We start from the raw sequence: 57671 nt of genomic DNA, 5'->3' as shown, positions 1-57671 counted from the left end.
TCGTCGCCGGCCATCTGGGTCGAGAGCCGGTCATCATGCTTTCGGGCCGTGCCCACTACTACGAGAAGGGCGACCCGCGCGCTATGCGCTTCCCCATCGAGGTTTTGAAGGGGCTTGGCGTCCAGTCGCTTGTCCTGACGAACTCTGCGGGTTCTCTGCGTCAGGACATGCCGCCGGGCTCGGTGATGCAGATCACCGACCACATCAACTACTCGGGCATGAATCCTCTGATCGGGGAGGAGGGCGACCGGCGGTTCGTGGGAATGACCAACGCCTATGATGCCGAACTCGCAACCGACATGCGCAACGCGGCTATACGCTGCGGCATCCCGCTGTTCACCGGCGTCTACATGTGGTTTTCCGGCCCGAGCTTCGAGACGCCGGCGGAAATCCGGATGGCGCGGACTTTGGGAGCAGATGCCGTCGGTATGTCCACCGTCCCGGAGGTGATCCTGGCACGCCTCTTCGGTCTGCGCGTTGCCGCGGCTTCGGTGATCACGAATTTCGGTGCCGGCATGACCGGAGGGGAGCTCAGTCACGAGGAGACGAAGGATATGGCGCCTGTCGGCGGCCGCCGCCTAGCCGCCATTCTTGAGGAAATGCTGGCAGACAAGGGCCTGTGACGCTGACCGGTGCTGGTGGGTCCCAAGCTACACAGGATTGCCAGAATCGGCGGGTTGCGTCCGATCGTTTGAACACCGATGATGAGGCCTGACGAGGAGGTATCAGCCATGGAGATCAACACTCCGCGAGAAGCCGCCAGCTTCGCGCTTTCTCTGCTCGACCTCACCAACCTTCGCGATGATTGCGATGCGGCTGCGATCGAGACACTGTGCCGGCGGGCGCAAACCCCTTACGGCTCTGCGGCCGCGATCTGCATCTGGCCGCGATTCGTGGCGCAGGCGAGGGCGCTCCTCGGGCAGGGGCATCCGGTCCGTATCGCGACAGTGGTGAATTTCCCGTCGGGCGACCTTCCGGTAATCGATGTGGTGGAGGAGACGCGGCAGGCGATCGCCGACGGTGCCGATGAGATCGACCTCGTCATTCCCTACCGAAACCTTCTTAATGGCGACGAAGCCGCCGTCACCGACATGGTCGAGGCAATTCGCAGTGCCTGCCCACAGGCCTGCCTCAAGGTCATCCTGGAGACCGGCGAACTGAAGGACAGCGCCCTGATAAGCCGGGCGTCCGAACTGGCGATCGCGGCCGGTGCCGATTTCATCAAGACCTCCACGGGCAAGGTGTCCGTCAACGCCACGCTCGAGGCTGCGGACATCATGCTGCGCACCATCCGAGCGTCCCGGAAGCGCGTCGGCTTCAAGCCCGCAGGGGGTATCGCCACGGTCTCCGACGCAGACCTCTATCTGCGGCTTGCCGAAACCATCATGGGGCCGAATTGGGTCATGCCGTCGACGTTCCGGTTTGGTGCGTCCGGTCTTCTCGATGACATTCTGGCGGTGCTGAGTGGCGCCGCCTCGCCGCGCGCAGCCACGGGCTACTGACGGCATGATTCCCCAGGAGATCATCCGCCGGAAGCGCGACGGGCAGGAACTTGCGGCCGAGGAGATCTCGGCCTTCATCGCAGGCCTGACCCGTGAGGATATCACGGAAGGGCAGGCTGCGGCCTTCGCCATGGCTGTCTTCTTTCGGGGCATGTCCCGCGACGAAACGGTCGCGCTCACTCTTGCCATGCGCGATTCCGGCGAGGTCATGGATTGGCCGGGTGTGGGGCGGCCCGTATCCGACAAGCATTCTACCGGTGGTGTCGGAGACAATGTCTCCCTGATGCTTGCCCCCACCGTCGCGGTCTGCGGCCTCGCAGTCCCGATGATCTCCGGCAGGGGCCTCGGCCATACCGGTGGGACGCTAGACAAGCTTCAGTCGATCCCGGGCTACAATGTCATGCCGGATCCCGCTCTGCTCCGCCGGGTCGTTTCGGATGTGGGCTGTGCGATCATTGGCCAGACGGGGGATCTCGCGCCGGCGGATCGTCGCCTTTACGCCATCCGCGACGTGACTGCGACGGTGGAGTCCGTGCCTCTCATCACCGCCTCTATCCTTTCGAAGAAGCTCGCTGCCGGGCTCCAGACACTCGTACTGGACGTGAAGGTGGGCAATGGCGCCTTCATGGAAGCCCCGGAGGATGCCGCCAGGCTCGCCCGCTCCCTTGTCGATGTCGCCAACGGAGCCGGGACCCGTACCAGCGCGCTCCTGACCGACATGAACCAGCCGCTCGCCGATGGTGCTGGCAACGCCGTCGAAGTCAGGAATGCCATCGACTTCCTGATGGGGCGGAAGAACGGCAGCCGGCTGCATGAGGTGGTCGTCGCGCTTGCGACCGAGATGCTCCAGCAGGCGCAACCTCGCCAGACCGCAGAGGAGGCCCGGGCCGCAGCCATTGCCGCACTCGACAGTGGCAAGGCCCTGGAGATCTTCGCTCGCATGGTCCACGCCCTCGGCGGACCTTCCGACTTCATCGAGAAGCCGGACCAGTATTTGCCAAAGGCACCGGTTGTCATACCCGTGCCGGCCCCGCACGGCGGCTGGCTTGCTGCGTGCGCAACGCGTGACGTGGGTCTCGCTGTCGTCGAGCTCGGCGGTGGCCGCAAGCGACCCCAGGACAGTATCGATCACGGGGTGGGCATCGACCGGATACAGCCACTCGGGACAAAGGTGTCGGAGGGTGATCCTATTGCCTTCGTGCATGCAAACACCGAAGCACAAGCACAAGGTGCTGTGGCCGCGCTCACGCGTTCGTTCCGCATTGCCGATGCTGCGCCGGAGCCTACTCCGGTCGTGCTTGAACGGATCGCCTGATCACTGCGACAGTCTCAGCGTCCCGCGCTCTACCCTGAAGGACGTCAGCTTTTTCAGGAAGCTCATGCCGACCAGTGCCGAGGAAAGCGCCGTGTCGCGCAGCACGAACGCATCTACCTGCCGCACCCGTACGCCCTGGAGCTCAACCTCATCCAGCACGACATGCGCAGCCTCGGTCTTGCCATTGGCCGTGCTGACCTGGTGCTTGAACTGCAGCCGGCTGCCGGCGATGCCGATCCGTCGCGCTGTGCTTTCGTTCAGGGCGACCAAGGAGGCGCCGGTGTCGATCATGCCCTCGACGGGCCGCCCATTGATGCGGAAGACGGCGTTGAAGTGTCCCCGGTCGTCGGCAGAAATCGCCGCAAGCCGCGCAGGCGACGGCGGCGCCGAGGGCGCAGTGGCCTGCGTCGTCTCCACCGGCTCTGAGATGTCCGTCAGCCCGAGCAGTGACGGCACCTGCGACATGAGAACGGCGCCGACCGCGAACAGGAAGATGTTGCGTCCGATCATGCTGGCCCCCGCCACGTTCTCAACTCGGCACGACTTTACATCATTGCCGATGAAGAATGTGCTGAACGCGATGCCGCCGGGGCCTGAAACTCGTCTCGTCGTAAAGAGCCGGTTAAGGTGCCGCTATTTCGTTCCATACATCCGATCCCCGGCGTCGCCGAGACCGGGGACGATGTAGCCGTTCTCGTTGAGGTGGCTGTCGATGGATGCCGTATAGACAGGCACGTCCGGGTGATGCTTTCGGAAGCTCTCGATGCCTTCCGGTGCTGCCAGCAGGCAGAGGAAGCGGATGTTGTGCGCCCCGCGCTCCTTCAGCTTGTCGATCGCAGCGATCGCCGAATTGCCGGTCGCCAGCATCGGATCGACCACGATGATCAGCCGTTCCGCGATGTCATCGGGCGCCTTGAAGAAGTACTCCACCGCCTGCAGCGTCTCGTGGTCGCGGTAGACCCCGATGTGTGAGACGCGGGCGGAGGGAACCAGTTCCAGCATGCCCTCGAGAAGACCGTTTCCGGCGCGCAGGATCGATGCGAAGACGAGTTTCTTGCCTTCGAGGACCGGCGATTGCATCTCCTGAAGTGGCGTCTCGATGGTTTCCATCGTCAGTTCGAGATCGCGGGTGACCTCGTAGCAGAGCAAGGTGGAGATTTCGCGCAGCAGACGCCGGAATCCCGCCGTCGATGTCTCCTTCTTGCGCATGATCGTCAGCTTGTGCTGCACCAGCGGATGATCGATGACCGTGACGCCGTCCATCAGAACTGCCTTCCCCTGTTGTTGATGTTTCTCTTCTTTATTGGTTGGCGGAAAACCGCAAGTCCCTGGGCCTGGTTTGCCCGTGGTTGAGCCGCCAAAGTGTCGTCAGGCAACCGCTCAAGCAGCCGCTGGCGTGTTGCCTCGTCGACGAAGGCCGCCTCGATCGCAGTGCGGGTCATGGCATTGATCTCGGCATCCGAAAAACCCATTACGCTGGAAGCGATCTCATATTCCCGCTCAAGCGACGTGTGGAAGAAGGGCGGATCGTCCGAGTTGAGACACACCCGGACCCCCTCCTTGTGGAGCCGGCGTAGCGGGTGGTGGTGGAAGTCAGGGTAGACGTTGAGGGCAACGTTTGAGCCGGGGCAGACCTCCAGAACCGTGCCGAGATCGCGGAGACGCGCAACGAGTTCCGGATCCTCCACGGCGCGCACCCCGTGGCCAAGACGCGAGGGGCGCACGAGGTCGAGTGCATCGATGACGCTGAACGGGCCACAGACCTCGCCTGCATGGATCGTCAATCCAAGACCTGCGTCCCGGGCGATGTCGAAGGCACGGGCATAGTCGGCGACGCGGCCCATGCGCTCCTCGCCTGCCATGTTGAAACCGGTCACCAGCGGGTTTTGGCTGCGCGCGGCGTATTCGGCTGCGGCGATGACGCTGTCCGGACCAAAGTGACGCTCGCCGGTCACGATGATGCGGGCCTCGATACCCGTCTTCTCACCCGCCCGGCGTATACCTTCGCAGATGCCGGAGAGATAGGCGTCGGCGCCAAGTCCGATCCGGTCACCATGATCGGGAGAAACGATGATCTCGCTGTAGATCGTGTTCGCCCCGGCCAGTTCCGTGAGATAACTCTCCGTCAGCAGCGCATAATCCGCATCCGTGCGGAACAGAGCAGCGACGCGGTCATAGCAGACGAGAAACTCCGAGAAGTCGTTCCAGACATAGGCGCCATCGCGGAGGAAGCCGGTTGTGTCGACGCCGTATTTATCCGCCTGCTTCGCGGCAAGAACCGGCGGTGCTGCCCCTTCGATATGGCAGTGGATCTCGGCCTTCAGGAGATGTCGGGTCAAAGGAAACTCCATCCATGCGAGCCGGCGGGGATGCCGAGGTGCGCCGCCACCGACTCGCCAATATCCGCATAGGTCGGCCGGATACCGATGTCGCGAGAGCGGATTCCGGGACCGAAGGCCATGACGGGCACCCGCTCACGCGTATGGTCGGTGCCACGCCATGTGGGATCGCAGCCGTGGTCAGCGGTGAGGATCACCAGATCCCCCGCCTTGAGCCGTCTATGAATTTCCGGCAGGGCGCGGTCGAAGCTCTCGAGCGCGGCTGCATAGCCAGCCACATCGCGCCGGTGACCATACAACTGGTCGAAGTCGACGAAGTTGGTGAAGACCAGGTCTCCGCTCTCGGCGACCTCCATGGCCTCAAGGGTGGCGGCCATCAAAGCGGCATTGCCGTTGGCCTTCACGACGCGGGATACGCCCTGGTGGGCGAAGATATCGCCGATCTTGCCGATCGCATGGACCTTGCGCCCCGCTTCGGTAAGACGTTCCAGCAGGGTCGGCTCGGGTGGCGGGACTGAAAAGTCGCGCCGGTTCCCTGTCCTTTCGAAGTCTGCCGGCCTCTCCCCGATGAAGGGACGGGCGATCACCCTGCCGATATTGAGCGGATCCACGAGACGGCGCACCGTCTTGCAGAGATCGAGCAGCCGCTCCAGACCGAAATGGGTCTCATGGGCGGCGATCTGCAGCACGGAATCGCTGGACGTGTAGCAGATGGGTTTGCCGGAACGGATATGCTCCTCGCCGAGGCGCGCGATGATCTCGGTCCCGGACGCATGGCAGTTGCCGAGGATACCGGGCACGCCCCCCTCGCTGCAGATCGCCTCCACCAGTTCCGGCGGGAAGGCCTCCCCCTCGGAAGGGAAATAGCCCCAGTCGAACATCACAGGCGTGCCGGAAATCTCCCAATGGCCCGATGGCGTATCCTTGCCCCGCGAAACTTCATCCGCGGCACCATGCAGGCCGAAGATCCGTTCGGGAAGCGGCATGCCTGCCGGATAGTCGCCGCTCGCCAGCCTCCCTATCTCCAGGAGGCCGAGTGAGGACATGTTAGGCAGCTTCAGCGGCCCCTTCCGCAAGCCTGCACGGTCGGCGGCGCCGGCGGCACAGAATTCCGCGATGTGGCCGAGTGTGTTGGAGCCCAAATCACCATAGGCTGCGGCATCGTGAGCGCCACCGACGCCGAAGGAATCCAGAACGAAGAGAAAGGCACGCGCCATCAGTCACCCGGGAAAAGGATCGCGCTGCCGAAGTCAGTCGCGCATCGGGTTACATATAGTTTAGCGCCTGCTTTGGCAAAGGGCGTGATGGAGCATCAACAGTCGGCGCAAGTGATCTCCTTGCCGCTCCGAGAGCGGAAGTAGTAGTCGCGCCGGATGGTAATGTCGCGTACTTCGCTCGGCAACAGCCCCGGCATGAACATCAGCAGCCGGTGAGGAATCGACAGTTCCGCATGGACGATGAAGGAGTCTGGCACCTTCATCTGGGCAGGAATGTTGATGACGCTTCCCGTGCCGTAAGGCTTGCCCCCCGCTTCATTCCACGACCAGGCGACCGTCGAACTGGAAGAGCCAACCTTGATCCCGGTGATATCGAGGGAGATGTCCGATGCCCCGTATGGCACGAAAATACTCTGGGCGACATTCATCATCTCTGCGAGCGAGCTCTTGGAAACGCTCGGCTGCTGGGTCACGAGATCGGCGATCGCTCCGGAGGCACGGGCAACCCTCTTCGAGACGCTCAGGCCGATCGTCAGTTCGAAGACGGTGATGTAGATCATCAGGAGCAGCGGCGCGATCAGCGCGAACTCGACGGCGCCCACGCCTCGGCGATCACGCCAGAAACATGAAATGGCCTTTCTGGCCTTCCTCACGATGCCGCTCGGCCCTGCCCATCCCATCACTCGTAGTCCTCGTTCTGGAAGGAGGCAGTGGCAACGATCAGGAATTCCTTGGGAAGCGATCCGTCAGCCGGTCTCAGGCCGGAAATATAGGGACGCACGAGATCGGTAACGACACTCCACCGGTAATAGGCGCGCAGCATGTTGATGCTGGCCGGGCCGCCGGGGGCGAACGTGTCTGTGGCATCCAGATCGCCGTTCTTGCGCGGAATATCGTCGGGAATCTCGGCGAACTTGGAGAAGCTGCGCATGTCGAGGATCAGCTTGCTGCTGTCCTCTCCGCTGCATGTGATGAGGATGGATACCTCGTCGCAGAACTTGCCGCGAAAATCGGCCTTGGTGGTATTCGCGGCCGTAATCTGACCCGTCCGTATCTGGCGGGAGAGCGTATCGACCGCGTTGGAAACCAGTTGCTCACCGGTGAACGCGACAAAGGTCTCGATGATGGCAAAGACGATCAGGAAATAGGGGATTGCGAGCATGGCGAATTCGATCGCGGCAGCGCCGTCGCGCGAGCGGACGAAGCGCGCGCTCAAGCGCTGGCTACGGGCGCAGGATACGTCATCCGGGGCATTGTGTTTGTTCCGGCACATGATTGATCGACCCGCTGTCACGCAGGTGATGTTAGGGGTCGATTATTGACAAAGCGTTTCGGACGCCGCTGCATTTGCAGTCAAACGGCAACACGGAATGGCTACGGCGTGCCCTGCGGGAATTCCGCATGCTCCTCACACGTTGGCGTGCAGGAGAGGATCTTGCGGTCGGACGGGCGGAATACGCGGACGGTGTTCCCCTCATCGATCGACACGAGCACACGCTCGTCCGCGATGGCATTGCCGTCGCTGTCCAGCAGGACGAGGTTGGTGGTGCCGAAGCTGCGGCCCGTGACAACGATGGTCGTCGGGTCGGCCACGGTGGCGTCGGCGACCTTGGCATTGCCGACGATGACCTTGCTGACCGGTCGGTCGAGCCGCAGGACCCGGGCATGGTTCATGAAGACGCGAAGAATGTCCTCCTCCTGGGCCGATGCTGGCCATGCGCCGCCCGCGAGCGCGAGCAGGGCGAGGCCGAGACGGAGGGCGAGCGTGCAGTACATTTCCTGGCCTTTGGATGGATGGTGCCTCGGCGACAATGCGGGATAGTGGTGAATGAAGCCTTAAGGATCAAAACGGGAGCGGGAGGCCGCAGCGCCATGTCCATCACCCGCATTTCCCGGTGTGCCGCCCGTTTGCGGTGCCGATCCTCTTGTTTTCTATCGGAATCCCCGGGTGTCTTTGAGAAGGGAAGAGCGCTGCGGTATTATCACACCATTAACGATCTTCTTTAAGTGGATCGAAATCGTCTCTCGCTACGGTGCCTGCATCCGAACAACGGAAACAGTTGTCGGGATTTGCTGATTCACCAACGTGTCGTAGGAGAGTTCCAATGTCGAAGTTTTTCGCTCGCTTCAAGAAAGATGAATCCGGTGCGACCGCCATCGAATATGGTCTGATCGCAGCCCTTATTTCCGTTGCCCTGATCGCCGGCGCAACCACGCTCGGCAACACGCTGAACGATACGTTCACGTCGCTTTCCGGCAAGATGCAGAACGCTAACGCCAAGACCTACTAATCCAGCAGCAATTCTGCCGGACAAATTTTACAGAACCGCTCCGAACGGAGCGGTCTGAACCTCTTGGCTAGAGGAAAGGGTGCGGCAACCACGCCGCCGGGAGAGGACGCATGAGCTCTGCAGCAGTCTTGTTGGTTCTGCCCATGTGCCTGCTCATCGCGGCTGTCAGCGACCTCTTCACCATGACGATACCGAACAGGATATCGATCTTCCTCCTCGCATCCTTTGCCGTCCTGGCGCCGGTCTCCGGCCTTCCTTGGGCAGAGATCAGCATGAGCATTGCAGCAGGCGCGGTCGTACTCGCCGTCTGCTTCGGGTTCTTCTACCTGAACATCATGGGTGGCGGGGATGTGAAGCTCCTGGCCGCGTCGGCCGTCTGGTTCGGTTTCAGCGCCGCGCTCGGCGCCTTCATCGTTCAGACCGCCCTCTGGGGTGGTCTCATTACATTGCTCGTGATGTTGCTTCGCTCGCAGGCGGATCGCTTCGCAATGATCGGCCACATTCTCCCGGCCCCCGTCCTTGTATCCAAGAAGGTGCCCTATGGGGTCGCGATCGGCATCGCTGGCATGCTGACATTCTGGAGCTCGCCGATTGCGGTGAGCGCGCTGACCCTCCTCCAGAAGTGAAGGCTGGGGTTACAAGGTTTCGTTAACCAAGCGCGTAACGAGATCATTAACCTTACTTACACCATTGGCAGCCATTCTGCGGGCAGATTGAGTCCCGCGAGGAATGGTGATGAAACCCGCTCGTATCCTGATTTTGACGGTTGCCGTCGTTGCAGCAGGCCTGGCTGGCGTGCTGGCCATGCGGCTGTCCGGGACGAGCGCGCCGCAGATCGCCGAGACGATCATTGAGAAACAGCCGAGCATCAATGTCCTTGTGTCGTCAGCGAACCTGCCGGTCGGAAGTCGCCTGAGCGAGGAAAACCTGCGCTGGCTGCCCTGGCCCGAGGATGGTGTCGTCGAAGGAGTGATCACGCAGTCGGCGCGGCCCGAGGCCATCACCGAGCTGAGCGGCATGGTCGTCCGCCTGCCGCTTTTCGAAGGCGAGCCGGTCCGGGCCGAAAAGATAGCGGACTCTTCGAACCGGATCATGTCGTCGCTCCTGCCTGCCGGCAAGCGGGCCGTCGCCACGGAGATTTCGGTAGCGACGGGCGCAGGCGGTTTTGTTCTGCCGAACGATCGCGTCGACGTAATCATGGTTCGCCGCAGCGAGGAAGGGCGTTTCCTGACAGAGGAAGTGCTGACGAACATCCGTGTATTGGCGGTCGACCAGCAGATTCAGGAAAGCCAGGACGGCCAGAAAACCGTCATCGGCACAACGGCCACCCTCGAGCTCACCCCGGACCAGGCGAAGGTCATCACCGTGGCCCAGCAGATGGCGGACCGCCTGACGCTTGCGCTTCGCTCGGTCGCCGATGCGCAGGAGCCCGATACCATAGCGGCTGACTATCTGCTGAGCGGCGGCGGGCGGGCAGAGATCCAGGTCATCAAGTCGGGTGCCATCGTCGGCAACCAGAAGGCGGCAGGGGCAGATGCACAGTAACGGAGTGCCGACGTTGACAATCTTGGGACGCATGGGGCGGACAACGGCCGCGTTTGGTCTGGCATTTGCCATGGCGGTTTCAGGCATTCCCGGAGTGCCGGAATCGGGGGCACTCTCCGTATCGCGAGCCATGGCTCAGGAAAGCAGCATCGTCCGTATCAGCGAGATCGGCATGGGTGCGCGCAAGCGCCTCAAGATAGGCCTCAACAAGGCGATCGTCGTGGATCTGCCCGCCGATGCCCACGACATCCTGGTTGCCGATCCTTCCATGGCCGACGCGGTCACCCGCACCTCGCGGCGCATCTATCTCTTCGGCAAGACGGTCGGCCAGACGAATATCTTCATCTTCGGCCGAAACGGGGAGGAGATTGTCGCAATCGACCTTGAGATCGAACGCGATATCTCGGGGCTCGAGGCCAATCTTCGTCGCTTCCTGCCGGATTCCAACATCAAGGTGGAGATCATCTCCGACAATATCGTGTTGAGCGGGACGGTTCGCACGCCGCAGGATGCAACGCAGGCGACGAAGCTCGCTTCCATCTTCCTCAAGGGCGGCGAGGCGACGACCCGCAACACGGTGGCAACCAGCGAAAGCAGTGGCGATGGCGCCGTCGCCATCTATGCGGAGGGACGCCAGCAGTCTCAGGTGGTGAACCTGCTGACTATCGAGGGCGAGGACCAGGTCACGCTCAAGGTAACCGTCGCCGAGATCCGTCGCGAAGTCCTCAAGCAACTTGGCTTCGACAACAGTTTCACGCGCCAGCCAGCCGGCACCTCCTCGGGTCTTGACGTGCTGACCATCGGGGCGGGCAGTGCAGGCTTGTCGGGCACGATCGCCGGCAACATTGGTCGCCTCGGGATACAGACCGCGTTGAGCGCATTGGAGCAGGCAAAGGCGATCCGCACCCTCGCAGAGCCGACACTCACCGCGATCTCGGGTCAGTCCGCGACCTTCAACTCCGGCGGCGAGCGTCTCTACACCACCACCAACTCCGATGGCGAAACCGTCATCACACCCTACGAATACGGGATTTCGCTCGGCTTCACGCCGACGGTGCTGTCCTCGGGGCGCATCAGCCTGCGGATCCAGACGCGCGTCTCCGAGCCTGTCATAACGGGTGTTGGCGGCATCGAGTTCCGCAAGCGCGACGCCGAGACGGTGTTGGAACTGCCGTCTGGCGGCTCCATTGCTCTGGCCGGCCTCATCCGCGATGACGTGCAACAGGACATGACGGGGACGCCGGGGGCGTCGAAGCTGCCGCTGTTCGGTGCGCTGTTCAGGCAAAAGACCCTGGAGCGCACCGAGACGGAACTAGTCATCATCGCGACGCCCTACCTCGTCCGTCCGGTTCCGCGCAACGAGCTGTCCCGTCCTGACGACAACTTCAATCCGGCCAGTGATGTCGCCAGTGTCTTCCTCGGCCATGTGAACCGCATTTACGGCCGAAAGGATGCTCCACCACCTGCCCTTCCGTATGAAGGCAATGTCGGGTTCATCTACAAATGACGAGCCTGCACCCAGATCCCCTGACCAGCCAGAGGCAGCACGAAAGGCGCCGGACAATGAGCAATCCTGTCGCAACTGGAGTAGCCGGTCCCGGAAGACGGACCGTTGCGACGGTCCTGCTCGGCATCGCCGTATTGATGTCCGGCTGCGCCAATCCGGACGGTGTCACGACCGGATCACTCCCGGACGATTACCGGACCCGTCATCCAATTACTGTGGGCGAGGCCGAGAAGGTCAGAGACATACCGATCGCCGCGGGAGACCACGGCCTGACCGTCGGCCAGCGCGAGGTGATTGCCGGATTCGCGCAGGAATACCAGCGGTCGTCGAAGGGCATCATCCAGATCATGACGCCACAGGGAGCTCTGAATTCCGGTGCCGCGGCCTATGCAGCGGGGGATATCCGCCGACTGCTGGTGCGAATGGGCGTGCCGAAGAACCGCATCTTGCAGACAGGCTTCGCGGCCCATGATTATGGCGCCTCGGCCCCGATCAGGCTCACCTATGTCGCGATCACTGCCCAGACCACTCCATGTGGTGAATGGCCCGAGGACATCACGCTCAACACCATCGAAAACCGCAACTACTACAACTTTGGCTGCGCCAGCCAGCGCAACCTGGCGGCACAGATCGCCAACCCCAACGATCTCCTCGGCCCCCGTCGCTCGACACCGGCCGATGCCGAACAACGCGGCCGCGCAATTGAGCGCTATCGGGGAGCCTATACCGAACTGAGGGACATGCGATGAACCTCCTTTTCCCGGCACGGCAGGTCGGCTCATGAACCAGATAGACTACAGCATCCCGGCAGCGCCGGATGAACATCACGGAGCCGGGCGCGAGGTCGAGTCCCAGGCTGATCTCGCCTCTCTTCGGCCCCTGCCGCGCATCTCCATTCACGCCTTCTGCGAAAGCGATGCCCTGCAGAGGACTGTCGAGCGCATGGCGCGTGACCGGCGGATGACGAAGGTCAACATGCGGATCACCAATGGCAGCATCGAGGCCGCTGCCAACATGTTCGCGTCTTCGCCAACCCCGAACCTGATCATCATCGAGACGGATACCGACCCGGGCCACCTCCTTGGCGAACTCGCACCGCTTGCCGAAGTCTGCGATCCGTCCACCCGCGTGATCCTCGTCGGCCAGTACAACGACATCGCGCTCTACCGCGACCTGATCCGGAGCGGCATTTCCGAATATCTCGTCGGCCCGGTCCAGATGGCCGATCTCCTGGCCTCGGTGGCGGCGATCTTCGTGGATCCCGAGGCGGAGCCGCTCGGCAGGTCGATCGCCTTCATCGGCGCCAAGGGCGGCGTCGGATCATCCACCATTGCTCACAATTGCGCTTTCGGCATTTCCAACCTTTTCTCCACCGAGACGATCCTGGCCGATCTCGACCTGCCCTTCGGCACCGCCAATATCGACTTCGACCAGGATCCGGCGCAGGGTATTGCCGAAGCCGTCTTCGCTCCTGAGCGCCTCGACGAGGTATTCCTGGATCGCCTGCTGACGAAGTGCTCCGAGCACCTCTCCCTTCTGGCGGCTCCGTCCATTCTTGACCGCACCTATGACTACGGCGGCACCGCCTTCCAGCCGGTGGTGGAAATACTGCAGCGGAGCGCCCCGGTGGCAGTTCTCGACCTCCCGCACACGTGGTCGGAATGGACCCGATCGTTGCTGGCGGAGGCCGATGAAGTGGTCATCACGGCTGTTCCGGATCTCGCCAACCTGCGCAACGCGAAGAACATGCTCGACGCGCTTCGCAAGCTCAGGCCGAACGATCATCTGCCCCATCTCGTTTTGAACCAGGTGGGAATGCCCAAGCGCCCGGAGATCGCGCCTTCCGACTTCATGGAGGCGCTTGAAATCGAGCCGGCCGCGATCTTGCCGTTCGACGTGCAGCTGTTCGGCAACGCCGCAAACAGCGGCAGGATGATCACGGAAGTAGATGCGAAGTCGGCGGCGGCCGAGACCTTCTCGCAGATCTGCCACATCGTCACCGGCCGCACCGAGATGAGGAAGATCAGGAAGGGCGGGCTTTCCAAGGTGCTTGGAATGCTCCGCCGCAAGTAGAAGACCCTATCGAGGGACAGGTTGCACTGATGTTCGGAAAACGTGGACAAGACGGCTTTGGGAAGGCTTCCGGCGTGGTTGCGCCGGCAGCGCCGGCACCTGTGGCCCCCGCACCCGCGGCAAGCCAGGCGACCGGTCCGGAAGTCTTCGCCGAACCTCAGAGGGATTCCCAGGCGGCCCGCCAGCAGGTCGCGCCGCCGCCGCTTGCTCCGACGAGCGGCCGCAAGAAGACTCCCCGGACCGAACTCTACTACGACACGAAGAGCCAGGTCTTCTCGGCGCTCATCGACACGATCGACCTCTCGCAGCTCGCCAAGCTCGACGGCGAAAGTGCACGCGAGGAAATCCGCGATATCGTCAACGATATCATCACCATCAAGAACTTCGCGATGTCGATTTCCGAGCAGGAGGAACTGCTCGAGGACATCTGCAACGACGTGCTCGGTTACGGTCCGCTCGAACCGCTTCTTGCACGTGACGATATAGCCGACATCATGGTCAATGGTTCTGGCCAGACCTTCATTGAAGTGAGCGGAAAGACCATCGAGTCGGACATCCGCTTCCGCGACAACGCCCAGCTCCTGTCGATCTGCCAGCGCATCGTCAGCCAGGTCGGTCGCCGGGTCGACGAATCCTCGCCGATCTGCGACGCCCGCCTGCCAGACGGCTCCCGCGTCAACGTGATCGCTCCGCCGCTTGCCATCGATGGTCCCGCGCTCACGATCCGAAAGTTCAAGAAGGACAAGCTCACCCTCGAGCAACTGGTCAAATACGGCTCGGTTACACAGGAAGGAGCGGTGCTCCTCCAGATCGTCGGCCGCGTCCGCTGCAATGTCGTCATTTCCGGCGGTACCGGCTCGGGTAAGACGACGCTGCTTAACTGCCTCACCCGCTACATCGATGCGGACGAGCGGGTGATCACCTGCGAGGATACCGCCGAACTGCAGCTCCAGCAGCCGCATGTGGTGCGTCTCGAAACCCGCCCCCCGAACATCGAGGGCGAGGGCGAGATCACCATGCGCGATCTCGTCAAGAACTGCCTTCGCATGCGCCCTGAACGCATCATCGTCGGCGAAGTCCGCGGCCCGGAGGTGTTCGACCTGCTCCAGGCGATGAACACCGGGCACGACGGCTCGATGGGAACCATCCACGCCAACTCGCCGCGCGAATGCCTGAGCCGAATGGAATCGATGATCGCCATGGGCGGTTTCGGGCTGCCGGCCAAAACCGTCCGCGAGATCATCGCCGGCTCGGTGGATGTCATCGTTCAGGCCGCCCGACTGCGCGATGGCTCGCGCCGCATCACCCATGTGACGGAAGTCATCGGGATGGAAGGCGACGTGATCGTTACCCAAGATCTCATGCGTTACGAGATCGAGGGCGAGGATGCCAATGGCAGGCTGATCGGCCGGCACGTTTCGACTGGCATCGCCAAGCCGCATTTCTGGGATCGCGCCCGCTACTTCAATGAAGAGCGGCGGCTGGCGGCCGCGTTGGACGCGATGGAACAGGTCGCGGGGTAGGGCTTGATGTTCGGTTTCGACCCCAATGTCCTGCTGGTCATCACCCTCGCCGCCATCGCTGCCGGCGCCCTCTGCTACGCACTGCTCTTCTCCCGTATCGAGACCGAGAAGAAGACGGACGCCCGCCTCAGCCGCGTCAAGTCGGCGGAGACTGACATGGGCAAGGTCAAGGCGGCGCGCGATCGCGTCCAGGAGATGTCGAAGCGCCGCAAGTCGGTCCAGGACAGCCTCAAGGAGCTTGAGAAGAAGCAGGAGGAGAAGTCCCGCAAGATCGGCAATTCGAGTATCAAGTCTCGCCTTGTCCAGACGGGCCTGCCCCTGCGGATGTCGCAGTTCTACATCATGAGCGCCGTCCTCGGGATCGTCGTCCTGCTCGTGACCGTTCTGGCGGGAGCGCCGCCACTGCTCGCCATCGGCGCCGGTTTCGCGGCGGCCATAGGCACGCCACGCTGGATTCTGAGTTTTCTCGTCAAGCGGCGGCAGAAGAGCTTTCTTGTCGAATTCCCGAATGCACTGGACGTCATGGTGCGCTCCATCAAGTCTGGCCTGCCACTGAACGACGCGCTGCGGCTCATTGCGGCGGACGGCCAGGAGCCGGTGAAGACCGAGTTTCGCCGGGTGATCGAATCCCAGCAGGTCGGTCTCAGCATTCCTGAGGCCTGCGTGCGGATGATGCAGACCATGCCGCTGCCGGAGGTGAATTTCTTCTCCATCGTCATCACCATCCAGAGCCAGGCAGGCGGAAATCTGTCGGAAGCGCTCGGCAACCTCTCGCGCGTTCTTCGCGAGCGCAAGAAGATGAAGGCCAAGGTGCAGGCCCTGTCGATGGAGGCGAAGGCGTCGGCAGCCATCATCGGCGCCTTGCCGTTCATCGTCGCAACGCTCGTCTACCTGACGTCGCCGGACTACATGACCGTCCTGTTCACGGATCCGCGCGGCCACATCATCATGCTGTTCTCGGGGATCTGGATGTCGATCGGCATTCTGGTCATGCGCAACATGATCAACTTCGACATCTAGGGGGCAGCCATGACACGGGATATAGCCGCGACGCTGACCGATCCGGTTCTGCTCCTTGCCCTCTTGGTCGCCATTGCAGTCTTTGCCACCTTCTACTCGCTCGCGAGCCCGTTTCTGGAAAGGGGCGACCTGAACAAGCGCATGAAGGCAGTGTCCACCGAGCGCGAGCAGATGCGCGCGAGGGAAAGAGCGCGGATGAATGCCGAGGCGTCGAAGGCGTCACTGCGAACCCAGAACAACCAGTCCGCCCTTCAGCTCGTCGAGCGTTTCAACCTGCGCAAGGCGCTGGTCGACGACAATACCGTGAACCGCCTGCGCGCCGCCGGTCTGCGGTCACAGAACGCCCTGAACATCTTCCTTGCGGCACGCTTCCTGCTGCCCTTCGTCTTTCTGCTCCTCGCCATCGTCTGGATCTTCGTGCTCGGCAATCTGGCCGACCGGCCGATCGCGATCCGGATGCTGGTGGCGATCGTCTGCGCCTATGTCGGCTTTTACTTGCCGAACATCTACGTCAGCAACCGGGTAACCAAGCGCCAGCAATCCATCAAACGGGCCTGGCCCGATGCGCTCGACCTTATGCTGATCTGTGTCGAAGCGGGGATCTCGATCGAGGCCGCCATGCGAAGGGTGGCGGAGGAAATGGGCAACCAGTCGCCGCCGCTGGCCGAGGAAATGGTGTTGACGACCGCCGAACTCTCCTTCCTTCAGGATCGCCGGGTTGCTCTCGAGAACCTCGGTCTGCGGACGCAGCTCGATACGGTGAAGAATGTGACCCAGGCGCTCATCCAGGCCGAGCGCTACGGAACCCCCATCGCCCAGGCATTGCGGGTTCTTGCCCAGGAGGGGCGTGACGAGCGGATGAACGAGGCCGAAAAGAAGGCGGCTGCCCTGCCGCCCAAGCTGACGGTCCCCATGATCCTGTTCTTCCTGCCGGTGCTGGTTGCCGTGATCCTCGGCCCGGCCGGCATACAAGTTGCCGACCGCTTCTGACCCGAGAGCGCATGAATACGGCGCCGCAGGAGCCATCGGTCCCGCGAGATCCATGTCCAGCTATGTATTGGAAAACGGTAGCAGAGACCTTAGTTGGTCGCCTTCTGCTGGCTGTCCTTGTCGGCGAGCTTCGCCCAGGAATTCTGCTGCGACAGCATGGAGCGCAGATAGGTGACGTTCGCATCCGCCTGCTGGGCGGATAGCTCGCGCCGCGCGATCTCCTCGGCCTCCTTGAAGCGGCCCTGAAGGCCAACCACGAGCGCTAGGTTCTGGCGTACGCGGCTATCGGCGGCGGGCTGCTGCGCGGCCGAGCGCATATAGGTCTCCGCCGTCCGCAGATCGCCGCTCAGCACATAGGACATGCCGAGATTGGAAATCACGGTCGGTTCATTCGGCTGTGCATCGAGTGCCAGTCGGTATTTCTGCCGCGCTTCGTCCGAGCGACCCAGTTGGTCGAGAACCGCCCCTTCGGCGGAGTAGAGGCGCCAGTCCGGGCGATCCGGCGTCTGGGCGCGCTGGATGGTCGTGAGTGCCTGCTCAAGCTGGCCCGCTGCTGCCTGCGCTTTGCCATAGGCGGCCAATACATCGCGATCTGTCGGATGGGCGATGACCACCTGCTGCATGACGGCCAGCGCCTGCGCGTGCTTGCCGGTCATGCCGAGTACCTGCGCATAACGAAGCCCGGCATTGCGGTCCCTTGGATTGCGCTCGTACGCTGCGCCGACCGAACGTTCGGCATTCTCAAGCTGTGTGGCGCTCATGCTCTCCAAAGGAGCACCCGAGATCGGGATTGATCCCGTCGTTGTTTTGTCCGGCCTTGTGGCGCATCCCGCCAGCGTCGCTGCCAGAAGCAGCATGGCGGTCGCCTGTGCGAGGCGTGCCTTGCGATGCGTCGGGGATGCGTTAGCTGCCATGGTCGGTCTCGTGTCTTCTGCTGCGCCTTGCCCGTGGCGAAGGTCCCGCCGATGGCGCATTGCTTGCTCCAGCAATAGACTGTTAACCCTAATAGACCGTTAAGGCGCTGATTCCCCACGAGAAGGCTTTCCATGAACAGCTATAGCCACATCGACCGCCCATCACCGTTCACGCAGCGCTCTCCTGCGTCCCGTCCTGTCTATCTCGTTTCGCCATCGGACATCGAGAACGGCGCGATCGAGGCCTCGATGCTTGGCTGGGCGCGCAATGCGGGTTTCGCGGCCGAGCCTGGCAGCCTGCTCCTCGTTCCCGGAGCGGACGGCGAGCTTGCTGCGGCACTCTTCGGGTTCAGCGGTGAAACGGAAGAGGCATTTGCAGCCGGCAGGCTGGCCAAGCTCCTTCCCGCCGGCGACTGGCATGTCGAGAGCGCGTTGGCACCGCAGAAAATCGCACTCGGCTTCGGCCTGGGGAGCTATGTGTTCGGCCGTTACCGGAAGGACAAGCAGAGGCAGGTTCGGCTTGCGCTTCCCGACGACATTCGGGTCGATGTCGAGCGGCAGCTTGCCGGTGTGTTCCTTGCCCGTGACCTGATCAACATGCCCACCAACGACATGGGGCCCGAACAGCTGGAAGCCGCATTGCGCGCTCTCGGCAAACATTACGGAGCAAGCGTCACATCCATCGTCGGCGATGAACTTCTGGCTCGGGACTTCCCGCTCATTCACGCTGTTGGTCGTGCCAGTCCGCAAGCACCCCGGCTCCTCGAGCTGCGATGGGGCAGGGAGGGTGCACCGCGCATCGTCCTGGTCGGCAAGGGCGTCTGCTTCGATACCGGTGGCCTCGACATCAAGAGTGCAGCCAACATGGCCATCATGAAGAAGGACATGGGCGGCGCGGCGAACGTCATGGGTCTGGCATTGATGATCATGGATGCCGGTCTGGACGTGGAGTTGCGGGTGCTCATCCCTGCGGTCGAGAATTCGATCGCCGGCAATGCATTCCGCCCCGGAGACATCTATCGCAGCCGCAAGGGGCTGACGGTTCAGATCGACAATACCGATGCGGAAGGCAGGCTCGTGCTTGCCGATGCTCTTGCGTTCGCCGACGAAACGCCCTGCGATCTGCTCGTGGACATGGCGACCCTCACCGGCGCGGCGCGCGTTGCGCTCGGGCCGGACGTGGCGCCATTCTTCACCGACGACGATTCCCTGGCGGCGCGTCTGTCGGCCATCTCGTCCGAGGAGAACGATCCCATGTGGCGGCTGCCACTGTGGAAAGGCTATGACAAGGACCTGAAATCGCGTGCCGCCGACATCACCAACGCGCCTTCCGGCGGAATGGCAGGGTCCATCACCGCCGCGCTCTTTCTTAAGCGCTTCGTCCGCCCGCAGACGCGTTGGGCGCATTTCGACATCTATGGCTGGACCCTCTCGGAGAAGCCGCATGCCCCAGTCGGTGGCGAGGCATTCGCCATCCGAACGCTTTACCGGTATGTCCGGGAACTCGCACGGCAATGATCCTCTAACCGCTTCGCACTAGCATAACGCTCCTGTACTCTGAGGCGCATGTCGCCGTAGCTGAACCTTTCCGTTGATCTGGTTCACGGCAGTGTATGCGTACTGAACATGGAAGATGCGATGACATTGGACAGACGGCTCCACGCCTTCCGGGCGGATCTGGCAGACGAGGCCCTGCGGGGGCAGGTGGAGGCTGCGCGCTTCGTGACCGGCGTCCCCGCGCAGGTCGGCGTGCCGGTCGTGCCTTTGAGGTCCAGGCCGGATCCAGACTGCGGCATAGATACCGAACTCCTGCTCGGCGAAGCAGTCCGCGTCTTCGAGCGGGCTGACGGCTGGGCATGGGTGCAGTCCTGCGGGGATGGCTATGTCGGGTATCTGCCGACGGACGTGCTAAGGGAGCCCGAGGAGACGACGCACATCATCTGTGTCCAGCGCACCTTCCTCTACCCGCGCCCGGAACTGCGCCATCCTCCCGTCTTTTCACTGTCCATGGGAAGTCGCGTCAGGATCGTGGGAGCGACGGAAACCCGCGGCACGGCATACCTCGTCCTGCCCGACGGGACCGCACTCATCAGATCCCACTGCCGGCCGCTCGCCGAGACACCGCCGGAAGACTACGTCGATGTGGCGGCGCGCTTCCTGGAGACGCCCTATCTCTGGGGTGGCCGCTCGGGTTTCGGCATCGATTGCTCCGCGCTCGTGCAGTTGTCGCTGATGATGGTCGGCCAGTCGGCGCCGCGTGATTCCGACATGCAGGCGGCGATCGGAACGGAAATCACGAGGGAGGAGCTTCGCCGCGGCGACCTCGTTTTCTGGAAGGGTCATGTCGGCATCATGGAAGATGCCGAGACACTGCTGCACGCCAACGGGCATACGATGACGGTGGCGCGGGAAAACCTCAATGCCGCGATCGAGCGGATAGGATGGCTCTACAGCCGTCCGACCGGCTTTCGCCGCCTCGCGCCGTTCACGCGATCGTAAACATGGCGGCGTGGCACCTATCGAATGAAGCGCCTATCTTCCTTCGATTCGAGGGATGAAGATGCTGAAACGCGCCTGGATATTGCCGCTTCTGATGCTGATCGCCATAGGTTTCGCAGCGCTCATGCCGGCCAGGGCCGCAGCCGATGACGAGTTCCGGCGCAAGCCGTTGAACGTCTACAAGGATCTCCCAGGCGTCGTTCCGGAGGAGGAGCGAGTCCGGCGCGACAGCTACAGCTGCACGACGAGCATCGAGGACGTCTATGTCGGGCGGGGGCGCTATGACATCCTCTATGGCGATGTCGCACCGCGTCGCGTCTACCGATGCGAGAGCGAGAGCGGCCTTACCTATTCCGGCACCCGCCCGCCCGACACGCACTGGGTTCCCGGTCTCAATCCGCTTCATCTGCCCGAGTAGGCAATCTTTATGCCGCCTCGCGTTTGCGGGCGACCTTATCTTGCGAAGTCGGGAAGGATCATTGACGCGGCGCCGGGCGTGCCCCACAACCATGACCTGACAGAGGCACGTCGGGGAGGAGACCGGTGTTCCACGCATCGATGAAATTTGCAGTTGGCGAGGACGTCGAGGCTGTCCGCGAGACGGTCCACCGGTTCGCCCAGGAAAGGCTTGGCCCCCGCGCGGACGAGATTGATCGTACGAACGAGTTTCCGCGCGATCTCTGGCCGGAGCTTGGCGCCCTCGGCTTGCTTGGCATTACCGCCGATCCGGAACTCGGGGGTTCGGGGCTGGGCTACCTTGCCCATGTCATTGCCGTTGAGGAAATCGCCCGCGCCTCGGCCTCCACGTCGTTGAGCTACGGCGCGCACTCGAACCTCTGCGTCAACCAGATCAACCGCAATGCTTCCCCTGACCAGAAGAGGCGTTATCTGCCGAAGCTGTGCTCGGGCGAGTATGTCGGGGCGCTTGCTATGTCGGAGCCCGGCGCTGGTTCCGACGTCGTTTCGATGAAGCTGCGTGCCGAGAGGCGCGGCGACCTCTATGTGCTGAACGGCAGCAAGATGTGGATCACCAATGGCCCGGATGCCGATGTGCTGGTTGTCTACGCCAAGACCGACCCATCGGCGGGTGCCAAGGGCATCACGGCCTTTCTGGTGGAGAAAGGCTTCAAGGGCTTCTCCACGGCACAGAAGCTCGACAAGCTCGGCATGCGGGGGTCCAATACCTGCGAACTTGTCTTCTCCGATTGCGAGGTTCCGGCCGAAAATGTCATGGGAGCCGAAGGAGAAGGCGTCCGTATCCTCATGTCTGGCCTCGACTATGAGCGCGTTGTGCTCGCCGCCATTGGAGTGGGGATCATGCACGCCTGCCTCGACGTGGTGATGCCCTATGTTCACGAACGTAAGCAGTTCGGCCAGGCGATTGGCGAGTTCCAACTGATCCAGGCGAAGATCGCCGACATGTACACTGCCATGAATTCCGCGCGTGCCTATGTCTACGCCGTCGCGGCCGCATGCGATCGTGGCGAGGTCACCCGCCAGGATGCTGCCGCCTGCTGCCTCTACGCATCCGAGCAGGCCACGCAACAGGCGCTTCAGGCCATCCAGGTTCTCGGCGGCAATGGCTACATCAACGATAACCCCACCGGCCGCCTGCTGCGGGACGCGAAGCTGATGGAGATCGGTGCCGGCACGTCCGAAATTCGCCGCATGCTGATCGGTCGGGAGCTCTTCCGCGAGACGGCCTGAGGCACTGATCGCTGCAAGGATGTCGGGCAACCGGTATGTCAAGTTGCCTAAGGTGGCCATTTCCGCAGAAGAAATGGCTTGTGTATACCGCCGGCATCGCCGATGACTGTCGTGCGCCGGCGGGGTCCTAGAGCATCCCGGACGGCTGAAGTCGTGTCCGCGAGGAGGTAGCATGTCCACGAAGCTCATCATTCCCGACCTTTCCGAAAAAGCCGTTCTGATCACCGGCGCCTCGACTGGCATCGGTGCGGCGCTGGCCCGGGAATTCGCCGCGCAGGGGGCGCTTGTCGGCCTTCACTACAACGCAAGCGTAGACGCCGCGAAGACCCTGGCGGAGGAGATCGAGGCAGCCGGAGGGCGGGTCCACCTGGTCCGCGGCGATGCCTCCAAGTCGGGAGAGATGGCCCGCGTGGTCGAGGAGACGGCGGACGCCTTCGGTCGCCTCGACGGGCTCGTCAACAATGCCGGTGGCATGGTCGCGCGCGTGGCCTATGCCGAGATGACGGACGAGCATTATGATGCGGTGATGGACCTCAACGCGCGTTCCGTCCTGGCAGCGTCCACCGCCGCGATACCGCACCTGAAGAAGAATGGTGGTTTCATCATCAACACAACCTCCATCGCTGCCCGCAACGGGGCGTCGAACGGGGCCGGCATCTATGGTTCGTCGAAGGCCTTCGTCTCCAACGTGACGCGAGGCATGGCGAAGGAATTGATTCCGTTCGGGATCCGCGTCAATGGCGTGGCGCCGGGCACCATCACCACGCCCTTCCACGAGCGCTACTCGACCCCTCAGCACCTGCAGGCGGCGCTGGCCACCATTCCGCAGGGTCGCCTTGGCATTGCCGAGGATTGCGTTGGCGCTTACCTCTTCCTCGCCTCCGAGAAACTGTCCGGCTACATCATCGGGCAGGTCATCGAGGTCAATGGCGGGCAACTGATGCCGTGAGACAGGTGGTGCTGGCGCACCGCCACACCATCGAAGGCAATGGCGGCCGCTGACTGTGCGGCCGCCGGGCTCGTTACGCAGCTGATCGCCTCAGTTGCGCTCCCAGTACCAGGCCGCATACATCATCTTCCGGTCGTGCCCGCGGCTCTTGAGGAACTTCCGGATCGAGCGGACGTCCTCCTTTTCGCAGGCCACCCAGACAAATGTCTTGCCGTCGGCATTGGCGATTGCTTCCTTGCCCGCCTCCGCCAGCACGTTGGTAGAGCCGGGGACATAGCTGTTCCGGTGCAACCATCGGATATCGATGGAGCCGGAGGTCGCAAGCGGTTGTTCTTCCGCCGCATCGGCCACCTCGATGATCGCCTTCATCCGGGTGGTGGAGGGGACCTCCTCGGCGATGCGGGCAATCGCCGGCAGGGCGCTTTCGTCGCCGATGAACAGGATGGAATTCGCAGAAGGAGCATCACCGCCACCCGGTCCCAGCAGGCCAACGAGTTGTCCCGGTTCTGCGTCGCGGGCGAAATCGGCACCGGGGGTGGCGACGCCGTCTGCCGGGTGCTGCAGGAAGTCGATCCACAACTCGCGCCGGTCCCTGTCGACGCGACGGATCGTATAGACCCGGACCAGAAGCTCGTCTTCTCCCTCCGGCCAGGCAACCCGGCCGTTTTCCTGCAGGCCCGGCCAGACCGGTGCCCGCCCCTTTGGCGGCACCAGGATGCGGACATGCATATCGCCGCCCGTGAACGGTTCGATATCTGGGCAGGAAAACCTGACGCGACGCATGCGGGGCGTGACATCCTCGGCGGAGACGACGGTCACCTCGTGGATGTTCGGTAGCCGGGCGAGAGTGGTGGGGTTTGACCAGGTCAGCTCCAGCGGGTCGTCACCGGCGAAGTAGAACAGGTGTTCGGCGAGCATGACGCGGGTACCCTGCAGCGTTTCCTCGGTGGTGCAGGCAAGATCGATCAGCAGCTTTCCGTCCTCGAGACGGATGCCGGCCGTGCCGTCCTGGTTTTTGAGGACGACGAGATCGCCGTCGCGCTGGACCTCCGAATGTTCGATGAAGTGCTCGCAGACTTCCTCGAGCATGCCGAGGGCATCCTTCGGCAGCGCAACGCCGGAGAGTTTGAACTGCTGGGCTGCATTCATGAATGGTCTTCCTTTTGGGGATTGTCGCTTGAGTATGGGAGGGGGGCTCCAGTGCCGGTCGGCTCCGCCGTCACCCTGTGACGGCCGATCGGCAACATGATGGGACGCCCCGAGATCGGATCGGAAATGATGCGGCTGTCCAGGCCGAAGACGTGGCGAACGGTCTCTTCCGTCAAGACCTCTTCCGCAGGTCCGGAAACATGCAGGCGCCCTCGCGCCATGGCGACAAGATGATCCGCGTACCGCGCCGCCAGGTTGAGGTCGTGCAGCACCATCACGATTGTCGTGCCGCGCGAGTGGTTGAGGTCGGTGAGGAGATCGAGAACCTCGATCTGGTGGCTGACATCCAGGAAGGTGGTCGGCTCGTCGAGCAGGAGCAGGTCTGTCCGCTGCGCCAGCGCCATGGCGATCCATACCCGTTGCCGCTGCCCGCCGGAAAGCTCATCCACGGGTCGTTCGGCGAGCCCGGCCGTCTTCGTCATCTCCAGCGCCGCCGCAACCGCCTCGTCGTCTCCGCGGCTCCAGCGGGAGAACATGCCTTGGTGAGGATGTCGGCCCCGGCCTACGAGATCGGCTACGGTGATGCCTTCGGGGGCGATAGGCGATTGCGGCAGGAGGCCAAGCATTTTAGCCAACTGCCGCGGTGGCATGTGGTGGATCGACTTGCCGTCGAGAAGGACCTGCCCGTTGTGAGGCGAAAGAAGCCGGGACATTGCGCGCAGCAGGGTGGATTTCCCGCAGGCGTTGGCACCGACGATTGCAGTGATCCGGCCGGGGGGCACGTCCAGGTCCAGACCGTTCAGGACGACGGTATCGCCATAACCGGCGGAGAGGGCCTTGGCAGCCAGGGTGTGAGTGATCATAGGGACCCTCCGCTGCGATTGACGCGTATGATGAGGTAGATCAGGTAGGGCGCGCCGAGCGCACCGGTGACGACCCCCACCGGATAGCGGCTGGGCAGCAGGAACTGCCCTGCATAGTCAGCGAGCATCACAAGGACTGCCCCGAGAAGGGCGGCCGGCAGCAGTATGGACCCGTTCCCGCCGACAAGACGGGCCGCGATGGATCCCGCCAGGAAAGCGACGAAGGACACCGGTCCCGCCACTGCGGTTGCGACGGCGATGACGCCTACGGCCGCGATCATCACGGTGATGCGGGTGGCGGCCACGTTCGTCCCGAGTGCGGCAGCTGTATCGTCCCCGAGCCTCAGTGTATCGAGGTCGCGGGCGCGGCTGAGGAGGAGTCCGCCGAAGAGGAAAAGCGCGACCAGCAACGGCAGGGCCTGGCTGGTCTGCGTGCCGTTCAGGCTTCCGGCAAGCCATCGCATGGCCTCCTGCAGGCTCCAGGCAGGCGCGCGCGAAAGCGTGTAGGCGATGAAGCTCTCGAGCATTGCGGCAACGCCGATGCCGATCAGGATCAGCCGCGTTCCCGCCACGCCATCCCGGAAGGAGAGGCCGTAGATCGCCATGGCGACCCCTAGGGCGGCAACCACCGCGAATACCGAGACGGCCGGACCGTTCATCTGCAGGACGACGATCGCAAAGACGGCCGCCGCGCTGGCGCCGAGGTTGATGCCGATGATATCAGGACTGGCGAGAGGATTGCGAAGCATGATCTGGAACGCGGCTCCCCCCAGGCCGAAGCTCAGCCCGGTCAGCACGGCAAGCACTGCCCGGGGCAGCCGTAACTGCCCTACGGTGAAGCTTGCCCCCTGAACCTCCTCGCCGAACAGCACCCGGAGAACCTCCCCGGGCGGCGTGAAAGTCTGCCCGAGCATGAGCGTCAGGGCAAAAAGCAGCACGACCAGGGTGAGGAGCGAGCCGATCACCAGTCGCCGCCGCCGCATGCGGCTCGCGCGCCCGTTCCAGACGATGTCGATCGAAGATGCTTGCATGGTCACAGTTCGCGAACCCGTTGCCGCCGGACGATCCAGATGAAGAAGGGCGCGCCGATGAAAGCTGTGACAACGCCGACCTCCAACTCGTTGGGGCGGGCGATGATGCGGCCCATCACGTCTGCCGCAAGAAGCAGGGAGGCCCCTGCGAGGGCGGCGAAGGGCAGCAGCCAGCGGTGGTCGACGCCGACCAGCAGGCGGCAGAGATGCGGCACGACGAGCCCGACGAACCCGATCGGTCCACACACGGCGGTGGTGGCGCCGCACAGGAGGATTGCCGAGAGCGCTGCGGTGGCGCGTGCGAGGGCCACGCGCTCGCCAAGGCCGGTTGCAATCTCGTCGCCGAGCGCCAGGGAATTCAGTCGCCGCGCCGAGATGAGGGCGAGGAGCACGCCGCCAACAAGGAAGGGCGTGACTTCGCCTATTGCGCTGAAGGTTGCCCCGCCGACGCCGCCGATCCGCCAGGACTGGATGCCTCCGGCAATGTCCGCGCGTGGCAGGATGATCGCCACGACCAGCGATGCGAAGGCGATGGATGTTGCCACGCCGGCAAGGGCAAGCTTGAGCGGCGTCGCGCCGCCACGGCCCAGCGACCCGATGGTGTAGACGAAGACCGCCGTGACACCTGCTCCGAGGATCGCGACCCAGATAAAAGCCTGTGAGGAGGTGATCCCGAACCATGCGACCCCAACCACGACAGCGAGCGATGCACCGAGGTTGACGCCCAGGATCCCCGGATCTGCGAGCGGATTGCGGGTGACGCCCTGCATGATGGCTCCGGCCAGTCCCAGGGCGGCCCCGGCCGCGCCTGCCAGAAGGGTGCGCGGAATACGCACCGTCACCGCCGCCTGGTCGATCGTCCCGCTGGCGCCGCCCAGCGCAGCTACGACTTCGCTCCAGCCGACGGATCGGGTGCCGACCGCGACGGAGAGGCCAAGCAGCAGCGTGAGGCCAGCGATTACCGTCGCCAGCCAGAGCAGTCGCATCCCCTCCGCGCCCGTCGTCATTCTGTTTTTGCTGCTGCCTTTGCCAGCAGCTCCACGTAATCATCGAGAACCCAGCGTATGGAGAGCGGCGTGGGATTGGCCGCCGTGCCGAGCGGATTTCGTCCCAGCATGACGATCGCGTCATGGGCGACAGCCGGCATTCTCGACATCAGCGGATCGGCCGCCAGCGCTTTCTTCAGATCCTCGCCGCCATAGGTGACGACGATGTCGACATCATCGAACGCATCGATCTTCTCTGCGCTGATGCCGCCAGAGAACTGGCCGGGACGGGAGGCCTCTGCCACGCTACTGGGCATGCTCAGGCCGAGGTCCTGGAAGAACTTCACCCGCGTGTCGCTGGTCGTATAGAAATTGATGACGCTGAGGTTGGTCGTGTCCAAATGGGTGACGAACATTGCCGACTTGCCCTCGAGCTCGGGATGCTCGCTTCTCGCCTTGGCGATGTCAGCCTCGATCCGGTCGATCAGCGCCTGTCCTTCCTCCTCCATGCCGAGGCCGGCGCTGTTGAAGCGGATCATCTCCCGCCAATCCGTCGCCCAGGGCGATTCCGGATAGGCGATGACCGGCGCGATCTGGCTCAGCGTTTCGTAGTCTGCTCTCGACAGTCCAGAATAGGCAGCAAGGATCACATCGGGATTGGTGGCGGCCACACTCTCGAAATCGATCCCGTCGCCCTCGTCGAAGAGCACGGGCGTCTCTGCCCCTAGCTCGTTCAGCCTCTCCTCTACCCAGGGAAGCAGCCCGTCGCCGTTATCGTCACCGAAATTGGCTGCCGCAAATCCGACCGGAACGATGCCGAGCGCCAGCGGGACTTCGTGGTTCGCCCAGGCGACGGTCGCCACACGTTCGGGCTTGCTGGCAATGGTCGTCGTACCGAACGCGTGCTTGACGGTGATCGGATACCCCGCCTGCTGGGCCGACGCCCCCGTGGTGGATAGCGAGCAGGACGCAATCGCGAGTGCGGACAGGAGAACGAAACGCAGCAACGGGAGAGATCCTCCTTGGCAATAACTGGAGTGTCCGTGTCATCTTAGATTGCGTCCGTCAAGTCCTCCGCAGGCTTGTCTCCATGCCCTGCGGAAGTTTCCGGGGCTTCGTACAAGACCGCAGGAATCGACAATACTGGATTAAAGCTATCAAGTTATGGGCGGATGAGGTACAGGCCGATCGCTGCCATCGCCAGGGGTTTGAGGGGGAACTCCTGCAGGCCGCAGATGCAGCTCGTGCCAACCGGCTGCTGCTGCGGCCGGGCTCCAGCAACATAGTGATCAGTTTCCGGGTTGAATGATGAAGATCCATAGGCGAGGCGGTAATCCCACGGGGGGCAACATGGCAGGGTGGCAGGCGATCCTGCTGAGTTGCACGGCATTGGCGGCCATCTCGGCCACGTCAGCCGTGGCCCAGGACGGGTCAGAGGCCGCCGGCGGCACCCAACTTGAAACCATCGTCATAGAGGGCAGCGGAAACGGCGACGATGACGCCCGCACGATCGTGGCGAGGAAGGCCACTGGCGTCGGCAAGATGCCGACCGAAGTCCTGCAGACGCCCGCTTCGGTTTCGGTCATCACCTCCAAGGAGGTCCAGGAACGTGGTGCCTCGACCGTCGAGCAGGTCGTCCAGTACACGGCCGGCGTCGTCACCGACTTCTACGGGTCGGACGACAGGTTCGACTACTTCGACATTCGTGGCTTTACCCCCTACACCTATCGCGACGGCTTGCCGATCGGCCGGACCTTCGGCGCAGCACGGGAAGAGCCCTATGCGTTCGAGCGGATCGAGATACTGAAGGGCACCAGCTCGGCGGGCTTCGGCGCGGCAGAGCCCGGCGGCTCGGTGAACTACGTGACCAAGCTTCCCAAGAGCGAGCGCTTCGGGGAAGTCTACGGCACCGTGGGCTCCTTCTCGCACAAGGAAGCGGGGATCGATTTCGGCGACAACATCACCGAAGATGACACGCTCTCCTATCGCCTGACCGGCATCTATCAGAATGCCGATGCCGAGTATGATCATTCCCAGGACAATAAGAAGTTCATCATGGGTGGTCTGACATGGCGTCCCACAGACCTGACAAGCCTGTCGTTCGTCTTCGATCACCTGAACACGGATGGCGTTCCCGGCAGCGGCGGCCACCCGATCGGGTCCGATTTTGACCGCGACCGCTTCTTCGGCGAACCGGACTACTATTTCCGGACGACCAACCGGAACACCTACAGCGTGATGCTCGATCATGACTTCGGTAACGGGCTGACCTTCGGCTCCAATGCAAGGTACATGAAATCGGCTGACGCATTCGGCGGCGCCTACCTGTCGAATACCCGCACCGACGGCTCCAATCTGGCGGACCGCTATTACTTCGGCAGCGACAAGTCGAGCGAGCAGTTCGTCGTCGACGCGAATCTTATGTACGAAACCCGCTTCAACGATGTGGAAAGCCGCACCCTCGCAGGCGTCGACTACAACAACTTCAATTCTCAGAATTTCGGCCTGTATATCCCCGGGGCACCGAGCATCAACTGGATGAATCCGGTCTACTCCGGGGGGCCTGCCTCGACAGCGCCCAATTCAGGCACGCGCAACGACCAGACGACCAAGGGCATCTACGTCCAGCAGGACCTGACGTTCTTCGACAGGCTGACAGCGAGCGTCGGTCTGCGGAACGACTGGCTCGACCTGCGTGAAACCAACCTGTTCACCGGCGTCGTCAAGGAGGGCGATTACAGCGAGTTCACCAAGCGCTTCGGCCTGAGCTACAAGATCACCGATGAGCTGGCCGCCTATGTCAGCTACGCGGAGTCTGTCGCGCCTCCGGGTGCAGGCAACGAGCCGACGACCGGCAAGCAGTACGAAGCCGGCATCAAGTATCAGCCGGAGGCCTTTCCGGCGCTCTTCACGGCTTCGGTGTATGACCTCACGAAGGGGAATATCACCGTATACGACAGCGTGACCTACCTGCCGACCACGGTCGAAGAGGTACGTCATCGCGGCATAGAGCTCGAGGCCAAGGCGGAAATCACCGATAACATCGGCCTGATCGCGGCCTATACCTATATCGACTCCGAGATCAAGGAGCCGGGCGGAGCGAATGACGGAAATCGCCTGATGCGGGTGCCTGAGCATATGGCGTCCATCTGGGGCACCTACACGCTGCCAGGAAACGGCATCCGAGGGGACATGACGTTCGGTCTGGGAGCGCGCTATGTGGACTCCTATTTCACGAACATCACAAACACCATAGCCTCGGAAAGCGCCGTGGTGTTCGATGCTTCGTTCACCTATGAGATCAGGGAGAATACCACGCTCCAGCTGAACGCCAGCAATATCTTCGACGAGAAGCATGTTGCGAGCCAGGACGGCGGCGGCGTCTACTACAATCCCGGCCGCGCAATCTACGCCACGCTGCGCCAGACCTGGTGACAACGCAAATCCCCGCCCGGGTCAGTTCGGGCGGGGAACTATCGGTAGCGCTGCAGGCGGCGCCAGGACGCAGGGGTATCGCCGGCGACCTGGCGGAAGGCCTTGGTAAGATGGGCCTGGTCCGCAAATCCAAGCTGCAGGGCAATGTCGGCAACCGTCAGATCGGTCTCGGTCAGCAGCTTCTGTGCCAGCGCAACCCGGCGCGTGCGCTGCCACTGCTGCGGCGTCTCGCCGGTCGTCTGCTTGAAGACGTGGGTGAACCAGCTCTCCGACAGCCCCACGGTCTGGGCCATCTCGGCAACGCTGAGGCGCCCGTCGGTGCGCGCATCGAACCGGCCATGCAGCTTTTTAAGCTGCGCCTGCGTGAGCCGGCCGCCGGCCGGGGCCTTCTCTTCCGCCGGAAGATCGAGAAGTGCAGTGGCTATGCTGCCGACGAGGCTTTCGCCATAGACGGCGTGCCTGGTGGGTGCGGCAAGCTCCTGGACCAGCAGACCCGCCAGCGTCTCGATCGGTCCGACATTCTCGATCTCGACAGGCCGGCGCAGGATGGAACGTGCGGCCGCTCCTCCCAGGGCCGGGGCGATGAAGCGCAGAAGCCGGTCGCTGTGGAGGTGGATATCGAGATGCGAGAAGCGATGCGAGGAGGTGAAGGCCGTCCAGAGCGGGACGCCTGCCGGCACGTAGACCGCTCGTGTCATTGGCCGCGCGTCGCGTCCGATGCCGCCTTCCCGGTTGGTCATTTGGATATGCGGCGATACGTCGTTGAAGAAGATGACGATTCGCGGGTCGGGAGAGAGGTAGTAGGCCTTCGCTCCCGACTGGCCCTCTGCATCCCAGTAGACGCCGACGATGCCGTCGAAACTCCTCCACTGCGCAGGCACGAGCGGGCGGATACCCTCCGTGTAGCAGGTCATCGAGTGTCGGTAGCTCAATGGCGTTTCCTGAAGGCGGCGTAACGTCGCCGGGTATGAGAGTGATGACGGGCTGGCACGGCTGGACATCTCGGTGATGCCCTATCGTTCAGGCCATTGGATAGACCTGAAACGACCGTCCCGATTTAACCTGAACATTCTCGTCATGTTTGTCCATGCCCTGAGCGGATTTTCTACCGTCTGCCGTTCGTCGAGGACACGGCTGGCACAGAGGCACAGGCCTCGTCGCAATTGTCGTTCGCGGCAAGCAAACGGTGTCGCCGCTACGCACTGCCCTTTATGCGGTTGCATTCCCCCTTCTGATGCCAGCCTTCGTACCGGATGACGCATCGAACAAAGCTTGCTAGTCTTCGAAGGCAATCGGCTCCGGAATAGGCTTTTCGCGAATGCTGGCACCCAATTACGATCTGGTCCTGGTGTTTGCCTCGATCGCGGTATCGATCATGGCTTCCTTTACGGGCCTGACGCTTACGAGGGGCATCAACGCTCTGCCGGATGTGCGGCGGAAGTTCATGATCGTCATGGCATCGATGGCGCTCGGCGGCGGCATCTGGTCCATGCACTTCGTCGCGATGCTGGCGATGAGCCTGCCCGTCCCCATCAGCTATGATGCGATCAGCACCCTTGGCTCGGCGCTGATCGCCATCCTGATGTGCGGCATTGCCATCCTGATCATGCACTATGTCGGGCGCACCTGGATCCATACGGCGGTCGCCGGGACGATTCTCGGAAATGGTATCGTCGTCATGCACTATGTCGGCATGTCCGGCATTCGCGGCTGCTTGCCGACCTTCGAGCTGCCGGGCGTCGTGCTGGCCGTCCTGGGCGCGACGGCTATGGGGATTGTGGCGCTGCGGATTTCCTATGTTCGCCGCTCGACCGGCCATATCTTCCTGGGCGCCATCATCTTCGGGCTGTCGGTCGTCCTCGTGCACTTCGTCGCCGTCGGCTGGACCGGTTTCCGTGTGGGCGAAGGATCAGGCGACGTTGCGCCGCTGATCGACAATGGCATTCTGGCACTGCTGGTCATGCTGTCGGCCTTCGTGATCTGCGGGACGTTCCTGCTAACGGCGACCAACTTCGTGCTGGTAGGCACGTCCGAGGCATCGCCTTCCGTTTCCGCCTCCGCTCCGGTGACGAACACGCCCAAGCCGCAGCCCGAAACGAACGAGGCGCAACTGCCGGAGCATGGTCGCCTGCCCTACGAGCGCGACAAGCGCATTTATTTCGTTGAACCGTCGAAGGTCGCGGCCATTCGGGCGGAGGGGCATTATTCCATCATCTACACCTCCGATGAAAAGCTCTTCTGTCCCCTCTCGATATCCGTGATCGAGAAGCGGCTCGACCCGCAGCAGTTCCTGCGTACCCACAGGAGCTACCTCGTCAATATCGAGCAGGTGGCGGCCTTCGAGCGCGCAAAGGACAACGGTCGATGTCTGTTCGAGGGAGTGGCCTCCCTCAAGTCCGCACCCGTCAGCCGCGCCTTCGTGCCGCGCGTTCGCAGCGCCTTGAGCATCTAGCGAGCTCAATCGGCCTTTTTGCGCGTTTCGTGCAGCTATTTCGCATTTCGTGCAGAACCGTTCGCCGCCAGGGTCTTCGACGTTGCGGCGGCAGATGTCCCCTTCATCCTTCCATTAGAGGCGTGCCTGCCGGCTCGCTTCGTTTCTGGGAGGAAATCGATGATACCGGCACCCTTTGAATACCACCGCCCGGAGTCCGTCGAGGCGGCGGTGAAACTCATCGCCGACTTCGGCGACAGCGCCCGCGTGCTCGCCGGCGGCCACAGCCTTATCCCGATGATGAAGATGCGCATGACCGACATCGCGCATCTGGTCGACCTGCAGAAGATCGGCACCCTGAAGGGCATCCGGATCGACGGACGCAGCGTCACCATTGGTGCCATGACGACGCAGCACGAACTGATCGAAAGTACAGCGCTCGCGAATGTCGCTCCGATCCTTCGCGAGGCCGCGCTGCAGATCGCCGATCCGCAGGTGCGCTATGTCGGCACGCTCGGCGGCAACGTCGCCAACGGCGATCCCGGCAACGACATGCCGGCCCTGATGCAGTGTCTCGACGCGAGCTACCACCTGCAAGGTCCAGATGGGGCTCGCACGGTGAAGGCGCGTGACTTCTATGAGGCTGCCTATTTCACCGCTCGCACGGACGAAGAAATTCTCACCGCGGTCAGTTTCGAGGCGCCGGCCGGCGGCCACGCCTATGTGAAGCAGAAGCGCAAGACCGGCGACTATGCCACGGCCGCGGCCGCGGTGGTGATCGCAAAATCCGGCGGCGCCTGTTCCGCCGCATCGATCGCCATGACCAATCTTTCCGACACGCCCGTCTGGTGCGAGGCGGCGGGCGACGCGCTCGTCGGCACTGCACTGGGCGCCGCCGATGTTGAAAACGCGGTCAATGCGATGCTCGAGGTCATCAACCCCCAGGACGACAACAAGGGTCCGGTGGCCTTCAAGCGCCACGCAGCCGCCGTTGTCCTGCGCCGCGCGATCGAACGCGCCGCGTCCCGCGCCTGAAGGAGTTTCCCATGAGCAAGACGCACATCAAGATGACGGTCAACGGAAAGGCCGTGGAACTGCTCGCAGAACCCCGTGAACTGCTGATCCACGTGCTCCGCGAGGAGCTTTCGATCACCGGTCCCCATATCGGCTGCGAGACCACCCATTGCGGCGCCTGCACCGTGGACATGGACGGAAGGTCGGTCAAATCCTGCACCGTCTTCGCTGCCCAGGCGAACGGCGCCAGCATCACCACGATCGAGGGCGTTGGAACCCCGGACGGCCTGCACGTGCTGCAGACGATGTTCAAGGAGCATCACGGCCTGCAATGCGGCTTCTGCACCCCGGGCATGATCACGCGCGCCTATCGGCTGCTGCAGGAAAAGCCTGATCCGACCGAAGAGGAGGTCCGCTTCGGCATGTCCGGAAATCTGTGCCGCTGCACCGGCTACCAGAACATCGTCAAGGCGATCCTCGCCGCGGCGGCTGAACTCAATGCGGTCAAGGAGGCGGCACAATGAACGAGATGACACCCCCGAACACCGAACGCGCTGCAGCCCTCAAGGGCTTGGGTTCCTCCCGCAAGCGCGTCGAGGACGCCCGCTTCACCCAGGGCAAGGGCAATTACGTCGACGACATCAAGATGCCCGGCATGCTGTTCGGCGATTTCGTCCGTAGCCCTTATGCCCACGCCCGCATCACGTCGATCAACGCCGACAAGGCGAAGGCGCTTCCCGGCGTGATCGCGGTGCTGACCGCGGCCGATCTCGCGCCGCTCAACCTGCACTGGATGCCGACGCTCGCCGGCGACGTGCAGATGGTGCTGGCCGATGGCAAGGTTCTGTTCCAGGGCCAGGAGGTCGCCTTCGTCGTGGCCGAGAACCGCTACATCGCCGCCGACGCCGTCGAACTGGTGGAGGTCGACTACGAGGAGCTTCCGGTTGTCGTCGATCCGTTCGCGGCCGAGGCTCCGGATGCGCCGGTTCTGCGCGAGGATCTCGCGGGCAAGACCGAGGGCGCGCACGGGCCGCGCCGGCACCACAACCACATCTTCACCTGGGAACAGGGCGACAGGGACGCGACCGAGAAGGTGCTCGGCTCGGCGGACGTGGTGGCCGAGGAGATGGTCTACTATCACCGCACCCACCCCTGTCCGCTGGAGACCTGCGGCTGCGTCGCGTCGATGGACAAGGTCAACGGCAAGCTGACGGTCTGGGGCACCTTCCAAGCGCCGCATGCGGTGCGCACGGTCGCCTCGCTCATTTCGGGCATCGCCGAGCATAATATCCGCATCGTCTCGCCGGATATCGGCGGTGGCTTCGGCAACAAGGTCGGCGTCTATCCGGGCTATATCTGCGCGATCGTCGCCTCCATCGTCACCGGCGTTCCGGTGAAGTGGGTCGAGGACCGGATGGAAAACCTGATGGCCACCGCCTTTGCCCGCGACTACTGGATGAAGGGGAGGATTTCGGCGACCAGAGACGGCAAGATCACGGGCCTGTCATGCCACGTCACGGCCGATCACGGCGCCTTCGACGCCTGCGCCGACCCGACCAAGTTCCCGGCCGGATTCTTCAACATCTGTACCGGCTCCTACGACATCCCGGTCGCGCATCTGGCGGTGGACGGGGTCTACACCAACAAGGCGCCGGGCGGCGTCGCCTATCGCTGTTCGTTCCGGGTGACGGAGGCGGCCTATTTCATCGAGCGGATGATCGAGGTTCTGGCGATCAAGCTCGGCATGGATGCGGCCGAACTCCGGCGCAAGAACTTCATCCGCAAGGACCAGTTCCCCTATCACTCGGCGCTGGGCTGGGAATATGACTCCGGCGACTACCACACCGCCTGGGACAAGGCGTTGAAAGCTGTCGACTACGACGGGCTGCGCAGGGAGCAGGTCCAGCGGATCGAGAATTTCAAGGCCGGAAAGACCCGCAAGCTGCTCGGCATCGGCCTCACGCATTTCACCGAAATCGTCGGTGCAGGCCCGGTCAAGAACTGCGACATCCTCGGTCTCGGCATGTTCGACAGCTGCGAAATCCGCATCCATCCGACGGGATCGGCGATCGCGCGTCTCGGCACGATCAGCCAGGGCCAGGGCCATGCCACCACCTTCGCCCAGATCCTCGCCTCCGAGATCGGCATACCCGCCGACGACATCACGGTGGAGGAGGGCGACACGGACACGGCGCCCTATGGTCTCGGCACCTACGGCTCACGTTCCACGCCGGTCGCGGGGGCGGCGACGGCAATGGCCGGCCGCAAGATCCGCGCCAAGGCGCAGATGATCGCCGCCTATCTGCTGGAGGTCCATGACGACGACGTCGAATGGGATGTCGACCGCTTTGCGGTCAAGGGTGCGCCCGAGCGCTTCAAGACCATGAAGGAGATCGCCTTCGCCGCCTACAACCAGGCGATCCCGGGTCTCGAGCCGGGTCTGGAGGCGGTGAGCTATTACGACCCGCCGAACATGACCTATCCCTTCGGCGCCTATATCTGCGTCATGGAAATCGACGTCGATACCGGCGAGCACGAGATCCGCCAGTTCTACGCGCTCGATGATTGCGGCACACGCATCAATCCGATGATCATCGAGGGTCAGATCCATGGCGGTGCGACGGAAGGCTACGCCATCGCCATGGGTCAGGAGATTGCCTACGACGACATGGGCAACGTGAAGACCGGAACCCTGATGGACTTCTTCCTGCCGACGGCCTGGGAGACGCCGCACTACACGACCGACTTCACCGTCACCCCTTCGCCGCATCACCCGATCGGCGCCAAGGGCGTGGGCGAAAGCCCGAACGTTGGTTCGGTGCCTGCCTTTTCCAACGCCGTGCATGACGCGTTCCGTGCCTTCGGGCTGACACAGACGCACATGCCCCACGATCACTGGCGGATCTGGAAGACGGCGTACGAACTCGGCCTGCACGGCTGAGGATGCGGAAAGCGGGCCGGTACGCGGCCGGCCCGCTTCTTGCCGGATGGATGCGATGACCTGGAAGACGTTGAAGCAGGACCTTGCGGAGCATGGCTATGTCGCCTCGAACGACCTCGCCATGGCGCTGCATCTTGCCGTGACAATCGGCAAACCACTGCTGCTCGAAGGAGCGGCGGGCGTCGGCAAGACACAGCTCGCCAAGACCCTGGCCGAACTGTTCGACACCCGCCTCATCCGCCTGCAATGCTACGAGGGCCTCGACGCGGCTGCCGCCATCTACGAATGGAACTACCAGCGCCAGCTCCTTTCGATCCGGGCCGCGACTGAAAGCGGTGGTGGTGCCGCCGACGACATCGAGGATCGGATATTCTCCGAGAAATACCTGCTCGCGCGGCCGCTTCTGGAAGCGATCCGTCAGGACAAGGCGCCGGTGCTGCTTCTCGACGAGGTCGATCGCGCCGACGAGGAATTCGAGGCCTATCTGCTGGAACTCCTGTCGGATTTCCAGGTGACGATCCCCGAACTCGGCACCATCACCGCGAAGACGCGGCCCCATGTGATCCTGACCTCGAACGGCACGCGCGACCTGTCGGACGCCCTGCGCCGCCGCTGCCTCTATTCCTATGTCGATTACCCCGACCGGGCGACCGAGCTTTCGATCCTCGCCGCCCGCCAGCCGGGCCTGGAGGCGCGGCTTTGCGAGCAGATCGTCGGCGTCGTTCAGGCGCTTCGCAAGGAGGATCTGGAGAAGAAGCCGGGCGTCGCTGAGATGCTGGACTGGGCGGCGGCGATCGCCGGCCTCGGCATCAACGACCTCGCCGACGATCCCGTCGAACTTCAGGCGACGCTCGTCTGCCTGCTGAAAACCCAGGCTGACCGCGCCGCCGTGCCGATCGAGGTGCAGCAGCGGCTTGTCGGAAAGGCGGCCTGATGCGCGCGACCCGCTTTCCCGAACGCCAGACGGTCCCCGAACGCATGGCGGGCTTCATGGCCCATCTGCGGCTGAACGGGCTCAATGCCGGCATGCCGGAGAGCGAGATGGCCCTTGCCGCGCTTTATGCCATCGATGCGACGGACCGCGACGAGGTGCGGCTTGCGCTGAAATCGGTCTGCGCCCGTGGCGCGGATGGCTTTCGCGCCTTTGACGAACTCTTCGACGCCTATTGGCTTGCCGATGGCAGGCGGCGCGAGCGGCCGGGGCGGGAACGCCAATTCGAGCGCCGGCCGCCGCGCCAGACCTCCAACATTCGCGAGATGATGGAGAGCCGCGCCAGCGGCGGCGTGGCGGACGTCCCGGACAGCGACGGCGAAGGTGAAAGCGAGGCCGGCGGGGCCGGACGCCTGCTCGCCTCGCGCATCGAGGCCGTGCGCCGTGCCGACCTTCGCGGTCTCGTCACGCCGGACGAACTGGCCGAAGCCGAGGCCGTCGCCCGGCAGATTGCCCGTGCGCTGCGCGACCGGCGCTCGCGGCGGCGCAAGGCCGCGCGCCGCGGCGCCATGCTGGATCTCCGCCGCATCGCCCGCCGTTCGGTCGCCCATGGCGGCGATCCCGTCGAACTCCTGCGCCGGCGCCGGCCGGACCGGCCGGTGAACATCGTCGCGATCTGCGACGTGTCGGGCTCCATGAGCGTCTATGCGCGCATCTTCCTCGCCTTTCTGCAGGGGCTCGTCAGCGTCGACAGCCGCACCGACGCCTTCCTCCTGCACACGCGGCTCGTGCGGATATCCGACGCGCTGCGCGACAATGATACCTTGAGGGCGGTGGAGCGGCTGTCGCTGATGGCGAACGGCTTTGGCGGCGGCACGAGGATCGGCGCCAACCTGAAGCAATTCAACGATCAATATGCGCGCGGCTTGGTGACGGGAAGAACCGTAGTGGTGATCCTCTCCGACGGCTACGACACGGATCCCGCGGATCAGATAGGCACCGAACTCGCCCGGCTGAGGCGGCGGGGCTGCAAGATCGTCTGGCTCAATCCGCTGAAGGGCTGGGGGGGTTACGAGCCGGTGGCGCGCGGCATGGCGGCGGCGCTGCCGCATCTCGATCTCTTCGCCGCGGCCAATACGCTTGATGCGCTCGCGGCGCTTGAACCGCATCTTCGAAAGGTGTGAGCGGAGGAGGCTCGCATGATGAGGAAACCGAAAATCGACGAGATCGCACAGGCGCTGAAACGCGCCGGAACGCCCTTCGTCATGGCGACGGTCGTGCGCACCGTCGCGGCGACGGCGGCGAAGGCCGGTGCCAAGGCCGTGATCGTCGAGGATGGCACGATTGCCGAGGGCTGGATCGGCGGCGGCTGCGCGCGCGGCGCGGTGCTGCGGGCGGCAAGGGACGCGATCGCCGATGGCGAGCCGCGCCTCATCTCCGTCCAGCCGGAGGACCTGCTGTCCGAACTCGGCGTGGCGCCGGGCGAAGTCCGAGACGGCATCCGCTTTGCCCGCAACATGTGCCCGTCCAAGGGAACCATGGACGTGTTCATCGAGCCGGTGCTGCCGGTGCCGCATCTCTACGTGCTGGGCGCAAGCCCCGTGGGCGTCGCGCTCGCCGATCTCGCCCGCCGCTTCGGTTTCCATACCGTCGCCTGCGCGCCGGCGCCTGATCAGCCGGCCTTTGCCGAGGTCGACGATCGGATCGAGGGCTATCTTCTGCCGGCCGATACGCCGGGAGAGCGTTATCTGGTGGTGGCGACGCAGGGCCGGGGCGACGAGGCGGCGTTGCGCGCCGCCCTGGGCTCGCCGGCGGCCCATGTCGCCTTCGTCGGTAGCCGCGCCAAGGCTGCCTCGCTCAAGGCGGAACTGCGCTCGACCGGGGTGGCTGAGGAGGATCTGGAGCGCGTGAAGGCGCCCGCGGGCCTGGACATTGGCGCGGTGACGCCGGAGGAAATTGCGCTCTCGATCGTCGCCGAGCTGGTGGAGGTGCGGCGGCGCGGCCAGCGGCGGGTGATGCGCGAAGGCCCGGCCGAAAAAGAACGGCTTGGCGCGGGGCCGGAAAAGGACGATGCTTTGGAGGCTGGTCCGGCTGATGCTGCAGCCAGGCCGGGCCTGTTGAGGAGGGCAGGAGATCGTCTTCGCGAGAAGATGTTCTCGACTATGCCGGACGAAAAACAGCGGCAGGAGGAGACATCTGATCTCTCTCTGCTTCTGCATCGTCGGTTTTGTTGCATGTAAGGGTGGAGACAAGATGGAACTGAAAGACGAAATCCGCATCGAGGCGCCGAAGCACGAGGTCTATGCCGCGCTCAACGATCCCGAGGTGCTGAAGGCTTCGATCCCGGGCTGCCAGGAACTTGAAAAGGTGTCCGACAACGAACTTGAGGCGAAGGTGACGTTGAAGGTCGGTCCCGTGAAGGCGACCTTCGGCGGAAAGGTGACGCTCGATACCGCCGGGGCACCGGATCGTTTTTCCCTCTCCGGCGAGGGAAGCGGCGGCGTCGCCGGCTTCGCCAAGGGCGGCGCGGATGTCGAACTGGAGGCGGACGGTGACGCGACCATCCTGCGCTATGCGGCCAAGGCCGATGTCGGCGGCAAGCTAGCCATGCTCGGCAGCCGGCTGATCGCCAGCACGGCTCAGAAGCTCGCGGGCCAGTTCTTCGAGAACTTTTCCGAAAAGGTCGCGCCGAAGCAGGAAGTCAGCTGAACGTTGGACACTCTCGCGGCCAGCCTGAGGAACTGTCGCGGTAGTCCTCGCGCTGGCCTACGAAGTCGCAGTCTTGGAAGGCGCCGCGGATCGAAACTCCCGCCGTTCCAGGCAATCAATACTGAAGGCTGATATGCAGCGTAGCGGCAGGGCCACGCGTGACGTGACCGAACTGAATGGGATCAGTTATTTAGTGGGAAATGGTGCCCAGAAGAGGACTCGCTCCTTAGAAGCTGATGTGTCCCCAAATGCCTGAATTTGCTCGACGAAGTCTATTCAGCTGGAGACTCGACTATCACAGAGACTGCCACACATGCAAGAGGCCGTGGAAGATAGCCGTCTGCGTAGCCAGAACCGGAGTCACAAAACACAGCCGCACGCAATTGGAGGATATCCCAGGAATGGCGATAGCCTCGTTGAGGAGCAGGCAGCCCTTCCAGAAAGTAGATTTGCGACGGAATTGGCCACGTGAGCTCAGGGTTCGAACTTGCTTTGCTGAACGTGTCGGCCACCCTTTCCACTTGATGTATTTCGAGGTAAAAATAGCTTATAAATCTTGTACAGCTAAGATTTTCTTGAATATACAATAATAATACGAGAACCCGCTATTTTTCCAAAGTAAATAACTGTATTTTTTGCTAACCTCCAATAAGCATTACTTATCGGCGGTGAGCCACCGCGGGCTCTTTTATACCGTGTGTAGAACCGTAGAAGCTCACTAGCTTTCGTTTAAGACATCGTTTACCATAAAAACAATGGTTTATGATCTCACGAAATTGCCCATCTCCACCCTGCTGAGACCCGTGGCCGACGCCAGCAGCGCTCTCGCCCGCCTCGACGAGAGGATCTCGCGGTCTCCGGTCGGGCAGGGGTGGATCGAACGCCAAAACTTCACCGACGCCTGCGCCTCCCTCTGGATCGACGGCGAACTCGTCCACCTCGAAGACCTCGTCCTCCACGACGCTCTCCGAGACATCCGCACCCCAACCCACGAACTCACCATCGCCCGCGACGTCCTGCGCACCCGCCGGCGCATCGCCGACCACCCACCCGCCTGGGCTCTGTCAGAAGAAGGCCTGCGCGGCCTGCGCCGGCCGTGGGCCGGGGCATCTTTGGGTGATGGGGGCGCCGGCGTGGCCGACCAGCCCACCGCGCGTGAAGTGGCTGATGGGGGAGGGGAGGGGCCGGAGGTTAGTGACGTGGACGGTGAGGCTGGCGAGGACGTCCTGGATGCCGAGCTCGCCGCCATCGATGCGCTGCTGGCGCGTTCGGAGGCGGCAATCAAGGAAGCAAGAAAGCCCGGCCCCATAAAGAAGTCCGGCGGGGCGGCCGAAAAAGATCCGATGATTTATGATCTCGATTGGGACGAGGATGCGCGGCTGGAGGAGTGGCGCGCCATGCTGCGACAGGCGCAAGATTTCCCCGCAGTGCTGCAGGCGATCATCGCCCTCGATGCCTGGAACGAGATCGGTGTGCTGCAGCACGCCGGCTGGATGGGCCGGCTCTTGGCCGCCGCCATCCTGCGCCAGGGTGGTGTCACATCAGGTGGTCACCTCGCGGCCATCAATCTCGGCCTGAAAGCCATCCCCGTCGATCGGCGGCGTCACCGCAACCGCGAAACCCGGCTGCTTGCCATCGCCCAAGGGTTTTTGGCCACCGCCGAGAACGGGCTAAAAGAGCATGACCGGCTGGCGCTGGCGCGGCAGATGATGGAGCGCAAGCTGGCGGGACGCCGCGCGTCGTCAAAACTGCCGGAGCTGGTCGAGCTGGTGATGGCAAAGCCGCTGGTGTCGGCCGGGATGGTCGCAAAAACGCTCGAGGTCACGCCGCAAGGGGCGCGGCGGATCGTTTTGGAGCTCGGCCTCAGGGAGATGACGGGGAGGGGGAGGTTTCGGGCGTGGGGAGTGATTTGAGCGGCGAACGGGTTGCGCTGCGACTTGAGCAAGATGGACGAAGAGATTTCCGCTGTTCACTTGCGGTACCGGAAATTATTCAAACGCCGAACATCCAGACGACCGCTGTGGCAGTGGGAAGGTCAGACTTTGTTTACCACGTGCGACAGGTTGAAGGCCGTGAAAGCGCCGAGAGCGCAGACGCCGACAGTGAATCCTATCATCTGGGTGGAAAGCGCTATCCGACGCCATACCGTGAGAACATCGCGATACCGATCACCGTCGAGGCCTTTCCGCTCAAAGCGCTGATAACTGGCATAGATTCGTTCCCACGCAGCAAGCTGCCCAAAGCCGCCGACCATTGAACCTGAAAGCCCTATCCAGGAGATCCAAAACAAGTACGAGTAGACCGGCAGCTGAAGCTGCGGTCTAAATGACACCGAAAACGCGAAAAGGGCGCCTGCGACAAGGATCAACGTCTTGATGAATTCCTGTCGGTAGGCATTAGCAAGGGCGAGATCGCGGTGAACGGTCTCAAGGGTATGGTCGCTCGTGTTCTCCATTTCACACCGTCCGATCTAGTGCTGTACGCATTGATTTTGCAAGGTAACTGGAGAAAATTTCAAGTCCTATGTCGCTGCAACATATGCTAGGCTCCGTTTCGTGAAAACGACGAAAGTCATGGAGATAGGGAACATGGTAATCGCGATATGGAGTAACGATTGAGACTGATGAACGAGCTTGAGAAGTGGCGGTCTCCGGGGGATGGAGTGAGGGCTAGAACTAGATGAAAACCGCAAGAGGGGACTCCAAGGCGGAGCAGTCGAGGGACGAAAAGGCTGATGTTCTAAAGCAAGTGGACACGACCGTAATCTCGTTCTACCGGGCAAACGAGCGTCCATACGGCGTCTTAAGCAATCTTTACCGGCGCGAGATTGAGTTTGAGGGAAGAATTTTCCCAACCTCGGAGCATGCTTACCAGGCTGGGAAGGCAATCAAACCGGCCGTTCGAGAGTGGATCCAGGCCGCACCCAGTCCCTCACTCGCCGCGATGGCTGCCCACGGGCTGTACACCTGGGATGTCGTACCGGACTGGGCGTCTATAAAATTTGATCGCATGCGAGCAGTTCTGCGTGCCAAGTTCACCCAGCACCCGGATCTGGCCGAAATTCTCATCTCAACAGGTGCGAAAAGGCTCGTAGAGGCCGGGACTGTCAACAACGCTGTGAACAGGCTCTGGGGCGAAGTTAATGGCAAGGGCGAAAACATGCTCGGCATTATGCTAATGGAACTGCGTGACCAACTCGCGAGCGGCGCTCTATCGCCGGTGTCGTGCGAAGAGATGCCGGGTAAAGGCCTGCTTCTCAGTGAAAAAATACGTGCAAACTCTCGATGACGCCTTACGAACTCGAGCTGGAACAGCTTCAAGCGAGTCTCGACAAAGCCCTCGCTGCGTCGATAGAGCCTCTGAAACACGCGATTGCTGGAGCGAGTCAATCTAGTGTTATTGCTGTCGGATCGGGGGGATCTTTCACCGTTGCATCCTTGCTTTGCAGCCTGCACGAAGCTTACACCGGCCGCATCTCGCGGCCGATAACGCCGCTTGAGCTGATCTGTAATCCAACCTTGGCTTCGACGAGCCCAATCTTCATTTTTTCTGCTGAGGGCAAAAATCCGGATATATTAGAAGCTTTGCAGCGTGCGCGTCAGCATAGTTCACGGGCAGTCCACGTGGTTACTAACCGACAGGATAGCCTATTGATGGACGTTGTACGTTCGATGAATGACGTAACCGCGCACATATTCGAGCTCGATCAGAAGGACGGTTATCTTGCGACGAATAGCCTGGCGTTGAGCGCCTCTGTCTTAGCGAGGGCATTTGGCGAACTCGATCAAGACGGGCCACCTGATTTCTTCAGGATGACGGATATTCGTTTCGAACAACTCTCCCTGTTCGATTGGCTTGAAAGTGCTGCGGGATTCGCCCAGGAAGCTGTTGCGCGCAGAAGCGTGATAATCGTGTTTTCGCCGCGTCTTCGGCCGATTGCTGAGGATCTCGAATCACGGTTCGCAGAATCGGCTCTTCTGTTCATCCAACTTGCCGACTTCCGATCTTTTGCGCACGGTCGCCACCTTTGGCTTACGGAGCGCTCAAGAGATACGGCGCTGCTAGTTATCACTGAACCGAGCGTTGGAGGGCTCTGGCAGGACATGCGCGAACAGGTCCCCGCCGAAGTCGCCACGTTCGAAATGCCTTTGAACGGCTCCGCTCCCCCTGATTTGATTGCCGGCCTGCTTGGTGGCATGCATCTTGTTTCAAGAGTCGCGAATGCCGCAAACAAGAATATTGCCAAGCCGACAATCTCCGACCTTGGCCGCAAACTCTACTACGCGAAGCTGGCGGAACTCGTCCCGCCGCCGGAGGTAGAGCAAACGCGTGGGGAGCACTCTAAGTACGAAGTGCTAGGGGCTAGGTGGCCGAGCCGGCGCAATAGTGGTAAGATCCGCCGCGCGAGGTTCGAGGCGGAAACCTCGTTGGAAAGTCAGAAGTTTCGAGCTGTGGTCTTCGACTACGACGGCACGTTGTGCAGCTCGAATGCAACCGACACGCCACCGCCTGAGCCGGTTTGCGCCCATATCAGGAGATTGGCCGAGGCCGGGGTGATGATTGGTATCGCCTCGGGTCGAGGTGGGTCCATTGCCGAAAGCTTCGAGATGCTTTTCGACAAGTCGCGTTGGCCTAAAATCAGGTTGGGCTTGTATAACGGCGGTTGGATTGGAGAGCTCGGCGATAGACCCCCCGTTCGGTCGGGTTTGAGCGACTTCCTAATACACGCCAAACGGGTGCTGACAGCCTTAAGATCCAGCGGCGTCCCCATTCATATGATACGCGAAAATCCCCCATACCAGCTCAGCGTGCGGTTCGAGAATGGGGTCAGCACCGAGGATATGTGGTTTGTCGTTGCTGACGCAATGAAGCAATCTGGACTCGAAACTGGAACCATATTGCGAAGCAAGCACTCCATTGATGTTCTCGCTGAAGGCGTCAGCAAATCTCACGTAGTAGCTAATATCGTCCAGCGAGATAGGATCGACCCATACGAAATCCTGACCATGGGAGATCTTGGTGCCTGGCCGGGAAATGACTCGTCTTTGTTACAACATCGTTTCTCGCTGAGTGTCGACCTCCCCTCGCGGCGGCTTGATCGCGGTTGGAAGTTAGCGCCTCGGTTTAAGCGGGATGTGGACGCAACCTTATGGTATCTAGACCGGATGCAGACTAACCATGATGGCAATTTTAAACTGTCACTTTCTGGGGAGTATGAATGAAGGACATCAACGCACAGGCCCTTCTCGCTCAAGTAATGGACTGGAAGGATCCCGAAGTCGTTGGACGAAACGCTTCTGTTTTGCAGCTACTGGCCGACTATAAATACAATCATTATCAAAGATTTGGCCCTGGCAGACAGTTCATTGAAAGTCTCGCCTTGTGGCTAAATCAGTTCGAAAAAGGAGATCGCCAGTCGGCACTGGATCTGGTGCAAGATAAGCTTATCTTCATCTCAGAACGCGAAATATCCCATCTTGTTAAATTGTCGTATCCGGACGTGATTGTACAGGATAGGCTTAGACTCGTCGCCGAGGAAAATGAAATACCGCCTTATAAGGTGGCGACTCTGTCAAAGCACCGGCGATTTGAAGAACTTAGGATTCGGTCGCTGTACCTCGGTCTGAGTGACGGTGCCCACACCAATGAACTAAGGCGCGCGAGTAACGGCGCGATCAACAACGAGCAGATATGGCAAGCATACGAGCTCGGTGACGCCAAGGCTGAAGACATGTTGGAGGCGTTACGCAAGTCACTGGCTGCCGCAAATTTCACTGAACCCGGCGGCACAGGACCGAGCGACAAAGAACGTTTTAGCCTGATCTGGTTGGTGGACGACTTCTCGGGCAGTGGGAATACATACATCCGCTACGACGCAAATGAACGCAAATTCAAGGGGAAGATAAAGAAGATTTATGAGCGGATTTATGAGGGGGACCTTATCAATCCAGATTACTATGAAGTTTCTTTGCTACTCTACGTGGCGACCCGCCAAGCGATAGATCATATCGAATATTGGTCAGAGCGCTTTACGAATGAAAAGGGCTACAAGCCACTCAGAGTGCAAGTCCTTCATCCGATCGAAAAATATAGCTCGCTTTCTGCCTTTCGCGACCCCTCAATCATTGAGATCTCCAAACAAGACCGATATTACGACGAGCGTGCCAGTGATGAGCATATAAAAATCGGTGGCACTGACGACGCGAAACTCGGCTTTGCGGCCTGCGCGCTTCCCCTGATCCTGTCTCATAATACTCCCAACAATTCGATTTATACCTTATGGGGTCCAGAGGAGAACTCATTCTTCGGTCTATTCCCCCGGGTGAGCCGACATCGAGAATTATAATGGCCTATCGCGCGAACCCTTTTCTGGAACGGATGTCTGAGCGAACCACTTCAGACCAGGACTTTGTTCATCTGTTTTCGCCCAAGATCCTAGAAAAGCTGCATGAGGATTGCTTCAAGGGCGCCGTACATATTTTTCGGAGTCCACCTGGCGGCGGTAAGTCAACCATATTGCGCGCCTTTACACCAAATTCGCTGAGAGCCTTTTGGAACGCGGGTCCGAACCAGGCGGAAACCTACAAGCTTCTGATCGACCGTGGCGTGCTTGGTGAGGAGGATGGTCCCATCCTTTTGGGCGTTATGCTCTCTTGCTCATCTGGCTATGCAGATCTTCCACCAGGGGCGTCCAATGCCAGCGCCGAACTGTTTCGGGCGCTGCTTAACTGCCGTATTGTAATGCGCACATTGCGCAGTCTGTCTGAGTTCCTCAACAACGGTCTGCCCGACGCGCTCGATGACGTGCAGTTGCGGTATGCTTCCGATGCAAGCGGATTGAGATCCATTCCGCTTCACGATACCGCAGCCGCCATGATGAAGTGGGCCGAAGAAAGCGAACGGTCCGTTTACGAGCATTTGGACATTTTGTCGTCGAGCAGAACGCAGAACCCGCCGCCAGCGCATGCGCGGCTCGAATCAGTGCTCTGGTTGCAATCCGTTCAATTTTCCTACAAGGGTCGGGACGTGGCCAGCGCACGATTGTTGATGATCGACGATGTTCAAGCGCTGCGAAAAGCTCAGAGAGCACTTCTGATCGATGAACTGGTCACATTGCGTCCCTCGATCCCCGTCTGGCTCGCAAGTCGCACAATTGCGTTCGGTGACGAGTTCTTATCGCAGGGAGCGAGAAGTGGCCGTGACGTGCGGGAGTACGCTCTAGAGGAGCTGTGGGGCAGTGGCGGCAACAGCCGCCAGTTCGTGTCGTTTGCGCAAAGTATTTTGGACAGACGATTCCAAATGCAAACGGTCGTTCCTGGCCAGGCCTTTGGACAGTATCTCCAGGAAAACTTCCCACTGAACGAGTTGAACGACGCGTATATCGAAGCCCGTTCGCTGTTCGACGCTTTCGCAGCTCGACACAAACGAAACGTAAGATATTCGGAATGGTTGGCAAATGCAGCTGTGGGACCACCGACACCTAGTCTTGATGCGATCATCAGCCTTTATGTTACACGTATCCTCATTGCGCGTGATGAGGCCACTAAGCAGCTTTCGCTTGAGCTGGCACCGCTCCCGGCCGAAGAACTTCAAGAGCGGGACAGTGCCGCCACTAAGGGTGCTGCCGAGATATTTCTCAATTTCGAACAGAGATTTCCCTATTATTATGGGCTCGATCGGCTCTGCACCCTAGCTACGAACAATGTGGAGGAGCTTCTGTCATTGGCTGCGGCCCTTTACGAGGGGATGAAAGCCAAGCAGGTTCTGCGTCAAAGAGCGTCTAGGGAGCTTCTGCCACAAGAACAGGAGAAGCGGCTACAGGACGCGGCTGCGAGCAAACGTGACTTCATCACTCGGACCCACAAAGACGGCACGAAGGCACAGCGGCTGCTCGACTCTATTGGTTTATTCTGCCGAGAGCGGACGTTCCAACCGAATGCTCCCTACGCTCCAGGGGTTACCGGCGTTCGTTTGTCCAATTCTGAATTGTCAAAATTAGAGCGTGTTCAAGATCAGGCAAAGATCGGAAAACTAAAAAAAGTGCTCTTTGAGTGCGTGGCCGAGAATCTTCTGGTGACCCGCGAAAGCGCGGCAAGCACGAATAGGGAAGGCGGTACGGTTTTTTATCTTAACAGAACGCTTTGCGCACATTTCTCGCTTCCCCTTCAATATGGCGGTTGGCAGGAGACAACTATTCAAAGGCTGTCGGACTGGATGGACGGCGGCTATCAGCCAGCCGCTAAGCTGAGCTTGGGAGGGCGATGAAATGATCTGGGAAAACTATGTCTTTCGTCGGGGGGTGGAGGTCGAAGACCTTTGGGACGACATGTATTCAGATCGCAAGGCGAATAACCGTTCAATGCGACTCTTATATATTGCGGGCCGCGGTTTTGATTTACGAGCGAACAACGTCATTTCCACATATGTTGAACGGCTGAATGCCTCAGGATGCAAGGTTGACCAGGCGACGCTTCTTTTAGTTGGCTTTGGCGGCTACCAGCTGTCGACCGAACTCGAAGCGTTGACGAACGAAAACGCATCTATTTTGGAGGGGATATTCGGCACCATCGGGAAAGTTGAAACTTATTTTATTGATGAGACCGAGGAAGACGAAGAGCTGAATGCAACGATCATGCTTCGGCTGGGCGCCTCCAAAATTCTTGATTATCTGGAGGGCGTGACTGATGTCGTTCTCGACGTAAGCTCGCTGCCTCGGATTGCTTACCTTACTATTTTGCTGTCCATCTTAGCACGCATTATTCCTGCGACGGGCGATCAGGATCTGCTGACGCACGGTGGGGTGACGTTTCAGGTTCTCGTCGGCGAAGATCCAGAACTGGACAGCAAAATTGCCGCCCAAGACCCGAGCAACGACCTTGTCCTAATCCCTGGCTACTCAGAGGTCTTCCAATCCGAAACGCTGCGCGATATGCCAATGGTCTGGTTCCCGATTTTGGGGGAAAACCGGCTCGCCCAAGTGCTGAAAGTGGAAAGCAATATCCCCGACTGGGCGGAAATTTGTCCTATTCTCCCGCACCCCTCAAAAGACCCACGCCGAGGTGACAAACTTCTTACAGAGTACGACAGCACGCTTTTCGCTAAGCGTCAGACGCCTCTAAGCAATATCATTTATGCACATGAGGGCCATCCATTCGAAGTCTACCGACAATTGCTTGAGGCGATGCTTCGTTTTCGGAAGACACTATCTGTGATTGGAGGAAGCCGCCTGGTTGTAACGCCACTTGCCAGCAAGCTAATAACGGTGGGTAGTGCGCTCGCATGTTTTGAAATGAAAATGCGTTCTGTTGACAGCAGCTCCGGCGTCGCGATTCCGTATGCCGAGCCGAAGCGGTACGTGGCAGATGTTGCCGCGCTGCGTTCCTCGAAGCCAGATTTATCGGTCTTAGTTCTGACGGGCGACCCCTATTTGATTTGATCGGTTGGCGGCGACGTTGAGACATGAGTAAAGCGAGGCGTTTCAAGACCAAAGTTGAAGCCTGACATCAAGGGTGTCTCCGTGGCAAACCTCGCGCAGGTGCCAACACCCGCAACGGAATCTGGCCGGATTCGATTTAATCGCAAGTAAGGTAACTGGAAAAATTAGTTGTCTTGGATATTGCAAGGGCCGCTTCATCAGCGGTGCCCGAGACTTGTATCAAGTCGGCCTATCTTCGATTGCCCGATGGTCTCTCACAAAGTGCTGAACTCGCCAGAGAGTTTTCGCGCGGCCTGTTCCCAAGTCAGACGAGGGGTCAATGCTCTTCGCAATTCGGCCGCACGCTTGAACGCCGACTCGCGATCGAATAGCGCTAGATCAACTTTTTGTGCCCATGCGCTTCTTGTATCTGAGTGGGAAAGGTGAACCGGCGCAATACATGACTCCACCAACTCCGAAGGTAGCCCGTCGTATTGGGCGGCGGCCCGAAGATATTCGGCTAAGCCACTTGCGTCTGAAATTATCACCGGGACACCGGCCGCGATCGCCTCAAGTCCTGTTAGGCCAAACCCCTCTGCCACCGAGGGCATCAAGATCAACGCGGCCTTAAGGTAACCCTTGGCCAATTTCAAAGGGTCTGCGGTGAACGATCGAAGCTGCACAAATTGGGCATAGTCCGAGTAGTCGCCAATCTGTGAGAATTCTGTGTTTGCGTCCTCCGAGAACCCACGCATTATGAGCACCGGTGGCCCCGGCGCTGTCCAACTTCGGCCGTGGCCAACGATCTTTATGACGTCGCACGCCAACAGACCACCTTTAGCGACTGCATCCTCCATCCGTGCTGACATGACGCACATGTTGACACGCAAGCTGGTAGGATCCGGGTTGAGCGCTAGGAGATCCGGGTTTAGCCCAGGCACTAGAACACAGACCCGCGGAGGGTCAACTGCTTCTGCAATGAAACGGGCCTCAATCCGTGGGCCAACGGCCACAACAAGATCGGATGCGCTGGCAAGATCTAACTGGTCCTGGAGCTTGGTCTCACCCCTTAGAACGTTAAGTGGTCGATCAGACCGCGGACGTTTCAAGCCTTCATTCTCCTGCGGAATGGTGTGCAGGAAGTGAACGTACTTCGCTTGGAAACGCTTTGCGAGCGCTCTCGCAAAACGGCCAGTGATATGATCGTGCCCAAGGACCAGCTCAGGCGATCCTCCGATATCGGAGGCTTGGCACAGGAGCGTTCGGTCCATGCCTGCGATACCAACCGACTCTGGGCACCCAACCAAGGTGACCTTAACACTTCTCGCGTCGTTCACGTCGGACTCGGGTGCATTCGGAACCAGGCAGATAACGGTGTGCCCCAAGGCCGCCAAAGCCTTGCAAAGCTCTCGATTGAGAGTTGATATGCCCCCGTGATGAGACAACCATTCTGTGGCCACAGCTAGGACGGTCTTCCGCTCCGCTTCCGGAAGTGGGCCTGGCTTGCTGACTTTGGGCGTGGGAACATCAGTGTCTAGGCTAATGTCTGCCAAGTGGTCTGAGCCAGCATGCTCTGGAGGGGGAGGTGGTTCTTTGGTTACTGGTGCGAGGCCCATACTGGAGATGCGGGCGAGAATATCTGCTGGATCCTCGAGCCGAACGTGGTTGGCACGCACGTTTCGTCGCGCCTGCTCGATTGACCACCGAAAGGCTTCTTGGCCATCTCGTGTGGCTTGCTTGATGCGGTGCAGTTGTTCAAGCGAGACATTTGTTCCACGCGACACGAGGTTACTGAGCAGGCCACTGCGCAGCTGGTCGACAAAATCTGGCGCGCGCAAAATACGCGCTCCTGTTTCATAGGGAGCACGCTCTGGAAGAAGAGCGACTAGATCGATATAAGCTTGGGCGAGAGCGTATTCGGAAAGCTCATCGAACTTCGGCGAACGATCATAAGCCACCTGTTCTGCGAACTTCGTCCATACGGTCCTAGCGAGGACGGCGTCCTTCTCTCGTAATTCCAGGAGCTTCAGCCAAATTTCCTGCGGTTCGCGAAACAGCAGCTCGACAGTGGCCTCCGCAATCGTTTCCGCATCTGGCCGCTCCAGCAGCTCGCTATTCTGGCCATTTTCCAGCGCTGTAATTACATCCGCCCTGGCTTGAGGGTCACCATTGCGGGCGAGGTAACTTAGTATCGACGGACTATTACCCTCGCGCTTGAGACCCGGCGATTGGTCGATTTCACGCAGAACGCCCGCAATGCGGGTATCTAGCGGCCACTCAAGCAGGTCTAACAGACGAGTTGTGATACCTCTCGAGGCGCTACCAGTGGCAATTTGCATAACCGCGCGCACAACTGCTTCCGGCGATTTTAGATATGCGTCCTTAACGAGATGGCGCTGCGCGTGATCTTCGTAGGAATCATTACCAGTGAAGCCAACCGTTGCTGCAGCCCAAATAGACCAGGTCTGGTCGCTCAATTGTGCGTAGGTCTCAGGATCATGCTCCATAAGAAGCCTGAGGGCGCGGACGCCAGCATTCGCCGGTCGATGGCTCGTGCTTGTGCCAAGCCAGCTCGTGTCAGCGAGGGGCGCCTTCAGCAGATACGCTAATGCGGCTCGTATAATTCTTTGGTGCAGGCTGGCATCAAGTGCTGACCAGCCGGGCGTTTTAGTGATGTCCGATATGAACTCAAATTGTTGATGGTAGCTCCCTGTTCTCTCGTAGAAGAGCTGCAGATTGAGGTGCCACCAAAGTTGTGCATCACCCTCTTCAATTCGGAGAAGAAGACTTTCGATCCCGTCTCGCCAAGTGGCTGCGGCCACTTCTGCTGATGCGCTTAGCTGCGCTGCATCGCGCTCCCTTTCAAATCTGCTCCGCATGAAGTCAGACGCTGGAGAACCCAGCTCAACTGAGTAATGCTGCGTCAGCGTGTCCTGCAAAATCGGGATTTCTGAAGCGATGTTCCAAACGTCGTTGAGCGTATCGATCGGAAGCTGTACGGCGAGTTCTACGACTATTCGAGATAATGCCGCACGCAGGGCATCGTCGCGGACGAGGGTAAGTTTCTTGAGGTATTCGCCGAGATCATCTGTTACAATGAGGTCTGGAAGGGTTTGTAGCATGAGTATCACGCTACGGAGCGGGTCTTGGCTACGCTGAAGGATCTTCTCCGCCACAGCTGCACGCGCCGCGGATTTCTTCGGCCAATGCCCGACTTTTTCATCCCGCTGGGAGATGAAGCCCGCTAAGCTGCGATCCGCATCGACAACAAGTGCGGCAACTGCATCGGCTACCTCAGGTGCTTCCACCTCGTTGGACGCAGCCCAAAACAATCGCGTGACGACGGTCTCGAGATAGCTTCCTTTGTCGCCATCGACATCAAGGCGTAGCTGCAACCATTCAACTGTCTCGAGAGCTTGCGCCACCGTCAGCTCTGGCGCCTTGAACCGCGATAGAAACAGTTGATATGGCCCAATCAGATTGTCCCGCTTTGGAGTCGTCAGAGACGAAAGCAACTGGCTGAACGAGAGAGCGCCGGGCCATGCGATCTGCAAAATGGTCCCGCGGAGGCGATCATCGGTATCGCTCGTGAGATCAGAAAAAAGGACTGGAGCTAAAAGTCCGCCGGCTTCCGGCCCAGCGATCGTCCGGATAGCTCGCGCCGAGATTGTCCGAAGGACCCCGTCGACGCGAGGAGCGGCAGCCACCTTAAGAATCGCGGGAATGAAGGATTTTCTACCGGACTCTGCAGCAAGGTCGATTGCTGCCCTCCTTTCGAACAACGGGGTATTGTCGCTCAAGATTCTAGGAAGTAGCTGCTCCTCCAAGTCGTCATGATCAAGTCGACCAAGGAGCGGGATTATCTCGTTGTATCGATCAACAAGATCCTCTTCGGCGAAACGGTCAAGCAAGGCCCCGATAACCCGGGCACGATCGGTGGGTTCGAGGGCCAAAGCCTGCGATTGAATCAGCACATCAGGTTGTCTGTCGAGTAGCGCGTTGAAAACGCCGGGAACCATCACGGCAGTCCATCCCGCGACCTCTGAGAGGTGAAGTGCGACGCCACCTGGGCCGCCGACCTCAGGCACGATCAGCAGCGAGAGAATTTCCTCTACGGATAAGTGACGGTCGGCGAGATAGCGTGCCGCTAAAAAGTCGCTGAATATTCGGTGCGACCACTCGAAAACGTTTGGCGCAACCTCAACAAAGAGGGGCGACTGCAGGCACAAAGAGAATAGCTTTGGTGTCGCGATTATCGGTCCGTCTGCGGTTGCCTCGACACCTCCGGCTATCCTCGAAACAGAGAGGGCGTCGATTTCGGAAGAGCCAACTGTGGTCGTGAGCCTGCGCGTGTCCGAGAAAGTGCAAGCAGCAGCCAACCGGGCGGCCATCGCCACTTTAATCTGAACTGACGACCTTTCTATGGACTCAAGGGAGGCGACAATTGCGGAGTTAATCAGATCAATTTGTCTGCTGGGCGAGGAAGTCCCGGTACGATACTGCTCCAGTAAAATTGCTAGCAGGATTGGTCGGCCTGCGACCGCACGCATCTTTTTGTCCGACAGGTGAGCCTTCAAGATTGATTTGTTTTCAGCTGACAAGTCGGAATGTTCGACAGCTGCTTGTATTTGAATGTGGGTCAAAGGTAGAAGCGACAGCCGTTTGAATGCGTGTGGCGACCATCGATCTTCGACCATTTGATCTAACAGGTCTGTCCACGCTGCAGTTCGGCTTGTGAAGGCGACTTTGAGACTGCCGAGCTTCTTGTTGAGTGCGAAGAGGCGATCAAGAAAGTCCTCGAGGACGCGTTTCGGATCGAGCCCGCCACCTAGTTCATCGATTCCATCGATCAGGATATGCCACTCCCGATCTTCATCGATCCAACCCCGCGCGTGATCGGACAAAAGCAGGGTATCGAGGGTGTCGGGAAAGCTTTGGCCGCGAACTGAGATCAAATCGACTTGACGACCTTGATCGCGGAGCGATTGTGCCAGCGCATTTAACTCCCACGACTTTCCCATGCCTGGTTCGCTCAGGAGAACTAGGCAAGGGGTGTCCGCAATATCGAGCAGCGCTACCGGATCAGACTCGTTTTCTGCGTCTTCGCGCGAAGCGCTCGTATCGGCCTCATGATTGGAGGTAATTGGAATCCATTCGCGGTTGCAGAGGAAATCTGTACGTTCGCCGATATTCACCAATTTCAAACACCTCAAGGAAATAGCTAGACCATAATAGTCATCTATCCGCTTGATACAATGTGTCTTTTCATTCCCAACGAAGTGGAGGGGCAGACATAATCAGTGCGCAACCAGGTTGCGCTGAATACAGCGCATTCCATCCCACAGGAGGTCGCACGCTTCGATGCAGGTCGAAGAGATGTCGATCCCAAGATACGCAAACGCAGGATTAAACGGTTGACGTTTCGTCCACCGGGTTGATCTTTGAGCTCTGACTTCTCTCGGAAGGCAACGGCGGATTATTTTTGGAATAAAGTTCCATGAATCTCGTAGGCTGACGACGATGCGCCTGAAAGAAGTGGCCGAGGTTTCAAACACTTATTGATCAGATGACTGAGTCGATGGTTCGATTCCGTTCAAGAGCGAGGCTACGGAGCTTCAACGGGCATAGGTGGTCGGTTGCGTCCCCTTCGTGCGGTCGGTTCGAAACTTTCTGTGCCACTCAGCTTGTCCAGCTTTCAGTCGCTTCATCGTACAATGGGAGCCGGTGGAACTGTGTTGGCGAGAGGACTGGACGGACCGCGGCTTAATCGCTACTTCCCCTGCTTGTGAGCGTCGAGCATCTGGCTGGGACATCGACTCCAGAACAATCAAAGGCCCCAAGTGAGAAAGCCCCCACGCAGTTTTGCCGTCGAGTACAAATCCGGCCGCCGTAGGACAGAAGCAAAGCCGAACTCCATCTGGGGCAATCTGGATCTGAGGTCTGTCGCACTTGACGTAGAGAGATCGGTAATGCCGATGCAGCCCGATGGCCGCGCAGTTGCTGAATCTGACGTCGAAGTCTCCCCGCCAAAAGCATTTCGTGTGTTGCCGACATTGACAGCGCCGGCCGCGACCTTGAAAGCTGTCGCGGAGCAACAGGAGATCTCTATGGCCGACGAGAACGACACGACTGTCAATGCCGACAATACCGCCAATGCCGATGCTGTTTCCGATGCCGGTGCACCAGGCGCTGTCGAAGCAGAGCCTGCGCCTAAGAAGCAGCGCAAGCCACGCATGAAGAAGGGCTCTCCTGAAACAGCTGCGGCTAACACTGCAGCGGAAGGCGGTGCTGGTCAGAAGAAGCGCGGTCGCAAGCCGAAGGCGCTCGCAGGAGCAGCAGCCGCAAATCGCGAGCCAGTGAAGCGTGCGAGCAAGAATGAGCAGCCAGCAGCCGTGGAGGGGACTTCCGCTGGTGACGAAATGGCAGACCTTCTGCAGTTGGAGGAGGAGAACCAGAGACTTCGTAAGCTTCTGGCTGAAAAGCTACGCGCGGAAAACGCCGACCTGCGGAAGAAGCTCAACCTCGGCTGACGTAGAAGGAGCCTCCAATCCCGGCCATAACTCGTCGCTCGCGATAACACGCTAGCGGCCTGTCAATTCATTGCCAGACCAGGGGAGCTTATAGCGCTCATGGTGAAGCTTGAGGTTAGATCATGGCATCTCCGTTGAGGTTTCTACGCCGACTGGTGTCAGGTCGAGGCGAGCGAAAGCAAGACGCCGATGTGCTGAACGAGGCAAAACCGGATGTCCTGGCGATTGCCGATGCCACCGAGCCGGTTGCAGGGGAGGCGGCTCCGCCAGCAGCTCTTGAGCCACCTGATCAGGAGCCACACGACGCTGTTTATTCAGAGACTGCGTCGGTGGACGAGGCGGCGACCGAGATCGGCGTAACGGCCGACAGCATTCCAGCATTTGGTGGTTTAAGTTCAGCTGGTGAACCTGGCGTCGCTGTCACCGCTACAGACGCCATGGAATTCCAGCCGGCTGTCGAAGTCCCAGCGCGCAAGCAGAAGGCCCCTAGTAAGTACAGTCGACCGGCCGTCGTTGCTGATCAAGTTTTGCAAGGGTCCCGTAGTCAGTCTGATGACACGATAAGCCTGGACGATGAGATCAAGGTGCTCAGGGCGCAACTGGCAAGCAAGCTTAGGATCCAAAACGCGCAGCTGAAGAAGATGCTCGAGCGCTTCGAACGATGACCATCTTCTTCCTTTGAACGCTGGACCATTCCGTGTCGCAGGAATCTCACAGAGCTTCGGGTGGATTACGACGAGACAGAGCGCTATCGCGGCGAACTGCTGCCGGTCCGTAGCCCTTTCTGCGTTTGCCTCGATCAGAAATTGAAATGGCGCAGAGCCGGCGACGTCTGTCGCGTGGCA

General features: G+C 61.0%; 49 protein-coding genes and 1 pseudogene (1 of these 50 only partly in view). 34 read left to right on the top strand and 16 right to left on the bottom strand.

Annotated features, from left to right (window positions below):
* From FN060_RS16055 to deoA, 3 genes are all read left to right on the top strand, one after another.
* A protein-coding gene (locus FN060_RS16055; protein ID WP_142588978.1) for a purine-nucleoside phosphorylase crosses the window boundary here: on the top strand, window positions 1-623 show its 3' portion. It extends 178 nt beyond the left edge of the window; 623 of the gene's 801 nt are visible here — the last part of the coding sequence; the start codon falls outside the window, past its left edge; its stop codon occupies window positions 621-623.
* A 108-nt stretch (window positions 624-731) separates the two neighbouring features.
* Entirely contained in the window at window positions 732-1502 is a 771-nt protein-coding gene (deoC, locus tag FN060_RS16050) for a deoxyribose-phosphate aldolase (protein WP_142588977.1), read from the top strand.
* Between the two features lie 4 nt (window positions 1503-1506).
* Complete coding sequence (gene deoA / locus FN060_RS16045) at window positions 1507-2817, top strand: thymidine phosphorylase (RefSeq protein WP_142588976.1); 1311 nt, start codon at window positions 1507-1509, stop codon at window positions 2815-2817.
* Here the strand turns inward: deoA and FN060_RS16040 are convergent, their stop codons facing one another.
* From FN060_RS16040 to FN060_RS16010, 7 genes are all read right to left on the bottom strand, one after another.
* Window positions 2818-3327, bottom strand: coding sequence for a TIGR02281 family clan AA aspartic protease (locus FN060_RS16040; protein WP_077548560.1), 510 nt, complete (start codon window positions 3325-3327; stop codon window positions 2818-2820).
* A 123-nt stretch (window positions 3328-3450) separates the two neighbouring features.
* Window positions 3451-4080, bottom strand: coding sequence for a uracil phosphoribosyltransferase (gene upp / locus FN060_RS16035; RefSeq protein ID WP_052641355.1), 630 nt, complete (start codon window positions 4078-4080; stop codon window positions 3451-3453).
* Complete coding sequence (locus FN060_RS16030; protein ID WP_077548561.1) at window positions 4080-5156, bottom strand: adenosine deaminase; 1077 nt, start codon at window positions 5154-5156, stop codon at window positions 4080-4082. Before FN060_RS16030 ends, upp begins: the two co-directional genes overlap by 1 nt.
* Window positions 5153-6373, bottom strand: a complete 1221-nt coding sequence (locus FN060_RS16025) for a phosphopentomutase (RefSeq protein WP_142588975.1) — start codon at window positions 6371-6373, stop codon at window positions 5153-5155. The genes FN060_RS16030 and FN060_RS16025 overlap by 4 nt, the downstream gene beginning before the upstream one ends.
* Before the next feature lie 95 nt (window positions 6374-6468).
* Window positions 6469-7026, bottom strand: a complete 558-nt coding sequence (locus tag FN060_RS16020; RefSeq protein ID WP_244665832.1) for a TadE/TadG family type IV pilus assembly protein — start codon at window positions 7024-7026, stop codon at window positions 6469-6471.
* Window positions 7027-7052: 26 nt separating this feature from the next.
* On the bottom strand, window positions 7053-7646 hold the full coding sequence (locus tag FN060_RS16015) for a TadE/TadG family type IV pilus assembly protein (protein WP_142588974.1): 594 nt from the start codon (window positions 7644-7646) through the stop codon (window positions 7053-7055).
* A 101-nt stretch (window positions 7647-7747) separates the two neighbouring features.
* Complete coding sequence (locus tag FN060_RS16010) at window positions 7748-8149, bottom strand: pilus assembly protein N-terminal domain-containing protein (RefSeq protein ID WP_077548565.1); 402 nt, start codon at window positions 8147-8149, stop codon at window positions 7748-7750.
* A gap of 329 nt (window positions 8150-8478) precedes the next feature.
* Between FN060_RS16010 and FN060_RS16005 the strand changes: the two genes are divergently transcribed.
* The 9 genes from FN060_RS16005 (at window position 8479) to FN060_RS15965 (ending at window position 17322) form a co-directional block, all read left to right on the top strand.
* Window positions 8479-8664: a Flp family type IVb pilin gene (locus FN060_RS16005; protein WP_077548566.1), complete on the top strand. Its 186-nt coding sequence runs from the start codon at window positions 8479-8481 to the stop codon at window positions 8662-8664.
* Window positions 8665-8774: 110 nt separating this feature from the next.
* Window positions 8775-9290: an A24 family peptidase gene (locus FN060_RS16000; RefSeq protein WP_142588973.1), complete on the top strand. Its 516-nt coding sequence runs from the start codon at window positions 8775-8777 to the stop codon at window positions 9288-9290.
* Between the two features lie 109 nt (window positions 9291-9399).
* The gene (cpaB, locus tag FN060_RS15995; RefSeq protein ID WP_142588972.1) at window positions 9400-10209 is read left to right on the top strand and encodes a Flp pilus assembly protein CpaB; all 810 of its coding nucleotides are present in this window, start codon (window positions 9400-9402) and stop codon (window positions 10207-10209) included.
* A gap of 31 nt (window positions 10210-10240) precedes the next feature.
* Window positions 10241-11716, top strand: a complete 1476-nt coding sequence (locus FN060_RS15990) for a type II and III secretion system protein family protein (RefSeq protein ID WP_142589552.1) — start codon at window positions 10241-10243, stop codon at window positions 11714-11716.
* A gap of 56 nt (window positions 11717-11772) precedes the next feature.
* Entirely contained in the window at window positions 11773-12465 is a 693-nt protein-coding gene (locus FN060_RS15985) for a CpaD family pilus assembly protein (protein ID WP_183949749.1), read from the top strand.
* 31 nt (window positions 12466-12496) lie between these two features.
* Window positions 12497-13789, top strand: coding sequence for a CpaE/TadZ family protein (locus tag FN060_RS15980; protein WP_142588970.1), 1293 nt, complete (start codon window positions 12497-12499; stop codon window positions 13787-13789).
* A 29-nt stretch (window positions 13790-13818) separates the two neighbouring features.
* Window positions 13819-15312, top strand: coding sequence for a TadA family conjugal transfer-associated ATPase (locus FN060_RS15975; protein ID WP_142588969.1), 1494 nt, complete (start codon window positions 13819-13821; stop codon window positions 15310-15312).
* A gap of 6 nt (window positions 15313-15318) precedes the next feature.
* On the top strand, window positions 15319-16332 hold the full coding sequence (locus FN060_RS15970) for a type II secretion system F family protein (RefSeq protein ID WP_142588968.1): 1014 nt from the start codon (window positions 15319-15321) through the stop codon (window positions 16330-16332).
* Between the two features lie 9 nt (window positions 16333-16341).
* On the top strand, window positions 16342-17322 hold the full coding sequence (locus FN060_RS15965; RefSeq protein ID WP_142588967.1) for a type II secretion system F family protein: 981 nt from the start codon (window positions 16342-16344) through the stop codon (window positions 17320-17322).
* Window positions 17323-17411: 89 nt separating this feature from the next.
* Here FN060_RS15965 and FN060_RS15960 read toward each other — a convergent pair whose 3' ends face one another.
* Window positions 17412-18236: a tetratricopeptide repeat protein gene (locus tag FN060_RS15960; RefSeq protein ID WP_142588966.1), complete on the bottom strand. Its 825-nt coding sequence runs from the start codon at window positions 18234-18236 to the stop codon at window positions 17412-17414.
* A 132-nt stretch (window positions 18237-18368) separates the two neighbouring features.
* Between FN060_RS15960 and FN060_RS15955 the strand changes: the two genes are divergently transcribed.
* From FN060_RS15955 to FN060_RS15935, 5 genes are all read left to right on the top strand, one after another.
* Window positions 18369-19754 carry a leucyl aminopeptidase family protein gene (locus FN060_RS15955; protein ID WP_142588965.1) on the top strand — a complete coding sequence of 462 codons (1386 nt, stop codon included), beginning with the start codon at window positions 18369-18371 and terminating at the stop codon, window positions 19752-19754.
* Between the two features lie 120 nt (window positions 19755-19874).
* Complete coding sequence (locus FN060_RS15950) at window positions 19875-20735, top strand: C40 family peptidase (protein ID WP_142588964.1); 861 nt, start codon at window positions 19875-19877, stop codon at window positions 20733-20735.
* 61 nt (window positions 20736-20796) lie between these two features.
* The gene (locus FN060_RS15945) at window positions 20797-21153 is read left to right on the top strand and encodes a hypothetical protein (RefSeq protein ID WP_142588963.1); all 357 of its coding nucleotides are present in this window, start codon (window positions 20797-20799) and stop codon (window positions 21151-21153) included.
* 140 nt (window positions 21154-21293) lie between these two features.
* Window positions 21294-22442: an isovaleryl-CoA dehydrogenase gene (locus FN060_RS15940; RefSeq protein WP_183949775.1), complete on the top strand. Its 1149-nt coding sequence runs from the start codon at window positions 21294-21296 to the stop codon at window positions 22440-22442.
* A gap of 172 nt (window positions 22443-22614) precedes the next feature.
* Complete coding sequence (locus tag FN060_RS15935; protein WP_142588961.1) at window positions 22615-23391, top strand: SDR family NAD(P)-dependent oxidoreductase; 777 nt, start codon at window positions 22615-22617, stop codon at window positions 23389-23391.
* 90 nt (window positions 23392-23481) lie between these two features.
* Here the strand turns inward: FN060_RS15935 and FN060_RS15930 are convergent, their stop codons facing one another.
* Genes FN060_RS15930 through FN060_RS15910 form a run of 5 tightly spaced genes read right to left on the bottom strand, consistent with a single transcriptional unit; the run spans window position 23482 to window position 28424 of the window.
* Window positions 23482-24540, bottom strand: a complete 1059-nt coding sequence (locus FN060_RS15930; protein ID WP_142588960.1) for a DUF2218 domain-containing protein — start codon at window positions 24538-24540, stop codon at window positions 23482-23484.
* Window positions 24537-25403, bottom strand: a complete 867-nt coding sequence (locus tag FN060_RS15925; protein WP_077548581.1) for an ABC transporter ATP-binding protein — start codon at window positions 25401-25403, stop codon at window positions 24537-24539. Before FN060_RS15925 ends, FN060_RS15930 begins: the two co-directional genes overlap by 4 nt.
* Complete coding sequence (locus FN060_RS15920) at window positions 25400-26434, bottom strand: FecCD family ABC transporter permease (RefSeq protein ID WP_077548582.1); 1035 nt, start codon at window positions 26432-26434, stop codon at window positions 25400-25402. The genes FN060_RS15925 and FN060_RS15920 overlap by 4 nt, the downstream gene beginning before the upstream one ends.
* 2 nt (window positions 26435-26436) lie before the next feature.
* A complete protein-coding gene (locus FN060_RS15915) occupies window positions 26437-27441 on the bottom strand; it encodes a FecCD family ABC transporter permease (RefSeq protein WP_142588959.1) in 1005 nt (334 codons plus the stop codon).
* On the bottom strand, window positions 27438-28424 hold the full coding sequence (locus FN060_RS15910; protein ID WP_425312190.1) for an iron-siderophore ABC transporter substrate-binding protein: 987 nt from the start codon (window positions 28422-28424) through the stop codon (window positions 27438-27440). The genes FN060_RS15915 and FN060_RS15910 overlap by 4 nt, the downstream gene beginning before the upstream one ends.
* A 304-nt stretch (window positions 28425-28728) precedes the next feature.
* Here FN060_RS15910 and FN060_RS15905 point away from each other — a divergent pair, with 304 nt between their 5' ends.
* Window positions 28729-30855 (top strand): TonB-dependent siderophore receptor, encoded by a 2127-nt coding sequence (locus tag FN060_RS15905; RefSeq protein WP_425312181.1) that lies wholly within the window; start codon window positions 28729-28731, stop codon window positions 30853-30855.
* Between the two features lie 38 nt (window positions 30856-30893).
* On the opposite strand, the gene FN060_RS15900 is transcribed toward FN060_RS15905, so the two are convergent.
* Window positions 30894-31787 carry a helix-turn-helix domain-containing protein gene (locus tag FN060_RS15900; protein WP_142588956.1) on the bottom strand — a complete coding sequence of 298 codons (894 nt, stop codon included), beginning with the start codon at window positions 31785-31787 and terminating at the stop codon, window positions 30894-30896.
* A 386-nt stretch (window positions 31788-32173) separates the two neighbouring features.
* Between FN060_RS15900 and FN060_RS15895 the strand changes: the two genes are divergently transcribed.
* The 9 genes and pseudogenes from FN060_RS15895 to FN060_RS15855 all read left to right on the top strand — a co-directional run bounded on the left by FN060_RS15895 (window position 32174) and on the right by FN060_RS15855 (window position 42794).
* Window positions 32174-33307, top strand: a complete 1134-nt coding sequence (locus FN060_RS15895) for an MHYT domain-containing protein (protein WP_077548587.1) — start codon at window positions 32174-32176, stop codon at window positions 33305-33307.
* A 159-nt stretch (window positions 33308-33466) separates the two neighbouring features.
* Window positions 33467-34321 (top strand): FAD binding domain-containing protein, encoded by an 855-nt coding sequence (locus FN060_RS15890; protein ID WP_142588955.1) that lies wholly within the window; start codon window positions 33467-33469, stop codon window positions 34319-34321.
* Window positions 34322-34332: 11 nt separating this feature from the next.
* Window positions 34333-34824: a (2Fe-2S)-binding protein gene (locus tag FN060_RS15885; RefSeq protein ID WP_142588954.1), complete on the top strand. Its 492-nt coding sequence runs from the start codon at window positions 34333-34335 to the stop codon at window positions 34822-34824.
* The gene (locus FN060_RS15880; RefSeq protein WP_142588953.1) at window positions 34821-37241 is read left to right on the top strand and encodes an aerobic carbon-monoxide dehydrogenase large subunit; all 2421 of its coding nucleotides are present in this window, start codon (window positions 34821-34823) and stop codon (window positions 37239-37241) included. The genes FN060_RS15885 and FN060_RS15880 overlap by 4 nt, the downstream gene beginning before the upstream one ends.
* Window positions 37242-37287: 46 nt before the next feature.
* Complete coding sequence (locus tag FN060_RS15875) at window positions 37288-38175, top strand: AAA family ATPase (protein ID WP_425312180.1); 888 nt, start codon at window positions 37288-37290, stop codon at window positions 38173-38175.
* Entirely contained in the window at window positions 38175-39356 is a 1182-nt protein-coding gene (locus FN060_RS15870; protein ID WP_210310695.1) for a vWA domain-containing protein, read from the top strand. Before FN060_RS15875 ends, FN060_RS15870 begins: the two co-directional genes overlap by 1 nt.
* Before the next feature lie 15 nt (window positions 39357-39371).
* Window positions 39372-40181 (top strand): annotated as a pseudogene (locus FN060_RS15865) (XdhC family protein); the annotation flags it as partial.
* Between the two features lie 244 nt (window positions 40182-40425).
* Window positions 40426-40881, top strand: coding sequence for an SRPBCC family protein (locus tag FN060_RS15860; RefSeq protein WP_052641415.1), 456 nt, complete (start codon window positions 40426-40428; stop codon window positions 40879-40881).
* A 755-nt stretch (window positions 40882-41636) separates the two neighbouring features.
* Window positions 41637-42794, top strand: a complete 1158-nt coding sequence (locus FN060_RS15855) for an RHE_PE00001 family protein (RefSeq protein ID WP_142588949.1) — start codon at window positions 41637-41639, stop codon at window positions 42792-42794.
* Between the two features lie 122 nt (window positions 42795-42916).
* Here FN060_RS15855 and FN060_RS15850 read toward each other — a convergent pair whose 3' ends face one another.
* Window positions 42917-43336: a hypothetical protein gene (locus FN060_RS15850; RefSeq protein ID WP_142588948.1), complete on the bottom strand. Its 420-nt coding sequence runs from the start codon at window positions 43334-43336 to the stop codon at window positions 42917-42919.
* Window positions 43337-43560: 224 nt separating this feature from the next.
* Here FN060_RS15850 and FN060_RS15845 point away from each other — a divergent pair, with 224 nt between their 5' ends.
* From FN060_RS15845 to FN060_RS15825, 5 genes are read left to right on the top strand one after another with little or no spacing between them, the layout of a single operon-like run.
* Window positions 43561-44169: a riboflavin biosynthesis intermediates N-glycosidase gene (locus FN060_RS15845; protein ID WP_142588947.1), complete on the top strand. Its 609-nt coding sequence runs from the start codon at window positions 43561-43563 to the stop codon at window positions 44167-44169.
* Window positions 44166-46103, top strand: a complete 1938-nt coding sequence (locus FN060_RS15840) for a hypothetical protein (protein ID WP_142588946.1) — start codon at window positions 44166-44168, stop codon at window positions 46101-46103. The genes FN060_RS15845 and FN060_RS15840 overlap by 4 nt, the downstream gene beginning before the upstream one ends.
* A complete protein-coding gene (locus FN060_RS15835) occupies window positions 46100-47227 on the top strand; it encodes a phosphoribosyltransferase-like protein (protein WP_142588945.1) in 1128 nt (375 codons plus the stop codon). Before FN060_RS15840 ends, FN060_RS15835 begins: the two co-directional genes overlap by 4 nt.
* Complete coding sequence (locus FN060_RS15830; protein ID WP_142588944.1) at window positions 47227-49146, top strand: ORC-CDC6 family AAA ATPase; 1920 nt, start codon at window positions 47227-47229, stop codon at window positions 49144-49146. The genes FN060_RS15835 and FN060_RS15830 overlap by 1 nt, the downstream gene beginning before the upstream one ends.
* 1 nt (window position 49147) lies before the next feature.
* A complete protein-coding gene (locus tag FN060_RS15825; RefSeq protein WP_142588943.1) occupies window positions 49148-50317 on the top strand; it encodes a hypothetical protein in 1170 nt (389 codons plus the stop codon).
* Between the two features lie 254 nt (window positions 50318-50571).
* On the opposite strand, the gene FN060_RS15820 is transcribed toward FN060_RS15825, so the two are convergent.
* Window positions 50572-55491, bottom strand: coding sequence for a glycosyltransferase (locus FN060_RS15820; RefSeq protein WP_244665861.1), 4920 nt, complete (start codon window positions 55489-55491; stop codon window positions 50572-50574).
* 645 nt (window positions 55492-56136) lie between these two features.
* Between FN060_RS15820 and FN060_RS15815 the strand changes: the two genes are divergently transcribed.
* Together FN060_RS15815 and FN060_RS15810 are read left to right on the top strand one after the other, a co-directional pair.
* A complete protein-coding gene (locus FN060_RS15815; protein ID WP_052642662.1) occupies window positions 56137-56826 on the top strand; it encodes a hypothetical protein in 690 nt (229 codons plus the stop codon).
* Window positions 56827-57017: 191 nt separating this feature from the next.
* The gene (locus FN060_RS15810) at window positions 57018-57491 is read left to right on the top strand and encodes a hypothetical protein (protein WP_142588941.1); all 474 of its coding nucleotides are present in this window, start codon (window positions 57018-57020) and stop codon (window positions 57489-57491) included.
* Window positions 57492-57671: the final 180 nt, after the last annotated feature.

The sequence above is a fragment of the Pseudorhizobium halotolerans genome, from assembly GCF_902153235.2.
Classification (GTDB): Bacteria; Pseudomonadota; Alphaproteobacteria; order Rhizobiales; family Rhizobiaceae; genus Neorhizobium; species Neorhizobium flavum.
The sequence above is the reverse complement of the archived record's forward strand: the minus strand, read 5'-3'. Positions and strand labels throughout refer to the sequence as shown.

Coding starts and splice junctions, on each gene's coding strand:
- FN060_RS15870 (WP_210310695.1), top strand. CDS start 38,175: ATGCGCGCGACCCGCTTTCCCGAACGCCAGACGGTCCCCGAACGCATG.
- FN060_RS15840 (WP_142588946.1), top strand. CDS start 44,166: ATGACGCCTTACGAACTCGAGCTGGAACAGCTTCAAGCGAGTCTCGAC.
- FN060_RS16015 (WP_142588974.1), bottom strand. CDS start 7,646: ATGTGCCGGAACAAACACAATGCCCCGGATGACGTATCCTGCGCCCGT.
- FN060_RS15845 (WP_142588947.1), top strand. CDS start 43,561: ATGAAAACCGCAAGAGGGGACTCCAAGGCGGAGCAGTCGAGGGACGAA.
- FN060_RS15985 (WP_183949749.1), top strand. CDS start 11,773: ATGAGCAATCCTGTCGCAACTGGAGTAGCCGGTCCCGGAAGACGGACC.
- FN060_RS15885 (WP_142588954.1), top strand. CDS start 34,333: ATGAGCAAGACGCACATCAAGATGACGGTCAACGGAAAGGCCGTGGAA.
- FN060_RS15915 (WP_142588959.1), bottom strand. CDS start 27,441: ATGACGACGGGCGCGGAGGGGATGCGACTGCTCTGGCTGGCGACGGTA.
- FN060_RS16005 (WP_077548566.1), top strand. CDS start 8,479: ATGTCGAAGTTTTTCGCTCGCTTCAAGAAAGATGAATCCGGTGCGACC.
- FN060_RS15950 (WP_142588964.1), top strand. CDS start 19,875: ATGACATTGGACAGACGGCTCCACGCCTTCCGGGCGGATCTGGCAGAC.
- FN060_RS15890 (WP_142588955.1), top strand. CDS start 33,467: ATGATACCGGCACCCTTTGAATACCACCGCCCGGAGTCCGTCGAGGCG.
- FN060_RS16040 (WP_077548560.1), bottom strand. CDS start 3,327: ATGATCGGACGCAACATCTTCCTGTTCGCGGTCGGCGCCGTTCTCATG.
- upp (WP_052641355.1), bottom strand. CDS start 4,080: ATGGACGGCGTCACGGTCATCGATCATCCGCTGGTGCAGCACAAGCTG.
- FN060_RS15965 (WP_142588967.1), top strand. CDS start 16,342: ATGACACGGGATATAGCCGCGACGCTGACCGATCCGGTTCTGCTCCTT.
- FN060_RS15880 (WP_142588953.1), top strand. CDS start 34,821: ATGAACGAGATGACACCCCCGAACACCGAACGCGCTGCAGCCCTCAAG.
- FN060_RS15835 (WP_142588945.1), top strand. CDS start 46,100: ATGAAGGACATCAACGCACAGGCCCTTCTCGCTCAAGTAATGGACTGG.
- FN060_RS16010 (WP_077548565.1), bottom strand. CDS start 8,149: ATGTACTGCACGCTCGCCCTCCGTCTCGGCCTCGCCCTGCTCGCGCTC.
- FN060_RS15935 (WP_142588961.1), top strand. CDS start 22,615: ATGTCCACGAAGCTCATCATTCCCGACCTTTCCGAAAAAGCCGTTCTG.
- FN060_RS15905 (WP_425312181.1), top strand. CDS start 28,729: ATGAAGATCCATAGGCGAGGCGGTAATCCCACGGGGGGCAACATGGCA.
- FN060_RS15920 (WP_077548582.1), bottom strand. CDS start 26,434: ATGCAAGCATCTTCGATCGACATCGTCTGGAACGGGCGCGCGAGCCGC.
- FN060_RS15850 (WP_142588948.1), bottom strand. CDS start 43,336: ATGGAGAACACGAGCGACCATACCCTTGAGACCGTTCACCGCGATCTC.
- deoA (WP_142588976.1), top strand. CDS start 1,507: ATGATTCCCCAGGAGATCATCCGCCGGAAGCGCGACGGGCAGGAACTT.
- FN060_RS15925 (WP_077548581.1), bottom strand. CDS start 25,403: ATGATCACTCACACCCTGGCTGCCAAGGCCCTCTCCGCCGGTTATGGC.
- FN060_RS16025 (WP_142588975.1), bottom strand. CDS start 6,373: ATGGCGCGTGCCTTTCTCTTCGTTCTGGATTCCTTCGGCGTCGGTGGC.
- FN060_RS15860 (WP_052641415.1), top strand. CDS start 40,426: ATGGAACTGAAAGACGAAATCCGCATCGAGGCGCCGAAGCACGAGGTC.
- FN060_RS15830 (WP_142588944.1), top strand. CDS start 47,227: ATGGCCTATCGCGCGAACCCTTTTCTGGAACGGATGTCTGAGCGAACC.
- FN060_RS15960 (WP_142588966.1), bottom strand. CDS start 18,236: ATGGCAGCTAACGCATCCCCGACGCATCGCAAGGCACGCCTCGCACAG.
- FN060_RS15945 (WP_142588963.1), top strand. CDS start 20,797: ATGCTGAAACGCGCCTGGATATTGCCGCTTCTGATGCTGATCGCCATA.
- deoC (WP_142588977.1), top strand. CDS start 732: ATGGAGATCAACACTCCGCGAGAAGCCGCCAGCTTCGCGCTTTCTCTG.
- FN060_RS15980 (WP_142588970.1), top strand. CDS start 12,497: ATGAACCAGATAGACTACAGCATCCCGGCAGCGCCGGATGAACATCAC.
- FN060_RS15895 (WP_077548587.1), top strand. CDS start 32,174: ATGCTGGCACCCAATTACGATCTGGTCCTGGTGTTTGCCTCGATCGCG.
- cpaB (WP_142588972.1), top strand. CDS start 9,400: ATGAAACCCGCTCGTATCCTGATTTTGACGGTTGCCGTCGTTGCAGCA.
- FN060_RS15855 (WP_142588949.1), top strand. CDS start 41,637: ATGGTTTATGATCTCACGAAATTGCCCATCTCCACCCTGCTGAGACCC.
- FN060_RS15875 (WP_425312180.1), top strand. CDS start 37,288: ATGGATGCGATGACCTGGAAGACGTTGAAGCAGGACCTTGCGGAGCAT.
- FN060_RS15970 (WP_142588968.1), top strand. CDS start 15,319: ATGTTCGGTTTCGACCCCAATGTCCTGCTGGTCATCACCCTCGCCGCC.
- FN060_RS15955 (WP_142588965.1), top strand. CDS start 18,369: ATGAACAGCTATAGCCACATCGACCGCCCATCACCGTTCACGCAGCGC.
- FN060_RS15940 (WP_183949775.1), top strand. CDS start 21,294: ATGAAATTTGCAGTTGGCGAGGACGTCGAGGCTGTCCGCGAGACGGTC.
- FN060_RS15825 (WP_142588943.1), top strand. CDS start 49,148: ATGATCTGGGAAAACTATGTCTTTCGTCGGGGGGTGGAGGTCGAAGAC.
- FN060_RS15990 (WP_142589552.1), top strand. CDS start 10,241: ATGGGGCGGACAACGGCCGCGTTTGGTCTGGCATTTGCCATGGCGGTT.
- FN060_RS15930 (WP_142588960.1), bottom strand. CDS start 24,540: ATGAATGCAGCCCAGCAGTTCAAACTCTCCGGCGTTGCGCTGCCGAAG.
- FN060_RS15975 (WP_142588969.1), top strand. CDS start 13,819: ATGTTCGGAAAACGTGGACAAGACGGCTTTGGGAAGGCTTCCGGCGTG.
- FN060_RS16000 (WP_142588973.1), top strand. CDS start 8,775: ATGAGCTCTGCAGCAGTCTTGTTGGTTCTGCCCATGTGCCTGCTCATC.